Source organism: Micromonospora globbae (genome assembly GCF_003610785.1).
GTDB classification, from domain to species: domain Bacteria; phylum Actinomycetota; class Actinomycetes; order Mycobacteriales; family Micromonosporaceae; genus Micromonospora; species Micromonospora globbae.
This window is the reverse complement of record NZ_RAQQ01000024.1, coordinates 1-56,306: the sequence shown is the minus strand read 5'-3', so window position 1 is coordinate 56,306 and position 56,306 is coordinate 1. Positions and strand designations below refer to the sequence as shown.

At 75.6% G+C, this 56,306-nt stretch carries 52 protein-coding genes and 2 pseudogenes; 31 read left to right on the top strand and 23 right to left on the bottom strand.

The genetic code is table 11. The features are described from left to right. Window positions 1-237 precede the first annotated feature (237 nt). Complete coding sequence (locus tag D7I43_RS26610; RefSeq protein WP_120331319.1) at window positions 238-657, top strand: hypothetical protein; 420 nt, start codon at window positions 238-240, stop codon at window positions 655-657. Here the strand turns inward: D7I43_RS26610 and D7I43_RS26605 are convergent. The 4 genes from D7I43_RS26605 to D7I43_RS26590 form a co-directional block, all read right to left on the bottom strand. Further along, window positions 632-1,972 carry an MFS transporter gene (locus tag D7I43_RS26605; RefSeq protein ID WP_120331318.1) on the bottom strand — a complete coding sequence of 447 codons (1,341 nt, stop codon included), beginning with the start codon at window positions 1,970-1,972 and terminating at the stop codon, window positions 632-634. The two genes, D7I43_RS26610 and D7I43_RS26605, sit on opposite strands and share 26 nt — an antisense overlap. After that, a complete protein-coding gene (locus D7I43_RS26600) occupies window positions 1,969-2,631 on the bottom strand; it encodes a GntR family transcriptional regulator (RefSeq protein ID WP_120331317.1) in 663 nt (220 codons plus the stop codon). The genes D7I43_RS26605 and D7I43_RS26600 overlap by 4 nt, the downstream gene beginning before the upstream one ends. Before the next feature lie 223 nt (window positions 2,632-2,854). Then, window positions 2,855-4,732: a Xaa-Pro dipeptidyl-peptidase gene (locus D7I43_RS26595; protein WP_120331316.1), complete on the bottom strand. Its 1,878-nt coding sequence runs from the start codon at window positions 4,730-4,732 to the stop codon at window positions 2,855-2,857. A 138-nt stretch (window positions 4,733-4,870) separates the two neighbouring features. Then, entirely contained in the window at window positions 4,871-5,989 is a 1,119-nt protein-coding gene (locus D7I43_RS26590) for a CapA family protein (protein WP_120331315.1), read from the bottom strand. A 159-nt stretch (window positions 5,990-6,148) separates the two neighbouring features. On the opposite strand from D7I43_RS26590, the gene D7I43_RS26585 reads away from it, so the two are divergent. Both D7I43_RS26585 and D7I43_RS26580 read left to right on the top strand, forming a co-directional pair. Then, window positions 6,149-7,327 (top strand): low temperature requirement protein A, encoded by a 1,179-nt coding sequence (locus D7I43_RS26585; protein ID WP_240033177.1) that lies wholly within the window; start codon window positions 6,149-6,151, stop codon window positions 7,325-7,327. Between the two features lie 89 nt (window positions 7,328-7,416). Then, entirely contained in the window at window positions 7,417-8,868 is a 1,452-nt protein-coding gene (locus D7I43_RS26580) for a cryptochrome/photolyase family protein (protein ID WP_120331314.1), read from the top strand. Window positions 8,869-8,916: 48 nt separating this feature from the next. On the opposite strand, the gene D7I43_RS26575 is transcribed toward D7I43_RS26580, so the two are convergent. Genes D7I43_RS26575 through D7I43_RS26565 form a run of 3 tightly spaced genes read right to left on the bottom strand, consistent with a single transcriptional unit; the run spans window position 8,917 to window position 12,276 of the window. Then, a complete protein-coding gene (locus tag D7I43_RS26575; RefSeq protein ID WP_120331313.1) occupies window positions 8,917-9,861 on the bottom strand; it encodes an alpha/beta fold hydrolase in 945 nt (314 codons plus the stop codon). Continuing rightward, window positions 9,858-10,799, bottom strand: coding sequence for an SDR family NAD(P)-dependent oxidoreductase (locus D7I43_RS26570; protein ID WP_120331312.1), 942 nt, complete (start codon window positions 10,797-10,799; stop codon window positions 9,858-9,860). Before D7I43_RS26570 ends, D7I43_RS26575 begins: the two co-directional genes overlap by 4 nt. Then, window positions 10,792-12,276 (bottom strand): flavin-containing monooxygenase, encoded by a 1,485-nt coding sequence (locus D7I43_RS26565; RefSeq protein ID WP_120331311.1) that lies wholly within the window; start codon window positions 12,274-12,276, stop codon window positions 10,792-10,794. Before D7I43_RS26565 ends, D7I43_RS26570 begins: the two co-directional genes overlap by 8 nt. A 109-nt stretch (window positions 12,277-12,385) precedes the next feature. Here D7I43_RS26565 and D7I43_RS26560 point away from each other — a divergent pair, with 109 nt between their 5' ends. Then, window positions 12,386-13,048 (top strand): TetR/AcrR family transcriptional regulator, encoded by a 663-nt coding sequence (locus tag D7I43_RS26560; RefSeq protein ID WP_120331310.1) that lies wholly within the window; start codon window positions 12,386-12,388, stop codon window positions 13,046-13,048. Window positions 13,049-13,084: 36 nt separating this feature from the next. Here D7I43_RS26560 and D7I43_RS26555 read toward each other — a convergent pair whose 3' ends face one another. Continuing rightward, window positions 13,085-13,558, bottom strand: coding sequence for a hypothetical protein (locus D7I43_RS26555; protein ID WP_120331309.1), 474 nt, complete (start codon window positions 13,556-13,558; stop codon window positions 13,085-13,087). Window positions 13,559-13,685: 127 nt separating this feature from the next. Here D7I43_RS26555 and D7I43_RS26550 point away from each other — a divergent pair, with 127 nt between their 5' ends. The 5 genes from D7I43_RS26550 to D7I43_RS26530 all read left to right on the top strand — a co-directional run bounded on the left by D7I43_RS26550 (window position 13,686) and on the right by D7I43_RS26530 (window position 20,678). After that, a complete protein-coding gene (locus tag D7I43_RS26550; RefSeq protein WP_158610158.1) occupies window positions 13,686-14,312 on the top strand; it encodes an ATP-binding cassette domain-containing protein in 627 nt (208 codons plus the stop codon). Beyond that, the gene (locus D7I43_RS26545) at window positions 14,309-15,583 is read left to right on the top strand and encodes an extracellular solute-binding protein (RefSeq protein ID WP_120331307.1); all 1,275 of its coding nucleotides are present in this window, start codon (window positions 14,309-14,311) and stop codon (window positions 15,581-15,583) included. The genes D7I43_RS26550 and D7I43_RS26545 overlap by 4 nt, the downstream gene beginning before the upstream one ends. Next, on the top strand, window positions 15,580-17,349 hold the full coding sequence (locus tag D7I43_RS26540; protein WP_120331306.1) for an ABC transporter permease: 1,770 nt from the start codon (window positions 15,580-15,582) through the stop codon (window positions 17,347-17,349). The genes D7I43_RS26545 and D7I43_RS26540 overlap by 4 nt, the downstream gene beginning before the upstream one ends. Then, window positions 17,346-19,757 (top strand): tetratricopeptide repeat protein, encoded by a 2,412-nt coding sequence (locus tag D7I43_RS26535; RefSeq protein WP_120331305.1) that lies wholly within the window; start codon window positions 17,346-17,348, stop codon window positions 19,755-19,757. The genes D7I43_RS26540 and D7I43_RS26535 overlap by 4 nt, the downstream gene beginning before the upstream one ends. Before the next feature lie 126 nt (window positions 19,758-19,883). Next, the gene (locus D7I43_RS26530) at window positions 19,884-20,678 is read left to right on the top strand and encodes an alpha/beta fold hydrolase (RefSeq protein WP_120331304.1); all 795 of its coding nucleotides are present in this window, start codon (window positions 19,884-19,886) and stop codon (window positions 20,676-20,678) included. Between the two features lie 67 nt (window positions 20,679-20,745). Here the strand turns inward: D7I43_RS26530 and D7I43_RS26525 are convergent, their stop codons facing one another. Continuing rightward, window positions 20,746-22,827 carry an NPCBM/NEW2 domain-containing protein gene (locus D7I43_RS26525; RefSeq protein ID WP_120331303.1) on the bottom strand — a complete coding sequence of 694 codons (2,082 nt, stop codon included), beginning with the start codon at window positions 22,825-22,827 and terminating at the stop codon, window positions 20,746-20,748. A gap of 334 nt (window positions 22,828-23,161) precedes the next feature. Between D7I43_RS26525 and D7I43_RS33805 the strand changes: the two genes are divergently transcribed. Together D7I43_RS33805 and D7I43_RS26515 are read left to right on the top strand one after the other, a co-directional pair. Then, window positions 23,162-24,748, top strand: coding sequence for a M28 family peptidase (locus tag D7I43_RS33805; protein WP_120331302.1), 1,587 nt, complete (start codon window positions 23,162-23,164; stop codon window positions 24,746-24,748). A 158-nt stretch (window positions 24,749-24,906) separates the two neighbouring features. Further along, window positions 24,907-26,571 carry a right-handed parallel beta-helix repeat-containing protein gene (locus tag D7I43_RS26515; protein WP_120331301.1) on the top strand — a complete coding sequence of 555 codons (1,665 nt, stop codon included), beginning with the start codon at window positions 24,907-24,909 and terminating at the stop codon, window positions 26,569-26,571. Window positions 26,572-26,754: 183 nt separating this feature from the next. Here the strand turns inward: D7I43_RS26515 and D7I43_RS26510 are convergent, their stop codons facing one another. After that, the gene (locus D7I43_RS26510) at window positions 26,755-27,357 is read right to left on the bottom strand and encodes a CGNR zinc finger domain-containing protein (protein WP_120331300.1); all 603 of its coding nucleotides are present in this window, start codon (window positions 27,355-27,357) and stop codon (window positions 26,755-26,757) included. 147 nt (window positions 27,358-27,504) lie between these two features. On the opposite strand from D7I43_RS26510, the gene D7I43_RS26505 reads away from it, so the two are divergent. Then, window positions 27,505-28,644 carry a LacI family DNA-binding transcriptional regulator gene (locus D7I43_RS26505; protein WP_120331299.1) on the top strand — a complete coding sequence of 380 codons (1,140 nt, stop codon included), beginning with the start codon at window positions 27,505-27,507 and terminating at the stop codon, window positions 28,642-28,644. Window positions 28,645-28,659: 15 nt separating this feature from the next. Here D7I43_RS26505 and pdxR read toward each other — a convergent pair whose 3' ends face one another. Next, window positions 28,660-30,222, bottom strand: coding sequence for a MocR-like pyridoxine biosynthesis transcription factor PdxR (gene pdxR, locus D7I43_RS26500; RefSeq protein ID WP_120331298.1), 1,563 nt, complete (start codon window positions 30,220-30,222; stop codon window positions 28,660-28,662). A 67-nt stretch (window positions 30,223-30,289) separates the two neighbouring features. Between pdxR and D7I43_RS26495 the strand changes: the two genes are divergently transcribed. Next, window positions 30,290-30,901 (top strand): LysE family translocator, encoded by a 612-nt coding sequence (locus D7I43_RS26495; RefSeq protein ID WP_120331297.1) that lies wholly within the window; start codon window positions 30,290-30,292, stop codon window positions 30,899-30,901. Between the two features lie 9 nt (window positions 30,902-30,910). Continuing rightward, on the top strand, window positions 30,911-31,690 hold the full coding sequence (locus D7I43_RS26490) for a B3/B4 domain-containing protein (RefSeq protein WP_120331296.1): 780 nt from the start codon (window positions 30,911-30,913) through the stop codon (window positions 31,688-31,690). Here D7I43_RS26490 and D7I43_RS26485 read toward each other — a convergent pair. Next, window positions 31,657-32,259 carry an MBL fold metallo-hydrolase gene (locus tag D7I43_RS26485; protein ID WP_120331295.1) on the bottom strand — a complete coding sequence of 201 codons (603 nt, stop codon included), beginning with the start codon at window positions 32,257-32,259 and terminating at the stop codon, window positions 31,657-31,659. The two genes, D7I43_RS26490 and D7I43_RS26485, sit on opposite strands and share 34 nt — an antisense overlap. Window positions 32,260-32,338: 79 nt before the next feature. Further along, the gene (locus D7I43_RS26480) at window positions 32,339-33,871 is read right to left on the bottom strand and encodes a multicopper oxidase family protein (protein WP_120331360.1); all 1,533 of its coding nucleotides are present in this window, start codon (window positions 33,869-33,871) and stop codon (window positions 32,339-32,341) included. A gap of 180 nt (window positions 33,872-34,051) precedes the next feature. Between D7I43_RS26480 and D7I43_RS26475 the strand changes: the two genes are divergently transcribed. Next, a complete protein-coding gene (locus D7I43_RS26475; protein ID WP_120331294.1) occupies window positions 34,052-34,480 on the top strand; it encodes an archease in 429 nt (142 codons plus the stop codon). 53 nt (window positions 34,481-34,533) lie between these two features. Here D7I43_RS26475 and D7I43_RS26470 read toward each other — a convergent pair whose 3' ends face one another. Further along, on the bottom strand, window positions 34,534-35,952 hold the full coding sequence (locus D7I43_RS26470; RefSeq protein ID WP_120331293.1) for an RtcB family protein: 1,419 nt from the start codon (window positions 35,950-35,952) through the stop codon (window positions 34,534-34,536). A 97-nt stretch (window positions 35,953-36,049) separates the two neighbouring features. Further along, window positions 36,050-36,373 (bottom strand): annotated as a pseudogene (locus D7I43_RS26465) (GNAT family N-acetyltransferase); the annotation flags it as partial. A gap of 138 nt (window positions 36,374-36,511) precedes the next feature. On the opposite strand from D7I43_RS26465, the gene D7I43_RS26460 reads away from it, so the two are divergent. From D7I43_RS26460 to D7I43_RS26450, 3 genes are all read left to right on the top strand, one after another. Continuing rightward, window positions 36,512-37,327, top strand: a complete 816-nt coding sequence (locus D7I43_RS26460) for an SDR family oxidoreductase (RefSeq protein WP_120331292.1) — start codon at window positions 36,512-36,514, stop codon at window positions 37,325-37,327. Between the two features lie 188 nt (window positions 37,328-37,515). Continuing rightward, entirely contained in the window at window positions 37,516-38,610 is a 1,095-nt protein-coding gene (locus tag D7I43_RS26455; protein WP_147427301.1) for a DUF5919 domain-containing protein, read from the top strand. 119 nt (window positions 38,611-38,729) lie between these two features. Further along, a complete protein-coding gene (locus D7I43_RS26450) occupies window positions 38,730-39,596 on the top strand; it encodes a pentapeptide repeat-containing protein (RefSeq protein ID WP_120331290.1) in 867 nt (288 codons plus the stop codon). Window positions 39,597-39,689: 93 nt separating this feature from the next. On the opposite strand, the gene D7I43_RS26445 is transcribed toward D7I43_RS26450, so the two are convergent. After that, window positions 39,690-40,205 carry a MarR family winged helix-turn-helix transcriptional regulator gene (locus D7I43_RS26445; protein ID WP_120331289.1) on the bottom strand — a complete coding sequence of 172 codons (516 nt, stop codon included), beginning with the start codon at window positions 40,203-40,205 and terminating at the stop codon, window positions 39,690-39,692. A 5-nt stretch (window positions 40,206-40,210) separates the two neighbouring features. On the opposite strand from D7I43_RS26445, the gene D7I43_RS26440 reads away from it, so the two are divergent. The 3 genes from D7I43_RS26440 to D7I43_RS26430 all read left to right on the top strand — a co-directional run bounded on the left by D7I43_RS26440 (window position 40,211) and on the right by D7I43_RS26430 (window position 41,978). After that, window positions 40,211-41,407 carry an MFS transporter gene (locus tag D7I43_RS26440; protein ID WP_120331288.1) on the top strand — a complete coding sequence of 399 codons (1,197 nt, stop codon included), beginning with the start codon at window positions 40,211-40,213 and terminating at the stop codon, window positions 41,405-41,407. A 64-nt stretch (window positions 41,408-41,471) separates the two neighbouring features. Then, window positions 41,472-41,708, top strand: coding sequence for a preprotein translocase YidC (locus D7I43_RS26435; protein ID WP_120331287.1), 237 nt, complete (start codon window positions 41,472-41,474; stop codon window positions 41,706-41,708). Window positions 41,709-41,759: 51 nt separating this feature from the next. Beyond that, on the top strand, window positions 41,760-41,978 hold the full coding sequence (locus D7I43_RS26430) for a hypothetical protein (protein ID WP_120331286.1): 219 nt from the start codon (window positions 41,760-41,762) through the stop codon (window positions 41,976-41,978). 9 nt (window positions 41,979-41,987) lie between these two features. Here the strand turns inward: D7I43_RS26430 and rnhA are convergent, their stop codons facing one another. Beyond that, a complete protein-coding gene (rnhA, locus tag D7I43_RS26425) occupies window positions 41,988-42,455 on the bottom strand; it encodes a ribonuclease HI (protein WP_120331285.1) in 468 nt (155 codons plus the stop codon). 61 nt (window positions 42,456-42,516) lie between these two features. Then, on the bottom strand, window positions 42,517-42,939 hold the full coding sequence (locus D7I43_RS26420) for an ASCH domain-containing protein (RefSeq protein WP_120331359.1): 423 nt from the start codon (window positions 42,937-42,939) through the stop codon (window positions 42,517-42,519). Window positions 42,940-43,093: 154 nt separating this feature from the next. Between D7I43_RS26420 and D7I43_RS26415 the strand changes: the two genes are divergently transcribed. Both D7I43_RS26415 and D7I43_RS33800 read left to right on the top strand, forming a co-directional pair. Next, complete coding sequence (locus D7I43_RS26415; protein ID WP_240033175.1) at window positions 43,094-43,930, top strand: serine hydrolase domain-containing protein; 837 nt, start codon at window positions 43,094-43,096, stop codon at window positions 43,928-43,930. Beyond that, window positions 43,912-44,202 (top strand): serine hydrolase, encoded by a 291-nt coding sequence (locus D7I43_RS33800; protein ID WP_240033174.1) that lies wholly within the window; start codon window positions 43,912-43,914, stop codon window positions 44,200-44,202. Before D7I43_RS26415 ends, D7I43_RS33800 begins: the two co-directional genes overlap by 19 nt. Before the next feature lie 29 nt (window positions 44,203-44,231). Here D7I43_RS33800 and D7I43_RS26410 read toward each other — a convergent pair whose 3' ends face one another. Next, window positions 44,232-45,476, bottom strand: coding sequence for a lycopene cyclase family protein (locus D7I43_RS26410; RefSeq protein ID WP_120331284.1), 1,245 nt, complete (start codon window positions 45,474-45,476; stop codon window positions 44,232-44,234). Between the two features lie 107 nt (window positions 45,477-45,583). Between D7I43_RS26410 and D7I43_RS26405 the strand changes: the two genes are divergently transcribed. The 6 genes from D7I43_RS26405 to D7I43_RS26380 all read left to right on the top strand — a co-directional run bounded on the left by D7I43_RS26405 (window position 45,584) and on the right by D7I43_RS26380 (window position 49,572). Beyond that, a complete protein-coding gene (locus D7I43_RS26405) occupies window positions 45,584-46,408 on the top strand; it encodes an ArsR/SmtB family transcription factor (RefSeq protein WP_120331283.1) in 825 nt (274 codons plus the stop codon). A 193-nt stretch (window positions 46,409-46,601) separates the two neighbouring features. Beyond that, a complete protein-coding gene (locus tag D7I43_RS26400) occupies window positions 46,602-47,087 on the top strand; it encodes a hypothetical protein (protein ID WP_120331282.1) in 486 nt (161 codons plus the stop codon). A gap of 75 nt (window positions 47,088-47,162) precedes the next feature. Next, complete coding sequence (locus tag D7I43_RS26395) at window positions 47,163-47,786, top strand: class F sortase (protein WP_120331281.1); 624 nt, start codon at window positions 47,163-47,165, stop codon at window positions 47,784-47,786. 53 nt (window positions 47,787-47,839) lie between these two features. After that, complete coding sequence (locus tag D7I43_RS26390) at window positions 47,840-48,259, top strand: YchJ family protein (RefSeq protein WP_240033172.1); 420 nt, start codon at window positions 47,840-47,842, stop codon at window positions 48,257-48,259. Between the two features lie 210 nt (window positions 48,260-48,469). Beyond that, complete coding sequence (locus D7I43_RS26385; RefSeq protein ID WP_192902281.1) at window positions 48,470-49,186, top strand: hypothetical protein; 717 nt, start codon at window positions 48,470-48,472, stop codon at window positions 49,184-49,186. Further along, the gene (locus D7I43_RS26380) at window positions 49,183-49,572 is read left to right on the top strand and encodes a VOC family protein (protein ID WP_120331279.1); all 390 of its coding nucleotides are present in this window, start codon (window positions 49,183-49,185) and stop codon (window positions 49,570-49,572) included. The genes D7I43_RS26385 and D7I43_RS26380 overlap by 4 nt, the downstream gene beginning before the upstream one ends. Before the next feature lie 156 nt (window positions 49,573-49,728). Here the strand turns inward: D7I43_RS26380 and D7I43_RS34445 are convergent. The 4 genes and pseudogenes from D7I43_RS34445 to D7I43_RS26360 form a co-directional block, all read right to left on the bottom strand. Further along, window positions 49,729-50,472: pseudogene (locus tag D7I43_RS34445) on the bottom strand (maleylpyruvate isomerase family mycothiol-dependent enzyme); the annotation flags it as partial. A 130-nt stretch (window positions 50,473-50,602) separates the two neighbouring features. After that, the gene (locus tag D7I43_RS26370) at window positions 50,603-51,892 is read right to left on the bottom strand and encodes an MFS transporter (protein ID WP_120331278.1); all 1,290 of its coding nucleotides are present in this window, start codon (window positions 51,890-51,892) and stop codon (window positions 50,603-50,605) included. A gap of 203 nt (window positions 51,893-52,095) precedes the next feature. After that, window positions 52,096-53,040 carry a mechanosensitive ion channel family protein gene (locus D7I43_RS26365; RefSeq protein WP_120331277.1) on the bottom strand — a complete coding sequence of 315 codons (945 nt, stop codon included), beginning with the start codon at window positions 53,038-53,040 and terminating at the stop codon, window positions 52,096-52,098. A 107-nt stretch (window positions 53,041-53,147) separates the two neighbouring features. Beyond that, entirely contained in the window at window positions 53,148-54,032 is an 885-nt protein-coding gene (locus D7I43_RS26360; protein WP_120331276.1) for a slipin family protein, read from the bottom strand. A 181-nt stretch (window positions 54,033-54,213) separates the two neighbouring features. Between D7I43_RS26360 and D7I43_RS26355 the strand changes: the two genes are divergently transcribed. Both D7I43_RS26355 and D7I43_RS26350 read left to right on the top strand, forming a co-directional pair. Next, entirely contained in the window at window positions 54,214-54,906 is a 693-nt protein-coding gene (locus D7I43_RS26355; protein ID WP_120331275.1) for an RraA family protein, read from the top strand. A 104-nt stretch (window positions 54,907-55,010) separates the two neighbouring features. Beyond that, a complete protein-coding gene (locus tag D7I43_RS26350) occupies window positions 55,011-56,144 on the top strand; it encodes a peptidoglycan recognition protein family protein (RefSeq protein ID WP_120331274.1) in 1,134 nt (377 codons plus the stop codon). The last annotated feature ends 162 nt before the right edge of the window (window positions 56,145-56,306 follow it).

Genomic DNA, 56,306 nt, shown 5'->3' with positions numbered 1-56,306 from the left:
GGGCGGCCGGTCGGCGCGCGGCACGACCGCCGGTCGGCCCGGGCTGAACCTATCGCGATCTTCGCGCCCGGCCTAGAGCCCCGACACGCCGGACCAGCCCGAGCACGCCGGACCAGCCCGAGCACACCGGACCAGCCCGGCGCACCGGACCGGCGGGCGACGCCGTACGGGCGGGTTAGCTCGGCCGGCCCCGGGGTAGGCGGGGGCACGGTCCGACTCTCACCGCAGGGAGTAATCATGAAGGTGGCACACGTGCCGCTCCGCGCCGCCGTCGGCGCGTTCGTGCTCAACTCGGGCCTGTCGAAGCGGAACCTGGAGGGCGAGGCGGCGCAGGGGATGCACGGCATGGCCGTCGGCGCCATCCCCCAGCTGCGGCAGATCCCGCCGGACCGGTTCGCCAAGCTGCTGTCGTACAGCGAGGTGGCGCTGGGGGCGGCGCTGCTCGTCCCCTTCGTCCCGTCGGCCCTGGTCGGTCTCGGGCTGACCGCCTTCGGCGCCGGCCTGGTGCAGCTCTACCTGAAGACGCCGGGGCTGCGCCAGCCCGGCAGCGTACGCCCCACCGAGGCGGGCACCGGGCTGGCCAAGGACGTCTGGCTGGTCGGCGCCGGGCTGACGCTGGTGCTCGACGGCCTCACGCCCCGCCGCTCGCGCGGTTGACGGCCACTGCCCCGCCGGCCGCGCCCGGCAGGGTGACCGGTTCGGCGGACGCCGCGTCGGCGGCGAGCCGGCGGCGGGCCGCGTTGCGGTAGCGGAGCACCTGGACGGCGCCGAGCGCCCAGAGCGCGTACTGCACGGCGAACGCCCAGCGGAACGCGGCCAGGCCCGGCGTGCCACGGCCGGACGGGGTGGCGAGGTCGAGCACCACGCCGACGGCGAGCACCAGGATGATCGAGGCCACGAAGCCGCCGACGTTCACGATGCCGGAGGCGCTGCCCATCCGGCTGGCCGGGTTGAAGGTCCGGGCGTAGTCGAAGCCGATCATCGAGGCGGGGCCGTTGACGGCCAGCACGAGCACCAGCACGACGAGCAGCCACCGGGGAGCGGGCCCGGGCCAGGCGAGCACCACGGTCCAGGCGGCCGCGGTGGTGGCCACCACCGTGAAGACCAGCACCGAGCGGCGCAGCGGGTGCCGGCCGCAGAGGTGGGCCAGCAGCGGGCCGACGAGGAGGCCCGCGACCGTCATCACGGTGAGCAGGGACGCTGCCGCGGTGGGCGTGAGGCCCTGCCCCTGCACCAGGAACGGGTAACCCCAGAGCAGGGCGAAGACGGTGCCGGAGAACTGGGTGACGAAGTGCGTCCACAGGCCGAGCCGGGTGCCCGGGTGGGCCCAGGCGGCGGCGAGGACCGGGCGGACCGTGGCCGGCCGGGGTGACCCCGGGGCGGTCTCGCGGTGGGGCGTGTCCCGCACGGCGACGAGCACCAGCAGCACGGCCGTCGCGCCCAGCGCCGCGGCGACGAGGAACGCCGGGGTCCAGCCGGCGTGGTGCAGCAGCGCCACCAGGGGTACGGCGCCGAGGATCGCGCCGAGCTGGCCCAGGGTGCCGGTGAGCTGCACGACGAGCGGGTTGGTGCGGCCCGGGAACCAGAACGTCACGATCCGCAGCACGCTGATGAAGGTCATCGCGTCGCCGAGCCCGACGAGGATCCGCGCCACGACGGCGAGCCGCACGTCGGTGGCGAGGGCGAAGCAGAGCTGGCCGGCGACCATGAGCACGCCGCCGACGACGAGCAGTCGCCGCGAGCCGAACCGGTCGAGCAGCATCCCGACCGGGATCTGCATCGCCGCGTACACGGCGAGTTGGGCCACGGAGAAGGTGGCCAGCGCGGAGGCGTTGATGTGGAACCGGTCCGCGGCGTCGACCCCGGTGACGCCGAGGGAGCTGCGGTGGAAGACGGCCGCCACGTACGCGGCGAGGGCCACGCCCCAGACGAGCAGGGCGGAGCGGCGGGAGACGGTGGGGGCGGCGCTCACCGCAGGGTCCGCAGCACGGTCGCCGAGTTGTCGATGTGTGCCGCGACGGCGGCCAGCCACCGTGCCGGATCGTCGTCGTCGAGGGCCGCGAGCTGCGCGGCGTGCTCGGTCAGCGCCACGTCGGCCCAGCCGGGCGAGAGGCGGAAGCTCGCCTCGCCCATGCGCAGCTGCCGGTCGCGCAGCCGCTGGTACAGCTCGGCGAGGATCTCGTTGCCGGCGGCGTCCACCACGGTGGCGTGGAAGGCCCGGTCGGCGGCCATCAACGCGCTCAGGTCACCGGCCGCGTGCGCGGCGCGCATCTCGGTCAGCCAGCGACCGAGGTCGGCCCTGAGCTCGGCGCGGCGGGCCCAGACCCGCTCGGCGGCGTGCAGCTCGACCAGGCGGCGGGCCTCGACGACGTCGGCGATCTCGCGGGCGGACACCGGCCGGATCAGGGCGCCCCGCTTCGGGTAGAGCTTCACGAGCCCTTCCGACTCCAGCCGCAGCAGCGCCTCGCGCACCGGTGTCCGGGAGACACCGGTCGCCTCGGCGATCTCCCCCTCGCTGACGAGCGACCCGCCGGGGTAGACCTGCTCGAGGATGGCCTGCTTGAGGTGGCGGTACGCGCGCTCCGCGGCGGACGGCGCGGCGGCCCGGGAGGGCGCCGAGGGATGCGTCATGTATCTATCGTGCGCCCATGGTGGAAGCGCGTGCCGGGGTGGGCCGCGCGACGTGGCGCCTACCACCTCCGGCGGCCGGTGTGCCGGGCGTCGTCGGCCCACCGCCGCCGGTGACGGCCGGTCGCCGGGGCGGGCGCCGTCGACCGGCGCAGACACCGGTGGGGCGGCCACGGAGGCCGCCCCACCTGCTCACCTCACCGCCGCGGCGCGGCGGCGGTCGCTCTCAGAAGCCGAGCGCCGTCCGGCCCCCGACCACCGGCAGCCGCACCTCGCTGTCGTTCGGCGCGACCCGCAGCTTCGTGCCGCCCAGCGGCAGCAGCGTGTACTCCTGGTCGGTGGAGAAGACGACGACGCCGATGCGGTGGCCCGCCGGGAAGACGTAGTCCTTCGGCTCCAGGGTCCAGCGGTAGTCGTACAGCTTGCCCTGCTTGACCGGCCGCGTGCGGGACGGGTCCGTGCGGTTCTGCGGGTCCATCCAGCCCCGGGTCACCACCCTCGGCTCGGCCGTCGAGCCGGCCGGGCCGTAGTCGACCAGGTAGGCGGTGAGGTTGGCGTCCGGCTTGTTGTCGATCGCCATCCGCAGCCGCATCTCCGGGCGTCCGGAGATGCGGACCTCGTCGGTCAGCGCCGGGGACAGGTACGCGAGACGGTTCGGGCTCGCCGCGTCCGGGTCGGCCACGAGGGTGTCCGGGTGGATCGTGCGGCCCTCGTCGACGAAGCTCTGCTCGACCCTGGCCTTCGGCCGGTGGCCCGAGGTGAGGGTGCCCGGCCGGGCGGCGTCCGTCGCGGCCAGCTTCACGGCCACCTCACGGGCGGCCGGGTCCGGCCAGTTGGCGTACGTCGTGTACACCCGGTCCTCGCGCTGGAGCACCGCGGTCGGCTCGTCCATGATGCCGTTGGGCACGTTCCACAGCCAGTAGTCGAACCAGCGGTTCTCGGTCTGCTTGTAGGTCCACGTCCGACCGTCCGGCAGGGTCACCGACGCGTTGTTGCCGGGGCCGCCGTGCCCGCCCTGGTGCAGCCAGATCTTGCGCGGCACGTGACGCTTCGCGAGCTCGTCCCACCAGCCGGCGAAGTGCTCGGTTTTCACGTTCCAGTCGTTGAGGCCGTGCACCACGAAGACGCTGGCCTCCACGCGGCGGGCGTCGAGGTAGTCACGGTCGGCCCAGAACCTCGAGTAGTCGCCGGTCACCCGGTCCTGCTCCGCGGTGAGCGCGGCGATCTCGTCGGCGCAGCGCCCCTCCGCCCGCGCCCGCCCGGCGGTGAACTGCGCGAGGACGTCGGTGTCCTCGCCCTGGTAGGTGCCGGGGGCGACGACCAGACCGTTGGCCCGGTAGTAGTCGTACCAGCTGCTGATGGCCGAGACCGGCACGATCGTCCGGAGTCCCTCCACGCCGGTCGTGGCGACCTGGTTGGGCAGGGTGCCGTTGTAGGACACCCCCGTCATGCCGACCGCGCCCGTGGTCCAGTCCGCCGTGACCGGCGCGCCGTTGGCGTCGAAGGCCTTCGCCCGCCCGTTCAGCCAGTCGATGACCGCCTTGGTGCCGAGGGTCTCCGCCTGGTCGCCGCTGGTCGGGCAGCCGTCCGAGTCGGCGGTGCCGACGCTCTGGCCGAGCACCACGGCGTAGCCGCGCGGGACGTAGTAGTCGTCCAGCGAGCCGGGCAGGTTGGCCTTCGCCTCGGCGCGCTGGACCCCCATGTCGAGGGAACGCAGCCCGGAGCGGGTGACGCCGTTCTGCGGCAGCTCGTCCACCAGGACGCTCGGGTACGGCACGTCGCCCCAGGTGTCCTTGCGGTACGGGCTGTGCTCGAAGATGACGGGCACCTTGAAGCCCTCGGTGGCGGTCTCCCGGGGCCGGGAGATGTCGATGGCCACCCGGTCGAGGCGGCCGTCGTGGTCGGTGTCCACGGGCGTCTGGACGTACACCCGCTCCTCGATGGCGTCGGCGAGCGAGAACACCGGCTGGGTCATGCCGTCACTGACCACGATGCCCGGTGCGGCGGCCGTGGGCCGGGGAGCCGCCGCCGCCGGGGCCGCGCTGAGGACCAGGACGCCGGAGACTCCGACGCCGAGCAGGGCGAGATAGGGGGGTCGACGCACAGCGTCTCCCTTCGGTCGGGCTGGTGGCCGGGGTGCGGCCAGGGGGCGATCCCGAAGATCGGTTCACCCCGATCCTAGGTTCGCGCGGCGCTCACGTCGATCACCGTCGAACGACGGGCGCCCGCCGATCCGCCGGCCTCACCCCCGTCCCTCCGCCCCGTGGCGGGTCGCGGACAGCAGCCCGTCGGCGCACACCCCGAACGGCTCGCCGAGCCGGGTGAGCAGGTCGGCGAGCCAGCGGGCCTCGTCCGCCGTCGCCCGCTCCAGCCGCATCCGGCGCATCCGCACCGGCGCCGCCCGCAGCTCGCGCAGCTCACCGGTCGCGGCGTCGAGCGTGGGCAGCCAGAGCAGCCGCAGCTGCGGCCGGTACTCCTCCCGGCCGCTGATCCCCTCGTAGTCGTCGAGGAGGTCGCCGCACCCGTAGAGGACGAGCCGGCCACGGTGGACCTCCACGGGTCGCGGGTGGTGCGACGAGTGGCCGTGCACCACGTCGACCCCGGCCTCGACGAGGCGGTGGGCGAACTCCCGCTGCTCCGGCGCCACCGCGTACCCCCAGTTGGACCCCCAGTGCACGGAGACCAGCACCCGGTCCGCCGGCCCGGCCTGCGCGGCGATCCGCTCGGCGAGCGCGTCCGCCGACGCCGCCGTCACCTCCGGCAGGTGGGCCACGCCGGGCCGGTCGGGCCCGGCGGCCCAGTACGGCGGCACGCCGCTCGACGCGGCGGCCACCGCGAAGACCAGCAGCCGGCGGCCACCGGGCAGCGGGACCCGGGCGGGACGCCAGGCCGCGTCCGCGTCCCGGCCGGCGCCGGCCGTCGCGATGCCCGCGCCGGCGAGCGCGTCGAGCGTGTCGGCGAGACCGTCGGGGCCGAAGTCGAGCACGTGGTTGTTGGCCAGCGCGCAGACGTCGAGCCGCGCCGCGGTGAGGCACGGCACGTTGGCCGGGTGCATCCGGTAGTGCACGGCCTTGCCGGGCTCGTGCGCGCCCCGCCCCGTCACGGCGGTCTCCAGGTTGACGACGCGCACGTCGGGGCGGAGGTCGTCGAGCAGGTCGAGGGCCACGCCCCACGGCCACGACGGGGTTACGGGGCGCGGCAGCGGGCCGGAGGCCCGCTCGGCCAGCCCGACGTAGTCCCGCGCGTCCCGGACCAGTTCCTCGCGCAGGTCGGGTGGGCCCGGGTGCGGGAGGACGGCGTCCACGCCGCGTCCGGTCATCACGTCCCCGGCGAGGAAGAGTCTCAGGCGATCGTCGGCCACCGGACCACTCTCGCGCCCGGCCGGCCGCCGTATCCGCCGTACCGCCGGATCCACCGCACCGCGGCGCTCGCGGGTGCGGCCGGCGCGGGCCGGAGATTCGGCCCCGACCGGCCGGAGGGGTGGCTATCGTGTGGACGACGGCCGGCCCGAGGAGCGCGCGTGAGCCAGACCGGGTCCGTGCGCCCGTGGTACCGGCGGATGACCGCGCGGCGGCCGGACGAGCCCCACCGCAGCGCCACCCCGCTGGAGCTCTTCTTCGACCTGTGCTTCGTGGTGGCGGTGGCGCAGGCGGCCGCGGGCCTGCACCACGACGTGGCCGAGGGCCGCGTCGGGCACGCGGTGGGCGGCTACCTGATGGTCTTCTTCGCCATCTGGTGGGCGTGGATGAACGTGACGTGGTTCGCCTCCGCCTACGACACCGACGACGACGTCTACCGGATCACGACGCTGGTGGAGATCGCGGGCGCGTTGATCCTCGCCGCCGGGGTGCCCCGCGCGTTCGAGGTGGGCGACTTCACGACGATCACCTACGGGTACGTGGTGATGCGCCTCGCCGCCGTCACACACTGGATCCGCGCGGCGGCCGGCGACCCCGGGCACCGGGCGGCGGCCGTCCGGTACGCGGTCGGGGTGGCCGTCGTGCAGCTCGGCTGGATCCTGCGGCTTCACCTGCCCGACGGGTGGCGGGTGGGCTCCTTCGTGGTGCTGGTGCTCGCCGAACTGCTGGTGCCGGCGGTCGCCGAGCGTCCCGGGATGACGCCGTGGCATCCCCGGCACATCGTCGAGCGGTACGGGTTGTTCACCCTCATCGTGCTCGGTGAGGTGGTGCTGGCCACGTCGGTCGCGGTCCAGACCGGTGTGGACGCCGGCCAGCGCTCCCTGTGGTCCCTGGCGGCGGCCGGCGCCGTGATCGTGTTCGCGCTCTGGTGGCTCTACTTCGACCGGCCCGTCGAGGTGTCGACCCGGCTGCGCCGCGCGCTGTTCTGGGGGTACGGCCACTATCTGATCTTCGCCTCGGTCGCGGCCGTCGGCGCCGGGCTCGCGGTGCGGGTGGACCACGAACGCCACCAGGCGCACCTCTCCGGGGTCGGCAGCGCGTACGCGATCGCCGTTCCGGTGGCCGTCTACCTGCTCACCCTCTGGGCGCTGCACGTCCGCCGCCAGCAGCACGGTCCGGCGCGCGCCGCCTACCCGGTCGTGGCCGCGCTGGCGTTGCTCACCCCACTCGGGCCGGTGCCGGCGCACCTCCTCGCGGGCCTGCTCTTCGTCCTGGTGGCGGTCACCGTGGTGGCCCGGCGGCGGTCCACATCGTCCGCCGCCGGACACGTCCGCAGGTGACCGGAGGCCGGCCGCCGGCGTCCGGAACGCGGACCCCCGTACCCATCCGGTATGGGGCACAGCCGCCCGGATGTGGGCAGAATTGGGCCATGTCTCCCCGCCGCTGGCTGCTGGCCGATCAGCTCGGGCCGCATTTCCTCGACGATCCCGACCAGCCGGTCCTGCTCGTGGAGGCGCGGGAGCTGTTCCGGCGTCGCCCCCTGCACCGGCAGAAGGCGCACCTGATCCTCTCGGCGCTCCGGCACCGTGCCGCCGAACTCGGCGACCGGGCGCTGCTGCTGCGCACCGGCACCTTCCGGGAGGCGCTGGCGCAGGTCGGCGGGCCGGTGGAGGTGTGCCACCCGCACTCGCGGGCGGCGATGCGCTTCGTCCGCTCGGTGCCCGGCCTCGCGGTGCTGCCGGCGCGCGGGTTCGTCACCGGGCAGGCGGACTTCGCGGCCTGGGCCGACGGGCGGCGCGGCCCGCTGCGGATGGTCGACTTCTACCGGTACGCGCTGCGCCACCACGGCGTGCTCACCGCCCCAGCCGGCGACCCCGCACCGCGGCGCCGGCCCCGGCCGGCCAGCGCCGCGTCGCCCGTGCCGGCGCCGCCCCCGGTCGTCGAGGACGAGATCGACGCGCAGGTACGCCGCGACCTGGACCGCTGGGCCGCCGACGGGGTGCGGTTCGTGGGCCGGGACGGTCCCCGCCGGTTCCCGGCCACGCACGCCGAGGCGCAGGCCCGGCTGGCGCACTTCCTGCGGTACCGGCTGCCCGAGTACGACCGCTACGCCGAGGTGATGAGCGCGCAGGACCCGCTGCTGGCCCACAGCGGGCTCTCCTCGTCGTTCAACCTGGGCCTGCTCGACGCCGAGCCGGCGGTGCGCGCCGCGGAGCGGGCGTGGCGCGACGGGCTGGCCCCACGGTCGGCCGTGGAGCGGTTCCTCCGCGGGCTGCTCGGCTGGCGGGAGTTCCTCTGGCAGCTGTACTGGTACGTCGAGCCCCGCCGCCCGGGGGCCGGGTGGCCGGCCGCCACCGAGCCGCTGCCGCAGTGGTTCGCCGACCTGGACGCCGACGCCGTGGAGGCGCGCTGCCTCGCCGACGTGCTGGCCGCCGTACGCGACCACGCGTTCACGCACCACGTCCCCCGGCTGCTGGTGCTCGGCAACTACGCGCTGCAACGCGGGTGGCGCCCGGCCGAGCTGGTCGACTGGTTCCAGCGCGTGTTCGTCGACGGCACGGACTGGGTGATGAACGCGACGGTGCTCGGGATGAGCCACGACGCCGACCTGTCCCACGTGGAGACCCGCCCGTACGCGGTCGACGGCACGGACATCGACGAGATCAGCGACTACTGCCTGGGCTGCCGGTACTCGCCGGAGCGGGCGCTCGGCGACCTGGCGTGCCCGTACACGGGCGGCTTCGAGACGTTCCTGCACCGCAACCGCGCACGGCTGGCCGACGACCCGCGGCTCGCCGCCGAGCTGCTGCGCCGCGACGACCCCGAGCACCGGGAGGCCGTGCTCGCCCAGGAGGAGAAGCGCGGCAGCACCCCGCCGTGACGCACCGCCGGCGGGCACGCCCGGCGCGGGTGCCGCCGGCCGCGTACGTCAGCCGGCGCCGGCCGGCGTGCCGGTGGCGCCGGCGGCTCCCGCACCGCCCGGCAGGTCGCTCACGGACACCGTGCGGGTCACCGACGGGCCTCTCGCGGCGTCCGGCACGCCCCAGAAGTCGAGCAGCAGCCGGTGGAACTCCTCGGCCCGCTCGACCTGCGGCAGGTGGCCGCAGTCGCGGAACAGGTGGGTGCGGGCGGCGGGCAGCAGGGTGCGGGCGGCCTCGAGGTGCGCCGGGGGCAGGATGAGGTCCCGGTCGCCCCAGACCACGAGCGTCGGCACGTCCAGCTTCGCCACGCGGGCGAGCAGGTCCTCCCGCCACCGCGGGTGCACGCCGCGGAAGCCGCCGAGGCTGCGCAGGGTCTCCAGCATCACGCGCGCCGTGTAGGGCAGGCGGGCGATCTCCAGGGCGTGCGCGATCCGCTCCTCGGTCACGAAGGTGGGATCGTGGAAGAGGGCCCGCTCGACGCGGCGGGCGGACGCCCGGCTGGGGCGCAGCAGCAGCCGGCCCAACGGCCGCAGCGCGAGCAGGCGCAGCGCGAGCGCCACCTCCTGGCCGAAGCCGGCGCTGGTGACCAGCGCGAGGCTCGCCACCCGTTCCGGCTCGGTCACGGCGAGCTGCATGGCCACCGCGCCGCCGAGGGAGTTGCCGACCAGGTGCGCCGGGCGGCGGACGCCGACCACGTCGAGGTAACGACCGACGAACCGGGCCAGCGACGGCAGGCCGTACGGCTCGGCCATCGGCATCGAGCCGCCGTAGCCCGGCAGGTCGACGCTGTGCACCCGGAACCGCTCGGACAGCAGCGTGTGCTGCTCGGTGAAGTCGCGCAGGCTCCGGCCGATGCCGTGCAGCAGCACCACCGGCTCTCCGTGGCCGTCGATCCGGTGCCGGACGCGCCGCCCGGCGACGGTCACATGACGGGGCCGCTCTGCCACGCTCATGCCGTCTCCTCTACCTGGTCGCCCGCGGATCGGGACGCACGACGCTGGGCGGGCACACCAGGCGCCGGTGCGGTGGACTCGGCCGCCGGCACGTCCGGCCGGGCTGGCGCGGCGCGCCGTCGCACGCCGCGGGCGAGCACCCGACCGTACGAGGCGGGCGCCACCCGGGCCAGCAGGTCGGGCACCCTCGCCGACCAGCCGACGAGCACCCGCCCGCGCCGGCGCGCCACACCGCGCAGGATCACCTCGGCGGCCCGGGCCGGCGGAATGGTGAGCAGCTTCTCGAACTGGCGCAGGCCCTGTTCGTACTCCTCGATGGCGACCCCGCTGCCGACGCGGGCGTCGGCGGCGATCCGCGTCCGGATCCCGCCGGGGTGCACGCAGGTCACGCCGATCCCGTCGTCGGCCAGTTCGTGCCGCAGGGCCTCGGTGAACCCGCGGACGGCGAACTTGCTCGCCGCGTAGGCCGCCTGGCCGGCGGGGGCGATGAGGCCGAAGAGGCTGGACACGTTGACCAGGTGCGCGCCCGGTTCGGCCCGGAGGGCGGGCAGCAGCGTGTGCGTCAGCTGCACCACGGCCCGGAAGTTCACGTCGACGACCCAGCCGAACTCCTCGACGGTCACCTGGTCGAACCGGCCGCCGAGGGCGACGCCGGCGTTGTTGACGAGCAGCCGGATCCGGGGGTGCCGCCGCCCGATCTCGACGGCGGTCCGGGCGGTCGCCGCCGCGTCGGCCAGGTCGACCACCCACGGGTCGACGGCCAGGTCCGGGTGCGTGGCGCGGACCGCGGCGACCACCGTGTCGAGGCGCGCGGCGTCGCGGTCGAGCAGCACGAGGTGACTGCCGCGCCGGGCCAGGGCGTACGCGAGGGCTTCCCCGATGCCGCCCGCGGCGCCGGTGACCACGGCCGTGCCCCCGGCGAAGTCGAAGCTACGCACGCGTCGGACTCCTCTCGGGGCTGCCGGCCCGGGAGAACCGCACTCCCTCGTCGTCGATCCGCCCGTGCCGCATGAGCACCAGGTCGCGGAGGTAGTTCTGGTGCAGCCGCCACGGCGCCTTCCGGCCCTGCCGGGGCAACGCGTCCAGGCTACGCAGCACGTACCCGGAGCGCAGGTCGATCAGCGGCACCCGTTCGTCGTCGGGTGGCGGGCGCGGCGTGACGATCTGCTGGCCGGTGCGGTCCAGGTGCCGCAGCAGCCGGCAGACGTACGCGGCCACCAGGTCGGCCTTCAGCGTCCACGAGGCGTTGGTGTAGCCGATGGTCAGCGCGAGGTTCGGCACGCCGGAGAGCATCATGCCCTTGTACGCGACCGTCCGGGCCGGGTCGACCTCGACGCCGTCGACGCGCAGCGCCATGCCGCCGAGCACCCGCAGGTTCAGCCCGGTGGCGGTGACGACGACGTCGGCGGGCAGTTCCTCACCGGAGGCCAGCCGGATCCCGTGCGCGGTGAACGTGTCGATGGTGTCGGTGACCACCGACGCGCGGCCGTCGGCCAGCGCCGCGAAGAAGTCGCCGTCGGGCGCGATGCACAGCCGCTGGTCCCACGGGTCGTAGCGGGGCGAGAAGTGCCGGTCGACGTCGAAGCCGGCCGGCAGCCGCCGGGCCACGCCCCGGCGCAGCAACCGGCGCACGAGGCCGGGGGCCCGCCGGCTCAGCTGGTAGGTGGCCGTGGTGACCAGGACGTTCTTGCCGCGCACCACGGCGTGGTACGCGCGTGCGGGCAGCCGCCGTCGCAGCGTGTCGGCGAGGGCGTCGCGGGACCGTAGCGCGAGGACGTACGAGGGCGAGCGTTGGAGCATCGTGACGTGGGCGGCCCGCGCGGCGAGCGTCGGGACGAGCGTGACGGCGGTGGCGCCGCTGCCGATCACCACCACCTGACTGCCGCCGTGGTCGAGGTCGGCCGGCCAGTGCTGCGGGTGGACGACCCGCCCGGTGAACCGGTCCAGGCCGGGCAGGTCCGGGGTGTGACCGGCGTCGTAGCGGTAGTAGCCGGCGCAGACGTGGAGGAAGCCGCAGGTGAGCCGCACGGTCTCGTCGGTGTCGTCGCGGTGGGCGTGGACCGTCCAGCGCGCGGTGGCGCTGTCCCAGTCGGCACGGACGACGCGGTGCCGGTAGCGGATGTGCCGGTCGACGCCGTACTCGCGGGCGGTGTCGCGGATGTACGCGCGGATCGCGCCGCCGTCGGCGATGGACGTCGGGCCGGTCCACGGGCGGAAGGAGTAGCCGAGGGTGAACATGTCCGAGTCGGACCGGACGCCCGGGTAGCGGAACAGGTCCCAGGTGCCGCCGAGGGCGTCGCGGGCCTCCAGCAGCGCGTACGTCTTCTCCGGACAGCGGCGCCGCAGGTGGCAGGCGGCGCCGACACCGGACAGCCCGGCGCCGACGATGAGCACGTCGACGTGTTCGCAGGCCATGACAGCTCCCCGGGTGGCGTGGTCCGGACCCTATCCACCACCGTCGACACCGGTCAACACCGCGTCGAGATTCTCGACACGGTGTTGATAGCCGGTAGTATCGACCGCCATGACGATCGCCCGTGCCGCCGCCGGGAGCGGGACCCCGCGCGGACGGCGGCCCGGCCGCTCGCCGGGCGACCACCGGGAGCGGGCCATCCTGGCCACCGCCGAGCGCCTGCTGCGGCACCGGGCGTTCGCCGACATCTCCATCGACGACCTGGCCCGCGGTGCCGGCATCTCCCGGCCGACCTTCTACTTCTACTTCCCGTCCAAGGACGCGGTGCTGCTCACCCTCCTCGACCGGGTCACGGAGGAGGCCGACGCCGCGGCCGCCGGTGTGCTCGACCGGGTCGCCGAGGACCCGCCGGCCCGCTGGCGGGAGCTGATCCGCCGGTTCCACGACACGTTCGGCGCGCACCGGGCGGTCGCGGTGGCGTGCGCGCAGGTGCGCGGCACCAACGCCGAGGTGCGCGACCTGTGGGCCGCCGTGCTGGAGCGCTGGGTGCGGTGCACCGAGGCGGCCATCGAGGCCGAGCGCCGCCGGGGCGCCGCGCCCGACGGTCTGCCGGCCCGGGCCCTGGCGATCGCGCTGAACTCGATGAACGAGCGGGTCCTGTACGCCACCCTGGCCGGCGACGGGCCCGCCGTGGCCGAGGCGGACGTCGTGGACGTGCTGCTCGACGTGTGGCTGGCCGCCATCTACCGGGGTGCCGCTCCCCCACCGGCCTGAACCACCCCGGCCCCGCGCCGACCTCGACGCCGCCCGTCAGGCGCCCACCGGCCCCTCGGCGCGGGTGTCGGCGACGTACGCCTCGACGTCCGGCCGCTCCGGTGCGAGCACGTGCCGGGCCCAGGCGGCCCGCTCGTGCTCCAGCACGCCCAGTTCCCAGACGCAGCCCACCGCCGGCCGGTGCAGCGGGACGAAGTGGGCCGGGTCCTCGTCGGGGCAGCCCAGCACCGGCTGCCCGGCCACGGCGATGCGCACCTCGACGAGGTTGACCCACGTCCAGCAGTAGGCGAGCAGGTAGGCGCCGGTGTCCGTCCCCCGGTGGAGGACCACCCAGCCCGCCGGCAGGGTGCCGTCGGGTTCCGGGAGCAGGCTGGGCAGCAGCTCGTACGCCGCCTTCTCCACCTCCGGTTCGATCGGCCGCTCCGGCTGGTCGACGTGGTAGCGCTTGAGGCGCCGGCCGGCGACCGTGACCGGTCCCGGCACGCGCAGGTCCTTGTCGCGAAATGCCATGCCGGGACGCTACGGCCGCGTCGCTGACACCTCCTGTCAGGTACGCGGGAAGATCCACAGTGGAGCCGCCGGGGCATCGACGGTCGGCGGGATGTGCCACCCTGGGACGGGATCGACATCACCGGAGGTGAGGGTCACGCTACGGCTGCGCGCGTTGGTCGCCGTCCCCGGCACCGGGCCGGTGACCCTGGACGTACCGGCGGGCCGGATGGCCGCCCTCGTGGCACCGCCCCGGATCGGCACCGCGGTCGCCCGCGTGCTGGTCGGCCTCGCCCCGCCGCGGTCCGGCCGGATCCTGGTCGGCGAGCGGGACGTCACCGACCTGCCGCCCCCGCGCCGCCAGATGGGGTACGTGCCGGCCGGCGGGGCGCTGCTGCCCCAGCTGACCGTGCGGCGCAACATCGAGTACGGCCAGCGCAAGCGGGAGCGGGTCCGCGAGATGGCCGACGACTGGGCGGCGACCGTGGTGGAGCGGCTGGAGCTGACCCCCACCCTCGCGCTGCTGCCCCACCTGCTCTCCGACGCCCAACGGTTCCGGGTGGCCCTGGCGCGCGCCGCCGCCTGCCTGCCCGAGGTGCTCGTCGTCGACCTGCCGTCCGGGATGGCCGGTGGTGGACGGCTCGCCGACCTCGTCCCCCGGCTCTCCCCGCCGGAGGCCCCCGGCGTGGCCGTGCTGGTCTGCACCGCCGACCCCACGACGCTCGACGAGATCCCCGAGCAGGTCGACCTGCTCGGCGAGGCGGTGGGGCGGTGACCGCACCGGGGCGGCTGCGCCGCCGGACGCTGCTGCGCGCGGCCGCCGCCGGCGCCGCCGCGGCCACGGCCGGCTGCGCCGGCGGCGGGCGGGGCGTGCAGGTGGCGGTCGTCTGGAGCGGCGGGGAGCTGGCCCCGTTCCGCGCCGTGGTGGCCCGCTACGGCTCCCCGGTGCACGTGGTCAGCGCCGGCAACGACATCGACGCCTTCCTGCGGGCCCGGCAGCTCGCGGGCACCAGCCCGGACGTGGCCATCCTCCCCCGGCCCGGCCTCGTCACCGAGTACGCGCGGCGGGGCTGGCTCAGCCCGCTCACCCCGGCGCCCGGCCACGGCGTCCCCGACGGCCTCGCCGCCCTGCTCGACAGCGGCGGGCGGCGCTACGGCGTCTGGGTGAAGGCCGCGCACAAGTCGCTGTTCTGGCACCTGCCGTCGGCGCTGCCGCAGCCACCGGCCACCTGGGACGACCTGGTGGCGCTCACCCGCCGGCTCGCGGCGCGGGCCCGCCGCGACGGCGGCCCGGCCCCGCTCGCGATCGGCGCGGCCGACGGCTGGGTCCTCACCGACTGGTTCGAGAACGTGCTCGCCGACGTGGCGCCCGACGGCTACGACGCCCTCGCCGGCCCGGACGCCGACTGGGCGGGCCGGCCGGTCCGGGACACGCTGGACCGGCTCGCCGAGATCTGGAGCGTCGACGGCGCGTTCCCGGGCGGAGGGCGCCGCGCCCTGCTCACCCAGTACGAGGAGTCGATCATCCAGGTCGTGCACACCCGGCGGGCGGTGATGGCGTTCGAGGGCGACTTCGCCGACAGCGTGGTCCGCCGCTTCCGGCGCGGGCCGGAGGAGCCGGCGGCGTTCCGGTTCCCCGGCAGCCGGCCCGGTGACGGCCCGCTCATCGTGGGCGGCGACGCCGCCGTGGCCTTCGCCGGCTCCCGCGCCGGTGTCGACTTCGTCCGCTGGCTCACCGGGGCGGACGCGTTCGCGCCCTGGCTGCGCGCGGGCGGCTACCTGTCGGACACCGTCGTCCCGCTCGACCGGTACGCCGACCCGGTGCGCCGGCGGCTGGCGCGCGAGATGCGCACCGCCGGCACCCTGCGGTTCGACCTCTCCGACCGGCTGCCCGGGCCGTTCACCGGCTCCGACGGGGTCGGCATCTGGCGGATCATGCAGGACTTCTTCGCCGACGTGACCGGCGGCGTACGGGCCTCCGAGGCGGTCCGCCGGGCGACCCGCCAGCTGGCGGCGGCAGCACGCAACGCGGGTGGTGGTCGATGAGCCGGCTGCCCGTGCTCGGTGAACCGGTCGTGCTCGACGACGTCGGGCCGCCCCGCCGCGGGCGGGCCTACCCGGCGGCGGGGGCCACGTCGGCGCTGCTGCTGCCCGCCGCGCTGCTCCTCGGCGGCCTGGTGCTCTGGCCGGTGCTGCGCACCGTGCACGCCAGCGTCACCAGCGACGGGCGCTGGGTGGGCGCCGCGCACTTCCGGGCCGCGCTGGCCGCGCCCGGCACCGGCGCGGTGGTCGGCCGTACGCTGCTCTGGGCGCTGCTCGTCCCCGCCGTCGTGACCGGGCTGGGCTACCTGCTCGCCGCCGCGTCCCGCCGCTCCCAGGAGGGCGGGCTGGTCCGGCTGATCCTCGTGGTGCCGACCGCGCTGCCGCTGGTGGTCACCGGTGTCACGTTCCGCCTGATGTACGACCCGGACCCGTCCCGTGGACTGGCGACGCTGATCGCCGCACGGCTGACCGGGCACACCGGGGACGCTGTTCCGCAGCTGCTCGGCCCGGGCCTGGTCACCGTGGCGCTGATGTCCGCCTTCGTCTGGGCGTGGGTGGGGCTCGCCGTGCTCGTCTTCCGCGCCGCCCTGGACCGGCTGCCGTCGAGCCTCGCCGACGCGGTCCGCGCCTACGGCGGCGGCCGCCGGCACGTGCTGTGGGACGCGCAGTGGCGGCCCCTGCTGCTGCGTACCGTCGCGGTGGTCTTCGCGCTGGTCGCCCTCGGCACCAGCCGGACCTTCGACCTCATCCTCGTGATGACGCCGGGCTCGGTGCGCGACGAGGCGTCCGTGCTGGCCCTGCGGGTGTGGCAGACGTCCGGGGGCACCACCACCGGGGAGGGCGCGGCGCTCGGCGTGATCTGGCTCGTGGCGGTGGCCGCCGGCATGCTGGTGGCGGCGCTCTTCGTCCGGCAGGCGTGGCCACCGCCGCGGGCCGTCGACCCGCCCGAGGCGGATCCGGCGTCCGCGCCGCCCCGGCGGCCGTTGCGGCTGCTCGCGGCCGGCGCCGCGGTGGCCTGGCTCGTGCCGCTCGCCGTCCTCGTGGCGACGTCGCTGCACGGGCCCGTCGAGGCGGCGGCGCGGGGCTGGTGGTCCGCGCCGCCCAGCCTCGCCTCCTACCGGGAACTGGTCACCGGCGGGGAGCTGTGGCGGTTGCTCGCGTTCACCCTGCTGCTGGCCACCGGCGTGACCGCCACGGTGCTCGTGGTCGCGCTGCTCGCCGCGTACCCGCTGGCCTGGCTGACCGGGCCGGCCGCGCAGGTGACCGGGCTGCTGCTGATGACCGCGGTCGTCGTACCGGTGCAGGTGATCGCCGGGCCGGTCAACGAGGTGCTCGGGGTGGTGCTGTCCTCCGGCACCGCCCGCGGCCTGGCCCTCGTGCACGTGGCGCTGGGCGTGCCGTTCGCCGTGCTGGTGCTGCGCAACGCCTTCGCCGACCTGCCGGCGGACCGGGTGCGTGCCGCCCGCCTGACGGGACGCAACTGGTGGGGCACGCTGCGCCGCCTGGCACGGCAGTGCCGGCCGGCGATCCTCGCCGTGTCGGTCCTCGAGTTCGTGCAGGTGTGGAACGACCTGGTCGTCGGGCTGCTGTTCAGCGGCCCCGACGCGGCACCGCTGGGCCTCTTCCTCGCCGGGCAGACGCGCGGCTTCGTGGCGGGCAGCGGCGTGCTCGCCGCCGGCTCCGTGATCGCGTCGGTGCTGCCGGTGGTGCTCGTCGTGCTGGCCCGGCGGCAACTGGTCGCCGGCCTCGTCTCCGGGGGCGTACGGTGAGCGCCCCGACCGGCCCCGGCGGCGGCCGGCCGTCCCGGTGGCCCGTGCTGGTCGCCGTCGGCACGCTCGTCAGCGGGGTCGTCGCCAACCTGGCCAGCAACCTGCTCTCCGAGCTGGCCGGCAGCGTCCTCGGACCGGCCAGCATCGCCGTCGCCGTCAGCGGCGGGATCGGCTGGGTGATCTTCGAGGTGCGCCGTCGGCGGGCCGACCGGCAGGTCGGCGCCGAGCCGACGGACGTCGTGGCGGCGCCCGCCACCGGCGGCCCCACCCTGCCCTACCCGGCCGGCTTCACCGGACGGGCCGAGCACGTGGCGGCCGTCGTCGGCCTGCTAGCCCGCGAGCACGCCGTGGCCGTGCTGGGCCGGCGGGGTGTGGGCACGTCGGCGTGCGCCGTGCAGGCGGCCAACCTGTGCCGGGAGGACTTCCCCGACGGGCACTACTACCTCGACCTGCGCCGCGGCGGGCGTCCCGCCTCGGCACGCCAGGTGCTCACGGCGCTGGCCCGGATCCTCGGCACGCCGCCCCCGGTCTCCGGCCGCGCCGACGCGCTCGCCCGGGCCGCGGACGCGCTGCGCGGGCAGCTCGACGGCCGCAAGATCCTGCTCGTGCTGGACAACGTGGACCGGCCGGAGCAGGTCCGGCCACTGCTGCCGCCGACCGCGCGCACCTGCCGGCTGCTGCTGGCCGGCGGTCCCGCCCTCACCGGGCTCGACGGAGTGGTGGCGCACTGGATCGCCGAGCCGGGCCCGGCGGAGGCGGTCGAGCTGTTCGCCGCCGCCGGTCAGGCCGCGCCGGCCGCCCGGGCCCGCCGGGCGGATCCGCGCACGGACCCGGCCGTGCGGTCGATCGTGGACCTGTGCGGGCGGCAGCCCCGGACCGTCCGCGCGCTGGGCTATCGCACCGCGCAGCACGGCTGGCGGCACGCGGACGTGCTCGACGCCCTGCGCCGGGCCGTGGAGACGCCCCCGCACCAGCGCGTCGGCGTGTCGCCGGCGGCCCGCCTGGTGACCGAGCGGGACACCGCGTACCGGGCGCTGTCGGCCGAGGCGCGGCGGCTCTACCGGCTCATGTCGCTCACCCCGGCGCCGGTGGACCGGCCGGCCATCGCCGCGCTGGCCGGCCGCCGCCCCGATCAGGTGGCGACGCTCCTCGACGAGCTGGCCGCCGCCGCGTTCGTGGTCGGCGCGCCCGGCGACCGGTACGAGATCCGCCCGCTGCTCGCCGACTACGCCCGGCTGCACCTGCGTGACGCGGAACCGGTGCGCCGCCGGGTGGCGGCACAGGCCCGGCTGACCCGCCACCTGGCCCGGCGGGCCGAACGGCACGTGACCAACCTCGCCGCGCTCGGGTCGCCGCCGGACCGGGAGTGGTCGCTGCCGCTGGACGACGACCCGTACGGCTGGTTCGACCTGCACCAGGAGCTGCTGCTCGCGGTGGTGCGGGTGCCGGCCGGCGCGGCCGAGACGCTGCCGCGCCGCGTACGCCGGTGGTGGTTCCGGCTCGCCGTGGCGCTCTGCGGCTGGCTCGCGCACGCCGAGCGGCTGGACGAGTGGGAGCAGGTGTGCCGCACCGTGCTCGCCACGCCGACGGCCGACGACCGGCCGGAGATCGCCGGCTGGGCGCACAACGAGCTGGGTGTGCTGCGCCGGCGCCGCCACGATCCGCAGGGCGCCGCCGCCGCGCTGACCCTGGCGGTCGCCGAACGCGGGCGGCGCGGCACCGCCCAGGCCCGGATGAACCTCGGCCTGGCCCTGCTCGACCTGGGCCAGCTCGACGACGCCGTGGAGCACCTGGAGGTGTCCCGGCGGCACCGTTCGGGCGCGGACCGGGCCGGGCACGCGCTCACCGACCTGGGGCTGGGTGCGGCCCGGCTGGCCCGGGGCGAACTGGAGGCCGCGCACCACCACCTGGTCCGGGCCGCCAACACGTTCCGCGCCCTCGGGGACGCCCGCGGGTACGCGGCGGCGCTCACGAACCTGGTGCTGGTCCATGCGGGTCTCGGCGAGCACCTGGACGCGGCGCAGGCGTGGCGGGCGGCGCTGCGCGAGTACGAGTCGGTGAACGACGCGACCAGCCGGGCGGCGGCGCTGCTCAACGCCGGCGCCACGATGCTGGCCAGCGGCTCGGCGGCGCAGGATGGGAGCCCCGGGGCGCGACCTGGCGCCGGGCGGGCGCGGCAGGCGTACGAGCTGCTCGCCGAGAGCCGGCGGCTGCGCGAGGGCGGGCGGCCCACCGCCGGGCTGGGCCGTACGCTGCTCTACCTCGGTGACGCGGCGGACGCCCTCGGCGACCCGGACGAGGCGCGCCGGCACTGGGTCGACGCGGCGGCCGTCTGCGAGGCGGTCGGCGACACCGCCGGCCAGACGGCGGCCGACGCCCGCCTGAACGCTCCCGTGCACGAGACCTGACCGGCCGGCCGCGCCGGCGCGGGGACTGCCGGACCCACCCGGGCTCGACCGGCCCGGCGCGAACTAGGATCGGCTGATCTGTCACGTCGGCCCCGGCCCGGGCCCGGCGGGGTGGCGGGAGACGAGATGCGCGACGCACAGCGGCGGTTCGGTGGGCTGGCGGCCGACAGTCACGGAGTCGACGACCACCGGCCGCCGGTGGTCCTGGTGCACGGCCTGACGTACGACCGGAGCCAGTGGGGGCCGACCCTGCGCGAGCTGGCCGCCCTCGACCCGGGCCGGCGGGCGCTCGCCCTCGACCTGCCCGGGCACGGCGGGTCCCCGGCGTTCGACTCCTACCGCACCGACGACGTCGCCGACGTCCTCCACGGCGCGGTGACCGACGCCGGGCTCGACCGGCCGGTGATGGTCGGGCACTCGATCGGCGGCGCCATCGTGTCGGCGTACGCCGCCCGCCACCCCACCCGCGGCGTGGTGAACGTGGACCAGCGTCTGCTGCTGGGTCCGTTCGGTGACCTGGTGCGGCGCAACGAGCCGGTGCTGCGCGGCCCGGACCACCTCGCGCTCTGGGAGACGCTGCTGGCCGGGATGGGCGTCGACCAGCTCGACCCTGCCGCCCAGGAGCTGGTCCGCACCGCCACCACCGTCCGGCAGGACCTGCTCCTCGGGTACTGGGACGAGATCCTCACAGCGACGGACGAGGCGTTCACCGCGCAGTGGGTGCGGAGGCTGGAACGGATCCGCGCGTCCGGCGTCCCGTACCACTACGTCGCCGGGAAGGAGCCCTCCGCGGCGTACCGGGAATGGTTGGAGTCGATGCTGCCCGGGGTGAGCGTCCACGTCCTGCCCGGCGGTGGTCACTTCCCCCACCTCGCCGAGCCGGCCGCGCTCGCCCGGATCATCGCCGGCGTCGGCCGCTGACCTCCCCGCTCCCCCCGGCCGACCGGGTCGCGCCCGGGTGACGGCGTCACCCGGGCGCGACCGTCGGTCAGCAGGTGGCGGTGAGGCCCGCCCAGTTGGCCCGGTCGTTGTAGCCGCCGTCGCCCGCGTCACCGACCACCAGGTCGAGCACCCGGACGCCGTTCAGGTCGACGTCGACGTCGCGGACGGCGTCGCGGGTCACGACGCCGCTGTCGTACAGCACCCGGCCGTCGCCCACGACCCGGAAGGTCGCGGTGCCGCCCTCCGGCCCGACGTTGCGGACGGCGTCGTCGATGCCCACGACAGCGGTGAGCCGGTCGCACCGGTCGCCGACGTAGTAGCGGACAGTGGACGGGGACGCGACGCCGATGCCGGTGGCGTAGACCTGGCCGAGCATGCTGATCGGCGACCCGCCGCCGACGCTGCGGTCGACGGTCGGGCTCATCCACCCGCTCGTGGCGCTGATCCAGGTGTGGTGCGACAGGACGACCTCACCGTCCGGCGGCGCCGGGGCGACCACGAGCGCCGAGGTCGTACGCTGCCGCAGCCGCCCGTAGCCGAGCACGTCGTAGGAGGTGGTGGCGGTCAGCGTCGCGGCGCCGGGAGCGGCGGCGGCCGGCAGGGTCACCGTGAACGCGACGGTGGTCCGGTCGCCGGGGGCCAGCAGCTTCGGCGCGTGGCGCGTCGGGCGCACCGCCCAGCCGTCCGCCGCGGCCAGGTCGACGCGCGGGTCGAACACGGGCCGCACGCCGTCGTTGCGGACGGTCACCTCGACGGTCACCTCGTCACCGCCGGCGAGCACAGGAGCGCTGCCCTCGGGCAGCGGGTCGCCGTCGACCGTCGTCACCTGCGGGAGACCGGCGGTCAGGTGCGGGACGCCCGGGGCGCCGTGCGCCCGGCCGACCCGGAACAGCGCCGCGCCGTGCGCGGGCACGGCCGCGCTGATGGTGCCGGCGCTCTCGGTGACCGCGTCGGTCCAGGCGTTGCGCAGGGGGAACCGGTCCCCGGACAGGCCGACGGCGGACGCCGTCGTCGTGAGGATCCGCGGGGTGTCGCCGCGGTTGAGCAGCACGACGGCGCGGTCGCCGTTGGCGAGGCGCTTCACCCAGGTCTCCGTGGTGCCGGCGGGGCCCACGCGGACGGCCTGGACGACGGCCGGGTCCTGGTTGATGGCGAGCACGTCCGGGTCGGTGAGGATGCCGACCGAGGTGGCGCTGAGGGTGCGCACGTCACTGCCGATGACCAGCGGCGCGGCCGCCACCGACCAGAGCGTCATCTGCGTGCGGAACTCCTCGTCGGTCATGCCGAGCTGCGGGGCGAGGTAGTCCGGGTCGTTGTAGCGGCCGGGCCCGGCGACCTCGGGGTGCCGCGCGTTCGCGTCGTAGTTGCGCAGCACGTCGGTGAACTTGATGTCACCGACGAAGCCCACGTCGGTGTAGGTCCGCCAGGACTGCGCGATCTCCGGGGCGTACGTCCAGGAGTAGGTGGACTGCTGCTCCTCCGGGTAGTCGCCCCAGTCCGGTGAGGTGACCGGGTTGCACAGGTTGAAGATCATCGGACGGCCGCTGGCGTTGTTCCGCAGCGCCCGCGCGAACTCCGTGTAGGCGGTCTTCGGGTCCAGGTCGGCGGCGATCCCGCAGAGGAAGTCCACCTTGACCGCGTCGAACTCCCAGGCGGCGAACTGGTCGGCGTCGCGCTGGTAGTAGCCGCCGCCGCTGCCGAGGCCGCACCGGCCGGGGATGTACGGCCCCACGTCGGTGTAGATGCCGGCCCGCAGGCCCTTGGCGTGGATGTAGTCCACCAGGGGCTTCAGCCCGTTGGGGAAGCGGGTCCGGTCGGCCCGCAGGTCACCGGCGGGCGTCCGGGGTTCCGGGTCCTGCCAGCCGCCGTCGAGCCAGACGATGTCGTAGCCGGCCCGGGCCAGGCCGCGGGAGACGAGGGCGTCGGCGACCTCGCGTACGGACTGTTCGGTGAAGTTGCCGCCGAGGCCGAAGTAGGTGTTCCAGCCCTGGTACGGCGTGGGGCTCAACACCTGCTCGGTCGCCGTCCGGGCGGGGGCGCCGGTCGCCGGCGCGGCGTGCGCGGGTGGGGGTGCGACCAGCAGGCCGGCCGTGAGGGCCAGCAGGGCGGTGAGCGCGTGTCGTTTCACATCGGATTCCTTCGCTGCCGGGGGTGGCGGGCGCGACGGCGGGCCGCCGGCTCCGGTCGCGCGCCCCTGATCCGTGTCGCCACGGATCCTCCATCCGGTTACGAGGACGTGTCAATATTATTTCGTAAATTACGAGTACTGGGGATCCATCCGGGACCGTCCACCCGCACCCGCGCCGCGGTCGTCCCGCTCGCCGGGCGAAGCTTTCGTCCGAACGTCCGTGCTGATCATCGATGTCGTGTGCGACGGTCGAGGTTCGTCCGGCACGGGGGCGACGGCGGCCGGACGTGGCAGCGAGAGAGGGCACATCGTGGTGTCTCGGAGAGTCCGACGGGTGCTGGCCTCGGCGCTGGCGGCGACCCTGACGGGATCGCTGGCGCTGGCCAGCCCGGTCCAGGCCCATCCCAACAACAACTCGGCCCGGAAGCTCACGAAGGCGGTCACCCTCAAGGGGATCCTCCGCCACCTCGACGCGTTCCAGGCCATCGCCGACGCCAACGGCGGCAACCGTGCCTCCGGCCTGCCGGGGTACGACGCGAGCGCGGACTACGTGGCACGCACGCTCGCGAAGGCCGGCTACACGGTCACCCGGCAGCCCTTCGAGTTCAACTTCTTCGAGGAGTTCGGGTCCACGTTCACCCGCGTGGCACCCCCGCCGGCGACGAGCTACACCGACGGCACCGACTACGACCTCATGGACTTCTCGGGAGCGGGGGACGTCACGGGTCTCGTCGTACCGGTCGACCTCGCCCTCACCCCGCCCCGGGCGTCCACGTCGGGCTGCGAGGCGAGCGACTTCACGCCGGCGGTGACCGGCCGGATCGCGCTGTTGCAGCGCGGCGGCTGCCCGTTCGGGCAGAAGGTGGTCAACGCCGAGGCCGCCGGCGCGATCGGGGCGATCCTCATGAACCAGGGCGACGGCGACCCGGTGACCAACGTCGACCGCTACGCGCTGTTCGCCGGCACGCTCGGCGAGCCGGTGGGCATCCCGGCCGTGTCGGTCTCCTATTACCTCGGCGAGCAGTTCGCCGCCACGCCGGACCTCACCGTGCGGATCACCGCGCAGACGACCTCCGAGGTCCGCGAGACGGAGAACGTCATCGCGGAGAGCCGCACCGGCCGGCGCGACAACGTGGTGATGGCCGGGGCGCACCTCGACTCCGAGCCCGACACGGCGGGCATCAACGACAACGGCACCGGGAGCGCCGCGCTCCTCGAGGTCGCGTTGCAGATGGCCAAGGTCAAGCCGAACAACCGGCTCCGGTTCGCGTGGTGGGGCGCCGAGGAGGCCAACCTCGTCGGGTCCACCGTCTACGTCGACAGCCTCAGCGAGGAGCAGGTCGACGACATCGCGCTGTACCTCAACTTCGACATGATCGGCTCGCCCAACTACGTCTTCGGCGTCTACGACGGCGACGACTCCGCGCAGACCGGCGCCGGCCCCGGCCCGGCCGGCTCGGCCCAGATCGAGGACGTCTTCGAGTCCTTCTTCGCCAGCCGCGGGCTGCCGACCAACCCGGCCGACTTCACCGGCCGCTCCGACTACGGTCCGTTCATCGCCGTCGGCATCCCCGCCGGCGGGCTCTTCACCGGCGCCGAGGTGCTCAAGACCGACGAGGACGTTGCCCGGTACGGCGGCGTGGCGGGCGCCCAGTACGACCCGTGCTACCACGATCCGTGCGACAGCCTGGACCCGGTCGCCGACGGCGGCGACGCGAGCCTGTACGCGCAACTCGACGCCGAGTACGACCTGTACGGCAACGTCAACACGTACGCGCTCGACGTCAACGCGGACGCCATCGCCACCGCGATGATCACGTTCGCGTACGACACCTCGGCCGTGAACGGCGTGCCGCGCGGCCCCGGCAGGTCGCACGGCGCCGGCCGCAGCCACGACGCCCACGGCGACGCCCTGCGCTGAACCGACGACGCCCTGCGCTGAACCGGCGGCGACGGGCCCGGGCCGGCACGACGCCGGTCCGGGCCCCTCGTCCCGGCCCGTCCGCCGCCGTCCCGTCTCCTCCGTTCCGACTCCACCGCCCGGCGGCCGGCCGTACCTTCGGCACAGAGGAGGGGGCCATGCCGCAGCAGATGACCACGACGGCCGCCGGCATCCGCCCGCACGCCGTGGCGGGCGCGCCGCTCATGTCCGACGCCCGGGAGAACGGCATGACCGGCGACGGCACGACCAACGACCAGCCGGCGCTCGCGGCGCTCGTGGACCGCCTCGGCGACGCGTACGACGCCGACGGGCGGGCCCGGGTCATCTACTGCCCTCCCGGCGTCTACCTGATCCGGGACGCCGGCACGGTGTGGCGCAGCGGGGTGTCGCTGATGGGCGCGGGGCCGGGCGCCACCCGGTTCCTCCTCAGCAACGAGGGCAACCGGGCCGAACCGGTGCCGCTCGCGTTCTACACGGCGCAACTGCACGGCGCGAGCCCGGACCGGCACCTGGCCTACTGCACGTTCGCCGACTTCGAGATCGACGGGTCGGGCGTGTCGACGGCCGCCTACAGCCCGCTCGCCAAGGGCCTCGGCCTGCAGTACGTGATCGGCGGCCTCTTCCGCAACCTGTACATCCACCACACGGCCGCCACCGGGTTCGGCTGCGACTTCCTCCAGGACACGCTGATCGACGCCGTACGGGTCGTCGGGTGCGGCCGGCTGGACAGCGGGCTCGAGATGGGCGGCGCCGGCATCGGCATCGGCGTCGGCGGGTGGGGCAGCGTGGAACGGCTGACGATCACCAACTGCAGCGCCGTGGGCAACGCGACCAACGGCATCTTCCTGGAGATGCAGAACGCGGCGAGCCCGCAGCCGCGCGGCATCCGGATCATCGGGTGCCACGCGCAGGGCAACCGGTTCGGCATCTCCGACTGGGGCGCCGACGGGCTCATCGTCACCGGCTGCACGATGACCGGGAACCTCGAGGCCGGTTTCCAGGTCTCCGCCAAGGGCACCACCGGCATCCCCGGCAAGGGCGGGCTGCTCACCGACTGCGTCATCGACGGCAACCTGCGCGACGGCGTCAGCATCGGCAACACGTGCGGCCCGTACACGGTGCGCGGAAACCGCATCAGCGGCAACGGCCGCTACGGCTACCACCACCAGGACCTCGGCGACGGTGACCAGACCACCGCCGAGGAGATCGTCATCGAGAGCAACGACATCTGGGGCAACAGCCTCGACGGGCTCCGCTTCGACCGGCCGCTGCGCGACAGCGTCGTCATCAACAACCGCGTCCGCAACAACGGCCGCCAGTGCGCGCCCGCGACCAGCGGCGGAGGCGGGTCGGTCCGCTACAGCGACACGACCGTCATCGACCGGGAGGCGTCCTGGCCGAAGGACGGGCACCGGGGCAAGGTGCTGCGCGTCGGCGACCGGTACGCCGTGGTGGCCGCCAACGACGAGAACACCCTGACCCTCGCGCCGGTGCGCCCCGGCGTCCGGACCGGCTGGAGCGCCGACACCCCGCTGCCCGGAACCCCGTACGAGCTGCCGGACCCGCCGGCCAACCGGGCCGGCGTCACGCTCAACGCCACCGTCGACTCCCTCACGATCCGCGGCAACCTGATCCGCGACAACGGCCCCGGCACGCAGACCCACGGCCTGTGGATCACCGAGCGGGGAAGCTGCCTCAACTGCCGGGTCGTCGAGAACGACCTGGACGGCAACGCCGTCCCCATCCAGGCGGACAGCCCGGCGGTGGGCGGTCACTGGGCGGGCAACCACGGGGAGCCCTGAGCGCACTCCGCGAGGTGTGCGCCGTCCGGCCCGGGACGCCGACGCCGCCACGCCCCGTTCGTAACCTCCCCGCCCGCGCCGGGCTCCCTCGCCGGGCCGGCGCGCGCGTCACCGTCGGGCCGGCGCCGGCCGCGTCACCGTCGGGCCGGCGCGGGCCCCGTCACCGGCGGGCCGCGCCCGCCCTCACGGGGTCGTGTCGACGCCGGCGGGATCCTGGCCGGATGCCGCGCCGGTCCGCCGCTTCCGGGCGGCGTAGGCGCGCCGCATCTTCACGTAGTTGCCGCACCCGGCCATCGAGCACCAGCGCCGGGCCTGGTTGCGGGACGCGTCGTAGTAGGCCCAGCGGCAGGTGTCGCGGTCGCACACCTTGAGCCTCGTCCACGTCTGCTCCTCGGCGCAGCGCCGCACCGCGTCGAGGATCTGGGCCAGCGCCGATCCGAGGGCGCCACCGCCGGCCGCCGCCAGCCGTGGGCCCCCGTCGGCGAACGTCATCCGTACGGGCACCGCGGCCAGGGCCCGGTCGAGGTCCGCGAGGGCTGCCGGGTCGGCACGGTGGCCGGCGTGGCCGAGCAGCACGGACCGGAGCCCCTCCCGGACGGTGATGGCCAACGCGAGGTCCGCGGGACGCAGCCGCGCGTCGGCCGGGACGAGCCCCCGGTCGGCGAACCAGTCGCGCAGCCGCTCGGGCGCGGTCAGGGCCTCCTCGTCCACCTGCGGCTCGTACGTGTTCACGAAGTCCCGCACCAGCCGGACGGCCGGTGGGACCCGCGCCTCCTCGTCGTGCACCGCCGCCTCCTCGATCTCGACACCACCGTAACGCCTTGACAGGTGTAACAGCCTCTGCGAGCGTCGTGGCTACACCAGCGAAACCGTTTCGCCGGTGTAGAGGGCGCGGTGACCGGCGCGGCGTGCGGACGAGCGGGAGGAGGCGCGATGGGGGTCACCCTCAAGGACGTGGCCCGGCTCGCCGGGGTCTCGGCCAAGACGGTGTCCAATGTCGTGAACGGGTGCCCGGGCGTCAGTGACGCGCTGCGCCGGCGGGTCCGCGACGCCATCGGCCAGCTCGGCTACCGCCCCCACCTGGCCGCCCGGCACCTGCGTACCGGCCGCACCGGCCTGCTCGCCCTCGTCGTCGACACCCCGCACCTGGACGAGGTGGCGCGCGCGATCCTCCGCGCCGCCGCGCAGCGGGGCCACCGGGTCGTCGTCGCGCCGCGCGGGCCCGCTCGCGGCGTCACGGCGGCATGGCGCGACGTCCCGGCCGACGGGATCCTGCTGGGCACGAACGCCCCACCGCGTGACGTGCTCGACGCCGAGGTCACCGCCGGCACGCCGCTCGTGCTGCTCGGGGAGGGCCGCGACGACCGCTGCGACCGGGTCGGCGTCGACATGGTCCGGGCGGCCCGGGACGCCACCGCGCACCTGCTGGCCCTCGGGCGCCGCCGGATCGCCGCCATCGGCGCCGACCCCGGGCCGTCCCGGTCCCGCACCGCCGGCTACCGGCAGGCCCTCCGGCGGGCCGGGATCGACGCTCCGGCCGCCTACGTCCGCGCCACGGCTCGGCCGGAACGGACGGACGGCTACCACGCCGCCCGGTCGCTCCTCGCCCACGACCCGCCCCCCGACGCGATCTTCTGCTACAGCGACCCGCTCGCGGTCGGCGCGATACGCGCCGCCACCGACGCCGGACTACGGGTGCCGGACGACGTGGCCGTCATCGGGTTCGGCGGCACCGAGGAGGGGCGGTACGTCCGGCCGTCGCTGAGCACCGTCGTCCCGGACGCGGAGGTCATCGCCCGGGCCGCCGTCACCCGGATCGTCGCCCGCATCGCCTGCCCGGACCTCCCGCCGGCCGAGATCGTCGCCCCACACACGGTGCTGCCACGCGAGAGCGCGCCGGCACCACCGGGCGGAAGCAGGCCGGCGTCGCCGCGCGAGAGCGCGCCGGAGCTGCCGGGCGGAACCGTCCGGGCGTGTCCGCGCGGGAGCGTGCCGCACCGCGAGACGGCGCCGCACACCCCGCGGGCGGGCGACGGGGCGGCGGCGGCCGGCGGTCCGCGCGTCCCGGCGTGACCCCGTCGGCACCCGTCACCGGCCGCGCAGCCGTCGCCACGCGGCGGCGACCGCCGCCACGCCCTCCTCGATGTCGGTGACGGAGTTGGCGGCGTAGCCGAGGACCAGCCCCGGCGGGTGCTCCCGCTGGCAGTGCCACGACAGGGGGTGCACCTTCACCCCACGGTCCAGGGCCGCGGCCGCCAGGTCGGTGTCGGCCACCGGGCCGTCCAGGGTGAGCATCAGGTGCAGGCCGGCCGCCGCGCCGTGCACCCTCGCGCCCGGCAGGTGCCGGGCGACCGCGTCGACCATCGCGTCACGGCGGCGTACGTGGCGGCGGCGCAGCAGCCGCAACTGCCGTTCCAGGGCGCCGGTGGTCATCAGCTCGGCGAGCACCAGTTGCGGCAGCACCGAGGTGCCGAGGTCGGCGTTGCGCTTCGCGGCCACCACGGCGTCCCGGTAGCGGGGCGGTACGAGCAGCCACCCGACCCGCAGCGCGGGGGCGAGCAGCTTCGACACGCTGCCGGCGTAGCAGACGTGCTCCGGGAGCAGGCCACGCAGCGCCGGTACGGGCGGCCGGTCGTAGCGGTGTTCGGCGTCGTAGTCGTCCTCCACGATCAGCCCGCCGTCGCGGGCCCACCGGACGAGCCGGCGTCGGCGGTCGCCGTCGAGCACCACGCCGGTCGGGAACTGGTGGGCGGGCGTGAGCATGACGGCGCGGGCGCCGGTGGCGGCCAGGTCGTCCACCCGCAGCCCGGCCGCGTCCACGGCGACCGGCGGGGTGGCCATGCCCCAGTTGTTCAGGTGCTGGCGTACGCCGAGCGACCCCGGCTCCTCCACGGCGATCCGGTCGATGCCGCTGGCGCGCAGCGCCTGGGCGAGCAGGCCGAGGGCCTGGGACACCCCGGCGGTGACCACCACCTCGGCCGGGTCGGCGGCGATGCCCCGGTTGCGGGCCAGCCAGGCGGCCACCGCGGCGCGCAGCGCCGGCGCGCCGCACGGGTCGCCGTACCCGAAGTCGGCCGCCGCGAGCCGCCGCAGCACGGCCCGCTCGGCGCGCAGCCAGTCCGCGCGGGGGAACGCCGCCAGGTCGGGCACGCCGGGGGTCAGGTCGATCCGCGCGGGCAGGGTGCGTACGGCGTCGAAGACGTCGCTGCCCGGCGCGGACGGGAAGAGCGCGGCCGGGGCGGGCGGGGCGACCGTGACGGCCGGGCGGGCCGGCGGCGGGGCGGCGACCACCACCGTGCCGGCGCGGCCCCGACCGGTGATGCGCCCCTCCTCCGCGAGCCGCTGGTACGCCTCGGTGACCACGCCCCGGGAGACGCCGAGGTCGGCGGCGAGAACCCGGGTGGGAGGCAGCCGACCGCCGACGGGGACCCGCCCGTCGCCGATCGCCTCGCGCAGGCGGTCGGCGAGCCAGGCGGCCCGCCCGCCCGGCGGCGCCTCGGCGATGTCGAGGTGCAGGAAGTCCGATCCCGCGGCGCGGGGCGTCGCCGTCGTGCCGCCCGGTCGGCGCAGGCCGTCGCGGGGGGCGACGACTGCACCGCCGGCGGCCCCGCTTTTGGACCTGTCGCGCGAGTGCGTTTTGGCCCTGCTCATCGGACCATCCTGCCAGCAGAGTGGTGCGGGGGCGACACGTGCCGCCACCGCACCGGAGAGGATCGTCGTGAGCATCGCATTCCTGGTCACCACGCTCGTCGTGGTCGTCACCCCGGGCACCGGGGTGATCTACACGCTGTCGGCCGGGCTGTCCCGGGGAGCCCGGGCCGGCCTCATCGCCGCGGTCGGGTGCACGCTGGGCACGGTGCCGCACCTGCTCGCGGCGGTCACCGGGCTGGCCGCCCTGCTGTCGGCCAGCGCCACGGCGTTCCACGCGGTGAAGTACGCGGGGGTGGCGTACCTGCTCTACGTCGCCTGGTCGACGATCCGGGACCGCACCGCGTTCACCCCGACGGCCGACCCGACGCCCCGCTCGGCGCTGCGGGTGATCGTCACCGCGGTGCTCGTGAACCTGCTCAACCCCAAGCCGACGCTGTTCTTCGTGGCGTTCCTGCCGCAGTTCGTCGATCCGGCGGGCGCCGGTGCCACCCGCGGGATGCTCGGGGCCGGTCTGGTGTTCATGCTGCTCACCCTGGTGGTGTTCAGCGGCTACGGGGTGGCCGCCGCCGCGGTGCGGGACCGGGTGCTCGCCCGCCCGCGGGTCACCGCCTGGCTGCGCCGTACCGTCGCCGGCACGTTCGTGGCGCTCGGCGTCTCGCTCGTCCTCACCGACCGATAGGAGCATCCTGTGCGCTTCCAGCACTCCGCCGCGGTCCGGGCGGCCTTCCCGGACCTCGTGGCCGGCGTCGTGGTCGCCGCCGGCATCACCACGGACCTCGCCGTGGCGTCGCGGGTCGAGGCGTTCACCGACCGCGCCCGCGCCCGTCTGGCGACCGGTCCGGAGGCGGGCTTCCCGGAGATCCAGGCGTGGCGGCGGGCCTTCGCCGCGACGGGCCTGAAGCCGACGCAGTACCGGTGCGCCGCGGAGGCGTTGCTGCGACGGCTGCGGCTCGACGGCGAGCTGCCCCGGGTGCATCCGCTCGTGGACCTCTGCAACGCGATCTCGGTGGCGTACGCCGTCCCGGTCGCCGTGCTGGACACCGACCGGATCAGCGGGGACCTCACGGTGCGGCACGCCCGCGGCGACGAGGAGTACGTGACCTTCGCCGGCGGCGTCGAACACCCGGAGCCCGGCGAGGTGACGTTCGCCGACGCGGCGGGGCGCGCCCACGCGCGGCGCTGGACCAACCGGCAGAGCGGCTGGTCGGCGGTACGGGCGCAGACGTCGCGGGTGCTGATCGTGGCCGAGGGGCTGCACCAGACGGCCGGTGCGGACGTCGCCCGGCTCGTCGACACGCTACGGACGGAACTGGCCGCGATCGGGGCGACGCCGGGCGCGCACGCGGTGCTGACCGGAGCCGCGCCGGCGTTCGACGTCCCGGAGGAGGCGCCGGCGGGCCGGGCGGACCCGGAGGCCGGCCGGCCCGGTCCCGGTCAGGCGGTCTCGCCCGGCGCGAGGTGGCGGTAGCCGGGGACGGTCTCGGCGAACCAGCCGGTGACGCTGGCCAGTCCGCGCTCGTTGACCTGCGCGTCGTGGATGGTGTACGCGCGGGGCGCGCCCACGGCCCGGGCGAACTCGATGGCCTCGCTCAGCCGCATCCACGACCCGTGGCCCGGGATCAGCAGTGTCCCCACGGGCTCGTCCGGCACGTGCAGCGAGTCACCCGGGTGGTAGACGTCGTCACCGACCAGGTAGCCGAGGTTGACGCAGTCCGGCTGCCCGTCGTGGATGACCGCGTGCCGCCCGCCGACCGCGGCGACCGGGAGACCGGCGGCGGTGAACCGCTGGCCGGCGCGTACCGGGATCACCGGCGCCGACCCCAGCTCGGGCAGGTGGGCGCCCTCCGGGGCGTACACCGGCACGCCGAGGCCGGCCAGGCGGAGCGCGTCGACGTGGTCGCTGTGCTCGTGGGTGACCAGGACGGCGTCCGCGCCGGCCAGGGCCGCCGGCTCGCTCCACGTTCCCGGGTCGATGACGAGCACCCCACCGTCGTGCTCGATGCGGACGCAGGAGTGGGTGAACTTCGTGATCTTCACCGGGTGACCCTAGCGCGCCGCCGGCCGGGTCGGTCGCGCCCCGCGTGCCGTTGGTCGTGCCCCGCGTGGGCGCCCGCGGTCAGTCGTGCCCGGCGTGGCCGCCGGCCGGCGGGCGGCCGGGTCGCTGGCCGGGCTCGACCACCACGAACTGGCCCATCATCCCGGCGTCCTCGTGCCACAGCAGGTGGCAGTGGAACATGTACGGCATGTCCGGGTCGCTGTGGTCGGTGAACCGCATGATGAGGCGCACCGGCCGGTGTGGAGGGAGGAAGATGGTGTCCTTCCATCCGGACAGCTCCGGGGGCGGCGCGCCACCGTCGACCGACAGCACCTGGAACTGCACGTCGTGGACGTGGAAGTTGTGCGGTGTGCCGTCGCGGTTGACCACCTCCCAGATCTCGGTGCTGCCCCGGGTCACCGCGGCGTCGATCCGTCCCATGTCCATCGACCGGTCGTTGATCGTCCGGCCGCTCAGCACGAACGACCGGGTGGTCGCCGCCGCGGCGGGATCGAGCCGGTCCGGTGGCACCAGCGCGTCGGGCACCGGCGGCGCGTCGGCCAGCGTGGACGCGGCACGCAGTTGCAGCACGTCGAAGCGGTCCACGCCGCCGGCGAAGCGCCGGCTCAGGGCGTCCGCGCCGAGGTCGGGCGGGAAGCTGCGCAGTGTGGTCCGCTCCCCCGGGCGCACGTCCACCACGATCTCGGCCCGCTCACCGGGCGAGAGGCGTACGCGGTGCAGCCGGGCGGTCCGGTCGAGCAGTCCGCCGTCGGTGGCGATCAGCGCGAAGGCGCGGTCGTCGGCGAAGCCGAAGTCGTACGTCCGGGCCGTCGACCCGTTCAGCAGCCGCAGTCGTACCCGCTCGGTGCGCACGTCGAGGTAGGGCGCGACGGTGCCGTTGACGAGCAGGGTGTCGCCGAGCACGCCGATGCTGGAGATCATGTTGCGGGTCTTGCGGAACTGGCCGCTGCGGGAGAACGACCGGTCCTGCACGATCACCGGGATGTCGTCCACGCCGTAGCGGCGGGGCAGGGGCAGCGCCGCCTCCCGGTCGTCGTCGAGGATGAACATGCCGGCGAGCCCCCGGTAGACGTGCTCCTCGGTACGGCCGTGGGGGTGCGGGTGGTACCAGAGGGTGGCCGCCGGCTGGTCCACCCGCCACGTCGGCGACCAGGTGGCTCCGGGGCGGACCAACTGGTGGGGGCCACCGTCCATCCGGGCCGGCAGGTGCATCCCGTGCCAGTGCACGTTGGTCTCCTCGGTGAGCCGGTTGACGACGTTGACGACCACCTCCTCGCCCCGCTTCGCCCGCAGCGTCGGGCCGAGGAAGTCGCCGTTGAAGCCCGCGGTGCGGGTCAGCCGGCCGTCACCCCGGAAGTCGCGTCGGCCGTCACGGGCGAGCAGGTCGAACACGCGGCGGCCCCGCTCGTCGGTCCGGGACGTCGCCAGCGGCGGCACGGCCAGCGGCCGTACGAAGTCGACCTTTCCGACCGTGTCGGTGCCGCCGCGGGCGACGACCCAGCCGGCCACCGCGACGCCGCCGCAACAGACGACCAGCACGACCGCGAGGACGCCGAGCAGGATGCGGCGCGCGGAACGTCGCCGGACGGGCATGACGGTCACCTCCAGAAGATTGGCTACCTGTAGCCTCTCTTCTTATTGGGCGGCGGGCCACCTCCCGCGCGGGGTTTCCGGGACCGCTCCGGGATCCCCCGGAGCCACGTCCGGGACGCCCGGTCGTCTCGGAGTGGTGGACGGCCGGTCAGCCGGCGGGCCGTACCGGATGATCGGGGAATGGAGCAGCCAGCGGAGCGGGGGCACCGGTGCGTGCCGCACACCGCCGACGTGCGCATCGAGGCGTGGGCGCCGACCCGGGAGGACTGCGTGGCGGAAGCCGTCACGGCGCTCGTCGAGACCTTCACCGACACCGCCGGCGCCCGGCCGGGCGCCGAGCGCGAGTTCGCGGCGCCGGCCGGGGACGACGCGGACCTGCTGGTGAGCGTCCTCGACGAGGTGATCTTCCGGATGGACACGGCCGACGAGCTGCCACTGACCACCGAGGTGACCGACGACGGCAGCGGCGGGCTGCGGGTGCGCTGGCGCGTGACCGGCACCGCGGACGTCGAGCTGGTCGGCGCGGTGCCGAAGGCCGTGTCCCTGCACGAGCTGCGCTTCGGGCCGGACACCGGTGGCTGGTCGTGCGCCGTGACCCTGGACGTCTGACCCGGCGGGTACACCGCGTCCGCCGGGCGGGGATCGGCCCGCGCGGGCGGCCGTCAGCCCTTGACCACCCCGATCGGCACGAGCCGGGCCACCTTCCGGCACAACCCGGCGCCCTCGGCGGACTCCACCACGGCCGTCACGTCCTTGTACGCCGCCGGCATCTCCTCGGCCAGCCCTCGCCGGGAGACACCGCGTACGGCGATGTCCTGCGCCTCCAGCTGCCGCCGCGGGTCGGCGCCCTTCTCGGCCCTGACCGCCTGCTTCCGGCTCTGGACGCGGCCGGCGCCGTGGCAGGTGGACGCGAACGCCGGCGAGCCGGGCACGCCGGTGAGGACGTACGAGCCGGTACCCATCGAGCCGGGGATGAGCACGGGCTGGCCCACGTCGCGCAGGTCGGCGGGCAGGTCCTCGTGGCCCGGCGGCAGCGCCCGGGTCGCGCCCTTGCGGTGCACGCAGAGGCGGCGCCGGACGCCGTCCACGTCGTGCTCCTCGATCTTGGCGAGGTTGTGCGAGATGTCGTAGACCAGATCCAGCTCGCGCCCGGTCTCCCGCGCGAAGACCTTCCGGGCGGCGTCGGTGAGCAATTGCCGGTTGGCGCGGGCGTAGTTCGCCGCCGCCGCCATCGCCCCCAGGTAGGCCCGGCCCTCGTGCGACGACACCGGCGCGCACGCGAGCTGCCGGTCCGGCACGTGGATGCCGTAGCGCGACATCACCTTCTCCATGCCCCGCACGTAGTCGGTGCAGATCTGGTGACCCAGCCCGCGCGACCCGCAGTGGATCATCACGCAGACCTGGCCGGGGTGGAGGCCGAACGCGGTCGCCACGGCGTCGTCGTACACCTCCTCGACGGCCTGCACCTCCAGGAAGTGGTTGCCGGAGCCGAGACTGCCCACCTGGCGGGCGCCCCGCTCCACCGCGCGGTCGCTGACCGCGTGCGGGTCCGCGTCGTCGACGGCCCCGTAGTCCTCGCAGCGCTCCAGGTCCCGCTCGACGCCGAAGCCGCGCTCCACCGCGTAGCGGGAGCCGCCGCGCAGCACCCCGTCGAGTTCCGCCCGGTCCGTGAGGTGCCAGACGGCGCCCTTGCCCATGCCCCGCGGGGTCGACGCGGCGAGCCCGTCCATGACGCCCTCCATCCGGGGCGCCAGCTCGGCGCGGTCGAGGTCGGCGGCGAGCAGGCGCACGCCGCAGGAGATGTCGAAGCCGACACCGCCGGGCGAGACGACCCCGTCGTGCGCGACGTCGGTCGCGGCCACCCCGCCGATGGGGAACCCGTAGCCCCAGTGCACGTCCGGCATCGCGTACGAGGCGTCGACGATCCCGGGCAGGGTCGCCACGTTCGCCACCTGGTCGAGGGACTTGTCCGCGCCCGCGTCGGGCAGCAGCGACCGGGTCGCGAAGACGACGCCCGGCACCCGCATCGGGTCCTGCTGGTCGATCCGGAACCGGTACGGCGACTCCTCCACCAGCTGCATGCCGCTCGGCTACCCGGGGCGGCCGCGCTTACACCCGCGCCGCTCCACGCCCCCGCCGCGTCACGCCCGCGGTCCGCCGGTCGCGTCGCCGCCGGGCGGCCGGCGCCATGTCCGGGTACCGGTCGCCGGCCAGTTCGGCGTCGCGGGCGGCCACGGCCGCCCAGACCTCGTCCGGCACCGGGCGGTCCGGCCGCATCCACACCGCCACGGCGGCGGGCCGCCCGTCGGCGTCGAGGGCGGCCCACACGTCGCCGTACGGCAGGCCGACCGTTCCGATCGTCAGCGTGAACAGCGCGGCGAGGCGCTCCCGGTGCCGGTCCGCGGCGACCGTCCAGGTGGTCCACGCGTACCCCTCGAAGGCGTCGGCCAGGACGTCGGCCGCCGCCTCGACCAGCTCCGGCCCGATCCGCCGTACCTGCACGCGCACCCCCTCGGCCGCCACCGGCCCTCCGCACTCCGGCCAGGGATCATCGCACGACGCGCCCGGGGCGTCGCCGCCGCACCGGTCCGCCGGCCCGACGGGTGATTCCGCCGCACGCAACCGGGTACTGCGCCCGGCATGCCCGCACGCTTCGAGGACTATCCCCGGATCGCCATCGTCACCGGCGCGGACTCCGGCATCGGCAAGGCCTGCGCGGTGGCCCTCGCCGAGGCCGGCTTCGACGTCGGCATCACCTGGTACGGCGACCCCGCCGGCGCCGATCGGACGGCCGCGCGGGTGCGCGCCGCCGGCCGCCGCTGCGAGGTCGCCGAGATGGACCTGACCCGGCTGCCGGACGCCGCGGGAGTCGTCGACGAGCTGGCCGACCGGCTCGGCGGTGTCGGGATGCTCGTGAACAACGCCGGCACCGGCGCGTCGGTCCCCTTCGTCGACACCGGCTGGGAGCAGTGGCGCGACGTGCTCTCCGTCGACCTCGACGGGCCCTTCCTCTGCGCGCAGCGGGCCGCCCGCCGGATGCGCGCGGCCGGCCGGGGCGGGCGCATCGTCAACATCACCAGCGTCCACGAGCACGCGCCGCGCGTCGGGTCGGCCGCGTACTGCGCGGCGAAGGGCGGCCTCGGGCTGCTCACCAAGGTCATGGCACAGGAGCTGGCCGCCGACGGGATCACCGTCAACGCGGTGGCGCCGGGCGAGATCTCCACCCCGATGACCGGGCAGGAGGACGTCGACCCGTTCACCCAGGAACGCCCGGGCATACCCGTGGGGCGGCCGGGTGACGCCCGGGAGGTGGCGGCCGTCGTGGCGCTGCTCGCCTCACCCGCCGCCGCGTACGTCACCGGCGCGTCCTGGCCGGTCGACGGCGGCATGCTCATGATGGGCCCCCAGGCGGCGGCGCTCACCACGGACGACTGGCGGCGCGTCGCACCGAGCTGACCCCTCCCTCCGGGTCGACGCCGGCGTACGCGGCGGCCGTGGCGGCCCCCAGCCGCCGAACCGCCCGGACGACGACCGCGGGCCGTGGTCACGAACGGGACAGCGATCGCCAAAGCGGGCACGTATCCTCTCGTCGTTCCACGTGATCACCGGCGCCGGCACCGGCGGCCGGGCCGGAAGGGGGCCGGATGCGGCGGGCGGACGGCTGGCGCGGGGGTCGTACGCCCCGGCAGCGGAGGGCGTTCGTGACCGGTGGCGGCCTGCTCGGCGCGGCCGCAGTCATGCTGCTGGCCGCGTGGCGCAGCAGCGGCTTCCTCAGCGACCTGCTGCTCAACCTCGGCGCGAGCGTGGTGCTCGCCGCGATCTCGTACGTCATCTTCGACCCGCTGTTCGAGGAGGCCCGCAAGGCCCGCGTGCAGGAGCACCTGAGCTTCGACCAGCAGGCGTTCGTCGCCCGGCTGCGCGGCAGCTGCCGGCGGGTCCGCATCCTCGACACCTGGACCATCCTCCTCGAGGACCGGCACCGGGAGGCGACCCTCGCCGCCATGCGGGCGGCCCTGGGCAGCGGCGCCGAGGTGCAGCTGCTCCTGCTCGACCCCGACTGCACCGCGGCGCAGCAACGCTCGGAGGAACTGGAGCGGCAACGGGTGAACGTCCCCCGGCAGATCCGGGCCAACCTGCGCCACCTGGCCGCCTTCGCCGGTGACCTCACGCCCGAGGAGCGCGGCCGGTTCCAGGTGCGCATCTACGACGCGTCGCCGTCGATCCAGCTCTACCAGTGGGACGGGCAGGCCCTCATCTCGTTCTTCCCGATCGGCAAGCTGTCGTTCAACGTCCCGCAGCTCGAGGTGGACATGGACAGCCCGTGGGGCGGGTTCGTGCACGCCCGCTTCGAGGAGCTGTGGGAGCACGACCAGGCGACCCTGCCGCTGGAGCGGTACTGGTCGACCACGGTGACCCTGCGCCACGGGGAGTCCGACGTGGCCGAGGTGCAGGTGCCGTACGTGGTGGTCGACGAGCGGCACTACATCGACTGCGGAGCGTTGCGGCTGAGCGGGCCGCTGACCGCCCGGGCCCGGCTGCCGCGTACGCCCCGGTCCGCCCCGCGGGTGTTCGCGCTCGTGGAGCCGGCCGACGGCGACCGCGCGGCCGTGGCCCGGCACTTCGACCAGAAGTACGGGCGCGCCGACGGCGGCCGGACGGTCCTGTGCCTGGCGCCGCAGCGGGCGGCCGACGGCCGTGCCCCGGGGCCGCGCTCCCCCGCCGCCGCCGACCCGCGCTGACCGGCGGCGGGCGTCGACCGACCCCTGCGGCGCCGGGAGTCCCCGCGGGGCGGGACAATGGGGCGGGGCCCGCACGTCCACGCCGGCCGTCCGGGTCGAGCGGTAGGAGAACGGTCAGCATGTCGGAGACGTCGCGGTCGACGCGGGACGACCTGCGCGCCGACTGCGCCCGGTGCTTCGGGCTCTGCTGCGTCGCCCCCGCCTTCGCGGCGTCCGCCGACTTCGCCGTCGACAAGCCCGCCGGACGGCCCTGCACCCACCTGCGCGCCGACAACCGGTGCGGGATCCACGCCGAGCTGCGCGCGCGGGGCTTTCCCGGCTGCACGGTCTTCGACTGCTTCGGCGCCGGGCAGCAGGTCGCCCAGGTCACCTTCGGCGGGCGGGACTGGCGGGCCGCGCCCGAGACGGCGACGCTCATGTTCGACACGTTCGCGGTGATGCGGCCGCTGCACGAACTGCTCTGGTACCTGACCGAGGCGCTGGCGCTGGACCCGCCGGCGGCGCTGCGCGGGGAGCTGGAGCGGGCCCGCGCGGAGACCGAGCGCGTCACGGCCGGCAGCCCGGAGGAGTTGCTGGCGGTGGACGTCGGCGCGTACCGGGACCGCGTCAACCCGCTGCTGTCCCGGGCCGGTGACGCGGCCCGGTCCCGCGGCGGGCGACCGGGGGCGGACCACCGGGGCGCCCACCTGTTCGGGGCAGACCTGCGCCGCGCCGACCTGCGCCGCGCCAACCTGCGGGGAGCGCTGCTGATCGGCGCCGACCTGCGCGGCGCCGACCTGCACCTGGCCGACCTCACCGGGGCGGACCTGCGCGGCGCCGACCTGCGCGGGGCGGACCTGTCCCGCGCCCTCTTCGTGCACCAGTCGCAGCTCGACGCGGCGCGCGGCGACGCGCGCACGGCGCTGCCGGCACGCCTGCGCCGCCCGCCGCACTGGACGAGCCTGCCGCTCGTCCCCACCCGCCGCCGCCCCCGCCGCCCCCGCTGACAGCTCCGCGATCTTGCAGTTTCTGCCCCGGCATACGGGACGAACGCCGCAGATCGGGGGCCGAAAGTGCAAGATCGACGGGGCGGGAGGGGGTCAGGGCTCCTCGCGCAGGCCCGCGTGGACCGGGCAGGCCGGACAGTGGGCGCGGTCGCAGAGCCGGCAGAGGTACGCGAGGCTGCGCCGGTCGGTGACCTCGTGGCGCAGCAGGGTCCGGGCGATGCCGGCGAGTTGCTCCCGCTGCTCGGCGTCGAGCGGCGCCAGCAGGTCGGCGAGGACCTCCTCGCGGGCCCGCAGGACGTCCCGCGCCGCCGCGACGCCCGCCGGGGTCAGGTGCAGGGCGCGGCTGCGCGCGTCCGGGCCGGGCCGGCGTTCCAGCCAGCCCTGCTCGCGCAGGCGCCGGACGAGGTGGGCCGCTCCGGGCTGGGTGAGGCCGAGTACCTGGCGGAGCCATTCGGCGGTCACGCCGGGCTGGTCCTTCAGGACGACCAGCGCCTCGGCCAGCGCCCCGCCGGCGCCCGCGGGCCCGGTGACCGCCGCCCGCATCCGCGAGCCGACGAGGAGCGCCAGCGCGCCGAGGAGGTTCGTCGCACCACCGTCGGGTAGATACATAAGCTGTGAATGTACCGCGTCGGGCGCTGGCCCTCATCGTCCTGATGAACCTCGGCTACCTGCCGGTCGCGATGCGGCACCTGCTCGTCGTGCTGCTCGGCCACCACAACACCGGAAGCTTCGCCGCCGCAGGCGCGGCCAGCGCGGCGTGCGGGATCGGGCTGGCCCTCACCGCCCCGGTGGCCGGACGGCTGCTGAGGCGGCTCGGCGACCGGCCCGTGCTGCTCGCCAGCGGCGTCGGCCACCTGGTCGCGCTGCTCGGTCTCGCGGTCGCCACCGACCCGTGGGTCTTCGTGGCGTTCGCCGCCGGCGCCGGCCTGTCCAGCCCGCCGGTGATGGGCAGTGGGCGGGCCCGGCTCGCCGTGGTCGTTCCCGCCCCGGCGCTCGGCCGCGCCTACGCGCTCAACGCCGTCGCGCAGGAACTGCTCTACGTGGGCGGACCGCTGGTGGTGACCCTGAGTCTCCTGGCGACCGGCCCGGCGGGCGCGTTGCTCGGCTTCGCCTCGGTGGGCACCGCCGCGCTGGTCGCCACCGCGTTCGTCATCCCCCGCGCTCCGGGGGACGCCCGCCGGGCGGCCGCCCCGACTCCCCCGCCGGGCCGGGCCACCCTGCGGACGCTGCTCGGCACGCACCTCGCCTACACCACCTGCATGGGCGCCATGTGGGTGCTGGTGCCCGCGTTCGCGGCCGCCGTCGGGCACCCCGACCAGGCCGGGATGCTGGTCGCCGTCTGGTCCGCCGGGAGCCTGGTCGGTGGCCTGCTCCTCGCCCGCCTGGGCCGTCCGGGCACCCCCGGCGCCGCCTACCTCGGGTTGCTCGGGACGCTGGCGGTCACCTCGCTCGCCCTGCCGCTCCCCCGTACCGTCGCGCAGATGGCCGTGGTGCTGGCCGTCTTCGGCCTGGGGCTCGCGCCCTGGCTGGCGGTCACCGACGAGATCCTCGCCCGGGCCACACCCGCGCCACGGCTCGCCGAGGCGTACGGCCGGCTGCTCACCGCCGGCCAACTCGGCACCGCCCTCGGCGCGGCGACCAGCGGGGCGGTCAACGACCGGTTCGGCAACGCGGCCGCCTTTTTGGTGGTGGGCGCGGCGCTGGTGCTCGCCCTCGCCACCGCCGTCACCCGCCGCCGCACGCTGCGGGACCCCGGCACGCCGCCGGTCGGGACGGACCGGATCCCCGATCCGGTCGCCCCGGCCGGTTGACGTTTCGCCGGTTTGCCCCCGGGTAGGTACGGCCGACCGGAGACGGCGCGGACGGGAGGCGACCGTGGGGTTCAGAACGCGGCAGGGCGAGCAGCCGGTCGACCCGGAGCACGCCGAGGACGAGGCCGGTCAGGCCCGGCTGGTCCAGGTCGAGGCGGACACCGACGTCCCGCCCCCGGACGACACCGACGTACGGCCGGACGTGGTCACCGAGGACGACGGATCCGGCGTGGCCGGCGGCGCCTCCGGCAGCAGCGCCGGCGGCTCCGGGATGCCCGGCCACCCCGACGCGGCCCGCTGATCCCGCCCGGCGGCCGTGTTTGCGGGACGCCGAGGAGGGCAGGAGTCCGGCATGACCGACGAACGCTTCGACCGGTCCGGCACCGACGAGCCGGACGGCACCACCGCACTCCAGGCGTCGCTGCGCCGGCCCGGCGAGTCCCTGCCCGGCGCGGACACCGGCGACGACCTCGCCGACCTGCCGGCCGAGGACACGCTCCCGGCGCGGGAGACCAGCCGCGCGGGGTACGACGTGGACGACGTCTCCGGAGCCGTCGACCCCAACCGGTGACGGCGGCCGTCAGCGGGCGCCGACCGCCGCCCGGGCCTCGGCCATGCCCCGGTTGGCCAGGGCGTCGGCGCGCTCGTTCTCCGGGTGGCCGTTGTGCCCCTTCACCCACAGCCAGGTGACCCGGTGCCGGGCGCACGCCGCCTCCAGCCGCTGCCACAGGTCGGCGTTCTTCACCGGCTGCTTCGCCGCGGTGAGCCAGCCGTTGCGCTTCCACGACGCGAGCCAGCTGGTGATGCCGTTGCGCACGTACGTGCTGTCGGTGTGCAGTTCGACGGTGACCGGCCGGGTGAGGCTCTCCAGGGCCTGGATGGCGGCCATCAGCTCCATCCGGTTGTTGGTGGTCGGGCTCGCCTCGCCGCCGCACAGTTCGCGCTCGTGCGCGCCGTAGCGCAGGACGGCGCCCCAGCCGCCCGGGCCGGGGTTGCCGCTGCACGCCCCGTCGGTCCAGATCCGCACCACGTTGCCCGCGTCCACCATGCCGGCAACCTACCTGCCGCCGCGGCGGCCGGACGCGGTCGGGCCCCGCGTGTCCCGCCTCCTACGCGAGGGTCCGCACCAGCCGGAAGCGCTCCGCCACGACGAGCGTGTCGTCGTCCACGGTGAAGTCGGGGTCGCCGAACTCCGCCCGGACCTCCGGACCATGCCAGAACTCCTCGTGCCCGGCCCGCCACCCGGCCACCGACGTGTCGCCCTCGCCCTCGTCGACCACGTGCGCCAGGTCGACGTCCGCGAGGCGGAGGACCCGCACCTCGGTCACCTCGATCACCGCGACCGGTCGCTCCGCGGAGTCGACCACCACCGAGCGCTGGCCCACGCGGGGCAGGGGCTCCCCCTCCCGCTCGTAGCCGAGCAGGAGGCCGGTGGTGGACGTCTTCGTGCCGGCGAGGATCGCGGCCACCAGCCGGTCCCGCAGCGGGCCGGGAAACGCGAACCGGGCCCGGGGAAGATCGTCGAGATCCATCCCGCCGAGGGTAGTGGCGGCAGGCCGGGGCCGGGTGCCGGCCCCGGAGCCGGCGCGGCTCGCCGGCCCGGCCCCCGGCCCCGCGAGCGGGCCGGACGCGACCGGCGGAAATTGCCGCGCCGGCACGGGGCCCGCTCTGGCAGGGTTGATCGTCGTGAGTGACGACTGGAGCGGCCTGCGGGCGCGGGTGCGGAAGGCGATCGACGAGCTGGTCGCCGACGGGCGGGAGTCGGGTGTGCAGGTCGCCGCGTACCTGGACGGTCGGGCGATCGTCGAGGTGCAGGCGGGGGTGGCCGACCCGGCCACGGGGCGGCCGCTCGACGCGGACACGCCGATCTGGAGCATGTCCACCGGGAAGGGTCTCACCTCGACGGTGGTGCACGTGCTGGCCGAGCAGGGCCGGCTCGACTACGACCTGCGGATCGCCGAGGTGTGGCCGGAGTTCGCCCGGCACGGCAAGGACGCCATCACCCTGCGGCACGTGCTCGCCCACACGGCCGGGGTGCCGACCCTGCCGGCCGACGTCACGGTGGAGGACTTCACCGACTGGGACCGGATGTGCGCGATCGTCGCGGACACCGAGCCGATCGCACCGCCCGGCGCGCTGACCGCGTACCACGCCTGGACGTTCGGCTGGCTGGTCGGCGAGGTGGTCCGCCGGGTGACCGGCCGGCGCGTGTCGCAGGTACTCGCCGAGGAGGTCGCCGGGCCGCTCGGCGTGGCCGACGAGCTGTTCCTCGGCGTACCGGAGACGCGGCTGGACCGGGTCGCCCCGGTCGCGGACCGCAACCTGTCCGCGCTGTTCGACGTCGCGAGCGCCAACCTGCCGCACTTCGACCGGGTCGCGCCGCCCGGCGTCCGGCCGGGCGCCGAGGTGGGGCGCCGCCGGGACTTCCTCGCCGCCGACGTGCCGGCCACCGGCACGATGTCCGCCCGCGCCGTCGCGCGGATGTTCGCGGCGCTGATCGGCGGGTGGACGGCGTACGGCTGATCTCGCCCGCGCGGCTGCGCGAGGTCACGACCCGCGCCACGGCCCCCGGCCCGGAGTGGGTCTTCGGCCAGGACATGGCCTGGGGTCTGGGGTACGCGCTGGAGCCCGACGGCGCCTTCGGGTCCTCCGGCAGCGGCGGCAGCGTCGCGTACGCCTATCCGGACCTGGGTCTGACCGTGGCGGCGACGAAGACGCTGCTCTCCGCGGGCGACGGCGACCCGATGGAGGACCTGCGGGTGCTGATCCGCGACGCGGTCGCCGGAGCCCGCTGAGGAGTCGACGCCGGCCGGGCGCGGGCCGCTCAGGCGCCGGCCCGTTCCGGCGGGGAGGCCCCGTCGCGCACGGGCGCCGGCACCGGCTGCGCCGGTCGGGGCGGGCGCAGCCGGTCGCGCAGCCGGTGCGCGGCGTCCCCCACGGCGGCGGTGACCATCGGCCGCAACCGGGTGCTGCTCATGACGGCGAGTTCCTCGGCGGGCGTCGTGGTGCCGTCGAGGAACCGCAGCACCCGCTCGGCGGGGTTGCGGTCGAAGAGGCGCGCGAAGAACTGGGGGCCGCCGACCGATCCCCGGTCCAGGGCGCGCAACGCCACGGCGTCCATCCAGCGGTGCCGGCGGGGGTAGGCGGGTCGCGGCACGGGCGGGCGCCCGGCGGCGAGGGCACGGGCGATCTGGTCGGCCTGCCGGCGCATGGCGGAGAAGGTGAACCCGGTGGAGGGCCGGGTGGCGCCGCCGGCGGTGCCGAGCCGCACCACCCGCGGCGACGGGCGGGCGACGAACGGGCCGTCGGTCATCGGGATGACGCCGTTCTCGACCTCGCGCACGGTCAGCCGGGCCGGGTCGAGGCCGAGCAGGTCGCGGTAGCCGGCCAGCGCGGCGTCGTACCCGGCGCCGGTGAGCAGGGTCGGCGAGAACTCGGTGTACTCCACCAGGGCGTACCGGTCGCTGACCGGCAGCACGTAGCCGAAGGAGACGCCGCGGGCGGGCTGCGGGGTGCGGAAGTCCATGAGCACGGCCCGCCCGGCGTCGAAGACCGGGGCGTCGGCCTCCAGCCACCAGCCGCGGAAGTGTTGCAGCCACGTCGTGCGGCCGGGCCGGGCGGGCGGGCACGGCCGTGAGTCGAGCACCCAGCCGGCGCGCAGGGTCCGCCCGTCGGAGGTACGGACCCGCACCCGGTCGCCGTCGTCGTCCACAGCGTCGACGGCGGTGACCATGCGGGTCGCGCCGAGACGCCGCTCCGCGGCGGCGGCCCGTTCGTAGACGGGGCCGGAGCGGAGCATCGCGTACCGCAGCGGGGCCAGGTCGAGCACCCGGCGTCCGGTGGGCGTGAGCACCTCGGCGCGGGGCCAGCTCGCGCTCAGCAGCGTGTCGAGGTCGCCGCCGGGCCGGTCCCAGAACGCCCACGTCCGGTCCTGGCCGCGCCGGTGCACGGGGTCGACGACGGCCACCCGCAGCCCCCGTACGCCGTGCCGGTCGAGCGCCGCCAGGACCAGGGAGGCCGCGCCGCCGCCCCCGAGGAGGGCGAGGTCCACGTCGACCGAGGATCGCATCCGTCCACGCTGCCACACGGCGGGGTGACGCGGCGACGCGGTTGACAGGCAACCGCACGGCTGCCTAACGTGACAGGCAACCGATCGGTTGCCTTGAGAGGTGGGGCGTGGACGAGGTGTTCCGGGCGCTGGCGGACGTCAGCCGCCGGCGGCTGCTCGACCGCCTGAACACGCGCAACGGGCAGAGCCTGCGCGACCTCTGCGCCGGGCTCGGCATGACCCGGCAGGCGGTGAGCAAGCACCTCGCGGTGCTGGAGTCGGCCGGCCTCGTGACCACGCGACGGCAGGGCCGGGAGAAGCTGCACTACCTCGACGCGGCGCCGATCGTCGCCATCACCGACCGGTGGATGAGTCGCTACGACCGTCAGCGGGCCGAGGCGCTCGCCGACCTGCGCGCAGCATTGGAGGGTGCGCCCGTGGAGAGCCCCACGTTCGTCTACACCACCTACATCAACACCACCCCGGAGCGGCTGTGGGCCGCGCTGACCGAGCCCGCCTTCACCCGCCGGTACTGGGGCGGGGTCGCCCTGAAGTCGGACTGGCGGGCCGGCTCGCCGGTGCTCTGGCAGGACGCGCCGGGCGGCGAGTTCCGCGATCTCGGCCAGCGGGTGCTGGTGGCCGAGCCGTACCGGCGGCTGAGCTACAGCTGGCACGGATTCCAGCCGGAACACGCCGCGCACTTCGGCTGGTCGGAGGAGGAACTGGCCGCCCGGCTCGGCGAGCGCCGCTCGAAGGTGACCTTCGAGATCGAGCCGTACGGCGCGGCCGTCCGGCTCACCGTCGTGCACGACGACTTCTCGCCCGACAGCGAGATGCACCGGGCCATCAGCGGGCAGCTCGACGGCAGCGGCGGCTGGCCGGAGCTGCTCGCCAGCCTCAAGACGCTGCTGGAGACGGGCGCCCCGTTGCCGGAGCCCGCCCCGGCCGGCTGAGCATCCACCATCCGGCGTTTTCGCAGCTCCCTCTGCCTCCCGGGTGGACACGTGACGGCAACGAAGATTTCTCGTTTTCACCGGATCGGGGGTCCAACCGCCCTAGTGTTGGGCACACCGGTGCTAGTCGCGGAGTTGGCCACCCGAACGACGTCCCACGTGCTCAGCGGACGAAGAGTGAGGGAAGACGCGTATGAAGACGAAGACAGTCCTCGTGTCGGCGGCGGCCGGCGTGGGTCTCGGCGTACTCCTGTTGCCGAGCGCCGCGCTCGCCGAGACCGTCGTGTCGCCGGCCAGCACACCGGTGGGCGGCACGGTGGTGCTCACCGCCACAACCTGCGATCCGGCGTCCGGTGACGCGATCTTCCACGTCACCGGCCCCAACCGCGACCAGAACGTCCGCTCCACCACGACCGCCCCGGGCGGCGGACTGAGCGCCGAACTGTTCACCGCCGGGTTCACGCTCGGCACCTACACCGTGACCGCCACCTGCGGCGACGGCACCGCCGCCGGCAGCGCGACGTTCACCGTCACCCCGATCGGCGGCGCCGCGGCGGGCACCGGCGGTCGCGCCGACGGCACGGGCGCGCTGGCCGCCGGCGGCACGCTGCTCGGCGCCGCCGCCCTCGGCAGCGTCCTGCTGCTGCGCCGCCGGCGCGCCGCGTCCGCCGTCGCCTGACCTCGACCACGCCACGGGTGCCCGCACCGGCGACGAGCCGGGGCGGGCATCCGCCCGCCCGGAGGAGGTGAGCACGTGCGGTGGCACGGCACGACACGCCGGCGGGGTGCCGCCGTCGCGGCCGTCGCCCTGCTCGGCGCGGGTGGCGTCGGGCTGGTCACCGCCGGGCTGACCGCCGACCCGCCCCGCCCACCGCAGCCGGGGGCCGCCACGCCGGCGGCCACCCGGTCCGCGCCGGACCTGCCGGCGTTGCCGCACGCCACGCCGACGCTCGTGCAGATCCCCGCGATCGGTGTCCGGGCCGAGGTCGTCCCGGTGGGCGTGGACGCCGCCAACGCCCTCGAGGTGCCGCCCGGGCCCGGTGTCGCCGGCTGGTACCGCCACGGCCCCAGCCCGGGCGAGACCGGCGCCGCCGTGCTCGTCGGGCACGTGGACTCCGCGGCGGGCCCCGCCGTCTTCTTCGACCTCGGCCGGCTGCGGCCGGGCCAGACGATCCGCGTCACGCGCGCCGACGCGCGGGTCGCGACGTTCACCGTGGACGGTGTCGGCAGGTACCCGAAGGACCGCTTCCCCACCGGGCTGGTCTACGGCCCGGCGGGCGGCGCCACCCTGCGGCTGGTCACCTGCGGCGGCCGGTTCGACGAGCGGACCGGCGACTACGTCGACAACGTCGTCGTCTTCGCCACCCGCACCGGCTGACGCCGGCCCGGGTGCGACGCAGGGGGCCGGACCGGTACGGCAGGATGGGCACCGTGGCGAAGCGCGGCCGACGCAGCAGCGCGCCCGGCGACCGGGCGGCGCCCTGCCCCTGCGGGTCCGGCGGGCCGTACGCCCGGTGCTGCGGGCCGCTGCACCGCGGTGAGGTCGACGCCGCCACGGCCGAGGCGCTGATGCGCTCCCGGTTCAGCGCCTTCGCCGTGGGTGACGCCGGATACCTGCTGCGGAGCTGGCACGAGCGCACCCGACCCGCGCGGATCACGCTGGACCCCGACCGGCGCTGGACCCGCCTCGAGATCCTCGCCACGGACCGCGGCGGCCTGCTCGACACCGTCGGCGCCGTCGAGTTCCGCGCGCACTACCGCGCGGCGGGGCGGCCGGGCACGCTGACCGAGCGCAGCCGCTTCGTCCGGGCCGACGGGCGCTGGGTGTACCTGGACGCCGAACCGGGCTGACCGGCCCGGCGCCTGCGCACGGCACTCCCGGGGCGTTACGATGACGGTGGCGCCGTCCCGCGCCGCACCTCCCTCCCGGCGCTCACGCCGCCGGCTCCGCGGAGGCAAAGGGGGCTCTGGGCTCTCGGGACGCGTGCCACATGCCCCACCGCCGGCGGGGCCGACGGGAGCGTGAGTCCCTGCGGTCGCGCCGTTGCCAGGGAGCATGTGATGACCAGTCAGAAGTCCTTCAAGTCGCGGGTACGCGCCCGCATGGTGAAGACCGGCGAGAGCTACACGACGGCCCGGCGGCACCTGCTGGCCCGTGCCGACCGGCCCGACGAGGGCGAAACGCCCACCCCGACCCCGCCGCCCACGGCGGCGGCCACGCAGACCGACCGCATCGCCGACGCCCTGCTGCGCGAGCGTACCGGGCGGGACTGGGCGCAGTGGTTCGGCCTGCTCGACGACTGGGGCGGCACCGCCCACACCCACACCGAGATCGCCCGCTGGCTCGTCACCGTGCACGACGTGCCCGGCTGGTGGGCGCAGACCGTGACCGTGGGGTACGAGCAGGCCCGCGGGCTGCGCGCACCCGGCCAGCGGCGCGGCGGCGATTACACGGCGGGCGGCAGCCGGACGGTCGCCGTGCCGGTGGACCGGCTGTTCGCCGCGTTCGCCGACGGGTCGCTGCGCGCCCGGTGGCTGCCCGACGTCGAGGTGCGGCTGCGGACGGCGACCCCGCCACGGACGTTCCGGGCGGACTGGGCCGGCGGGCCGACCCGGATCGTCGCCGGATTCGAGGCGGTCGGCGAGACGAGGTCCCGCGTGGCGGTGCAGCACGAGAAGGTGACCGACGCGGAGCAGGCGGCGCAGCTGAAGGCGTACTGGCGGGACCGGCTGGCCGCGCTCAAGCGGCTCCTGGAGGCGGACGGAGACGACCGATGACCATCAGCACCTTCATCAACCTGCCGGTACGCGACCTGGCCACCTCGGCCGAGTTCTTCCGGTCGCTCGGGTTCACCGGCGAGCGACCCGCGCCGGACGGGGCGAGCATGATGCTGCGGCTCAACGAGACGACGCAGCTGATCCTGCACATCGCGTCGGCCTTCGCCGGGTACACGGGCGTCGCGGTCACGGACACCGGCACCAGCCGGGAGGTGATCGTCGGCCTCGCCGCGTCGAGCCGCGAACAGGTCGACGAGATGGTCGACCGGGCCGTCGCGGCCGGCGGCACGACGCTCGGCCCCGGCCAGGACTCCGGCCCGCTCTACATGCGCGGCTTCCGCGACCTCGACGGCCACCAGTGGTCGTTCCTGCACCTGGCCGGCTGACCGGAACGAGACGCGGGCCGACCGAGGCCGACCCGGGAGCCGGCGCGGGCCGACCGAAGCCGACCCGGAAGCCGGCGCGGGCCGACCGACGGTGACCTGGGAGCTGGCGCGGGTCAGCCGAAGCTGACCCGCGCCAGCCAGAAACTCCAGCAACCCGCGGTCGCCGTGCACCCGGACCGTGCCGTCGGTGAGCGGGCGGCGCCCGTACACGGTGAGCAGCAGCTCGGTGAGGGGGCCGCGCACGGCGACAGCGGCCGTCGCGTGGCCGCGCCGCCACGCGCCGACGTCCCCCGTGAGGTCCACGAGCCACTCCGCTCCCACCTCGGGCGCCGTGTCCGTGGCGTGCAGGTGCACGGTGCGCCCGGGCCCGAGCAGCTCGCGCCGCTCGGGCTTGAGCTCCAGCATGACGGGCAGCGCGTCGAGCGCCATCCACTCGTCCAGCGCGTCGATCACGACCTCCTGCCCGGCGGTGAACGGCACGCCGAGGGCGAGGGCGGCGTCGGCCCGGTGCACCAGCGTCTCGTGGGCGAAACGGCGGGCGTAGAAGCCCGCGTCCGTCCGGCCCGGGATCGGCGTCCACACCGTGGCCCGCGGCCCGGCGGCCCGCAGCGTCCGGGCGAGCGCCACGGCGCCCTCGGCGAGCCACGGCCCGAGCACCGCGGGATCGCCGCCGGTGTGCCCGGACAGCTCCCGCAGGTCGGTGTCGGGCAGCGGGGACGTGGCTCTGGTGCGCACGGTCTCCTCGGCCCAGCGGTGCCCCGCGCCCACGTGCCGCACCAGCTGGCCGACCGTCCAGCCGGGGCACGACGGCACCGGCGTCCGCAGGTCGGCCCCGTTCAGGTGCGACGCCATCGCCTCCGCCTGCGTGACGATCTCGTCGCACCAGCCGTCGAAACCCATGCCCGGCACCGCCGTCATCCCGTCGCTCCTCGTCGCTCACGGCGGCACCCCGGCCGGATGTCCGCTCACCGAAGGGGTCGGAGCCGACGGCGGCGACCCGACACCCGATGAAGTGACCCCCGTCACATCATCACGCGGGCGGCGCCGTGGCCGGGGCGGTGTCCCCCACGGCCGCCGGTTCGGCGGCCGGCCGCGGCCGGCTCCGGTTCCGGCGACGGCCGATCAGCAGCAGCGCCACCCCGAGGTACGGCACGGCCACCGCCGCGAACGCCACCGCGTTGCCCGCGCCCGAGGCGACGAGCCCGTAGCCGGCGTACACGGCGATGATGGTGACGTCGGTGGCCAGGCCGGCGAGCGAGGTGACGGTGGCGCGACTCGGGCCGGATATGCGGGCCTGCAACCGGGCGTCGGCCAGCACGGTGGCGAGCTGGAAGGCACCGAACGCCACCGCCACCAGCACGAAGCCGGCCGGGTGCCCGGTCAACGCCCCACCGGCGAGGGTCAGTGCGCCGAGGCAGAGCAGGGCCGCGTACCCGCGGGTGGTGAGCCGCTCCCCGGCCGGCGCGAGCAGCCCGCCGGCGGTCGTGCCGACCCAGACCAGCAGGAGCAGCAGCGGCACCGTGGCGGTGTCGAGGCCGGTGTCCCGGGCCAGGAGCGGGGTGTACTCGTCGAGGGCGCCCCAGCCCGCGGCCACCGCCGCGACCAGCAGCACGGCCGCGCGGACGGTGGGCACGGTGCGCGCCTCGGCCAGCCCGGCGCGCAGGCTCGCCGCCCAGCCCAGGTCGTCCTCGTCGGACCCGGCCCCGCCGTCGGTGTCGCGGTGCTCCGGGAACCGGGTGGCGACGGCCGCCGCGAGCAGGCACGCGAGGATGCTGCCCGCGGCGACCGCCGGGTAGCCGCCGGCGGCGACCGCCGGGTAGCCGCCGGCGGCGAGCACCGGAGCGGCCAGCGGCGCCGAGGCGGCCGCCCCGACCACCCCGGCGGTCCTGGCCCGGCCCATCACCCGGGCGTACCGGCCGGCGGCGCCGAGGCGGTCGAGTTCGGTGAAGACCAGCGCCTCCAGCGCGCCGGAGCCGAGCGCCGCGCCCGCGCCCCAGAGCAGGAAGCCGAGCGCGAACGCCGGGTACGACGGCAGGAGCACCCAGACGGCGAAGCCGGCGGCGGTGACCAGCGGCGCGAGGCACAGCAGCAGTCGCCGGGACACGGCGTCGGCCCAGGCGCCGGAGGGCACCTCCAGCAGGATGGCGCTGGCCGACCAGATGACGAAGAGCGAGGAGATCTGCCCGACCGACAGCCCGGCGTCGGCGAACAGCAGCACGTACACCGGGTAGAGCAGGACGAAGTCCGTGAGGAACGCGTACCCGTAGAGCGTCGCCGTCACGCGGCGGACGCCCGGCACGCGGGTGGTGGTGATGGTCATGAGGCCTTTCCCGTGGGATCGAAGCGGACGCCGGTGGTGTGGCGTCCGCGGCGGCCCACGGGTGCGGCCGTCGACAGTGCATCAATGTCGCCAGGTCATGCCGAGGATCGTAACGGCGGCAGGCCGCCGATCCCAGCGTGATCGCGAACAGGTCGGGAACGCGACGGGCGTGGGGCGCCGGCCCCACGCCCGTCGCGGTCGGCTCAGCGGTGGTCGGACGGGCGTTCGACGGGCGGGATGACCATGGTGGCCTCGCTGTCGTCCGCACCGCGCGGACCGGGGACCGACGTGCCGGTGCTCGCGGCGGCGTCCGCGGGCCGGGGCACCACCTGGGTCGCGTCCGGGTCGGCCGCCGGCGACACCACCTGGGTCGCCTCCGGGTCGGCGGGCGTGGTGGCCTGGGTGGCGTCCGGGTCGTCCGTGGCCGCCCGGGACCGCTCGGCGTCGCGGCGGGCGGCCCGGTACGCGCGGGCCTGCTCGGCGATCTGCCGGGACTCCTGCTCGGCCCGCGTCAGCCACGTCTCCCAGCGGCTCTGCATCGGACGGACCAGACCGCCGCCCACGCCGACGACGAGGATCCCGCCGAGGGTGGCCAGCACGGCGATCAGCACCGGCGTGGTGATCGCCGTGGCGACGCCGATCTGGTCGAGCGCCGCGATGGCCCCGAGCCCGAGGAGGAAGACGTAGGCGACGGTCGCGAGCGCCCGGCCGTACGAGAGGCCGCCGAGCGCACCACCGATGACGTCGCGGACGGCGCTGGCGATGGCGGCGGCCACCACGACGATGACGACCGCCACGAACGCGCGGGGCAGCCAGGCGATCACCGCGGCGATCAGGTCGGAGACGGGGTTCGGCCCCCAGATGCCGAACGCGAGCTGGAGGGTGACCAGCAGCAGCGCGTACTGGACGAGCCGGGCGACGAGATCGCTCGCGTCGTACCGGGACCGGCTCAGCGCCCGGCGGATGCCGCCCCGCTCGACGGCACGGTCGAAGCCGACGCGCTCCAGGATCCGGTTCACGACCTTCGACGCGGCCCGCGCGATCAGCCAACCGACCACCAGGATGGCCACGAAGGCGACGGCCTTGGGCACGAAGAGCATCACCGAGCGGAGGGCGTCGCCCACCGCGTCGCCGACGTTGTCTCTCATTCAAGGTCCTCCACACCGGGGTAGGTCGCGGATGTCGAAATCCGGCATCTACCCGGCGCGCACCGGGCTTCAAACGCCCGGGGAGGACACTCCCGACACGGTCACCGTCACGACGGGCGCCCGTGGCCGTCGCCCTCCGCGGCGCCGGCCACGTCCCCGGTGAGCGGCCCGAGATCCCGCTGCTCCGGCGAACCGACCTGGGGCGCGGCGGAGGCCGGCCCGCCCGGCGACCGGGTGAACTTGTCGAAGAAGCGCAGCAGCTCGACCGGGAACGGCATCACGAGGGTGCTGTTCTTCTCGGCCGCCACGTCCACCACGGTCTGCAACAGACGGAGCTGGTACGCGCCCGGCGTGGCCGCCATCGCCCGCGAGGCGTCCGCGAGCCGCCGCGACGCCTGGTACTCGCCGTCGGCCGCGATCACCCGGGCGCGCCGTTCCCGCTCGGCCTCGGCCTGCCGGGACATCGACCGCTTCATGCCCTCGGGCAGTGACACGTCCTTGACCTCGACCCGCTCGATGAGCAGACCCCACGGCTTCTCCGTCGGCGCGTCGATCACCGCCTTCAGCTCCGCGTTGATGCGGTCCCGGTCGCCGAGCAGGGTGTCCAGGTCCGCCTTGCCGATCACCGAGCGCAGTGCGGTCTGCGCCACCTGGAGCACGGCCGACGGGTAGTCGTGGACGTTGACCAGCGCCTTGACCGGGTCGACCACCCGGTAGTAGACGACGGCGTCGACGGTGAGCGTCACGTTGTCCCGGGTGATCGCTCCCTGCGCCGGCACGCCGATCACCGTGGTCTGCATGCTGACCCGGACCATCCGGTCGGCGATCGGGACGATCAGGTGCAGGCCGGGTTCGCGGACGCCCTCCAGCACCCGGCCGAAGCGGAAGACGATCCCGCGCTGGTACTGCTGGACCATCCGCAGGCTGAGCGTCAGCACGAGCACCGCGATCACGACCACGACGACCACGGCGACCACCACGGCGGCTCCCATGGCACCCCCGATCCCGACCGACACCCACGTTGCGGAACCGCGCATACCCGCTGTTCCGCCCGTCAGTCCTCCGATCCCGACGGGCCCGGCCCGGGGCACGGGACCAGGCCCCCGGAATTGGATCTGGCCGCCCACCGCGCCGCCCCTCCTACGATGGCGGCCCCGCACCGAGGAGGCCGTCATGCTGGAGCGCTTCGCCGACCTGTCCACGCCACTGCTGGCCGACGCCTGCGTACGCCTCGGGGTGCCGCTGCGGGCCGCGCCGGCCGGTGTGCGGCCCGTGGTGGTGGGCCAGCGGATCGCGGGGCGGGTGCTGCCGGCGCGGCACTACGGCAGCGTGGACGTGTTCCTGGAGGCGTTCGGCGTGGCGGCGCCGGGTGACGTGCTCGTGGTCGACAACGGCGGCCGGTCGGACGAGGCGTGCGTGGGTGACCTCGCGGTGCTCGAGGCCGCCGCGGCCGGGGTCGCCGGACTGGTGGTGTGGGGGCTGCACCGCGACACGGCGGAGCTGGTCGAGATCGGGGTGCCGGTCTTCAGCTACGGCAGTTGTCCACTCGGGCCGGTCCGCGTGGACCCGCGCGAGCCGGAGGCGCTGACCAGCGCCCGGGTGGGCGGCCACGAGGTGGGCCGGGACGACGTCGTCCTCGGCGACGACGACGGGGTGCTCTTCGTGCCGGCGGCCCGGGCCGAGGAGGTGCTGGCGACCGCGGCCGGCATCCGGGAGGTCGAGCGGGACCAGGCCGCGCGGATCCGGGCGGGCGAGACCCTGCGCCGGCAGACCGCCTTCGACGACTACCTGGCCCGCCGGGCCGCGGACCCCGCGTACACGTTCCGCCGCCACCTGCGGCGGACCGGCGGCGCCATCGAGGAGTGAGGACAGGCCTAGCGCGACACCGACGCCTGGCAATATCCTCCACATCACGCGCGGCCTCTGGAGCTACTTTTCACACACCCCCGCTCGGCCGCAGAGGAGATGCCATGCACGTCGACCATTCCGAACTGGACCGCCGCACCCTGCTGCGGGCCGGCCTCGGCGCCGCGACGGTCGCGGTCGTCGGGAGCGAACTCGCCCTCCCGTCCGCGGCGAAGGCGGCCCCGGGCGCGGACCTCGACTGGATCATCAGCTGCGACGAGTGGGGGGCGCGCCCGCCGGCCGACCCGCTGCCGGTCAGCGCCATCGCCACCAACAAGATCATCGTCCACCACATGGCGTTCCCGAACGTCACCGACTACTCCGAGGCGCAGGCCGTCAAGCTGGCGCGGGACTGCCAGGACCTGCACATGGACGGCAACGGCTGGTCGGACACCGGGCAGCACTTCACCGTGAGCCGCGGCGGCTACGTGCTGGAGGGCCGGCGGGGCAGCCTGGAGCGCCTGCAGGCCGGCGACCGGCAGATGATCGCGGCGCACTGCCCCGGCGAGAACGGGCGTGCCATCGGGATCGAGAACGAGGGCACGTACGTCACGGAGACGCCGCCGCAGGCGCTGCTCGACTCCCTGGTCAAGCTCTGCGTCGCGGTCTGCCGGCAGTACGGACTGCACGCCCACGACATCTTCGGCCACTGGGACTTCCGCAACACGCAGTGCCCCGGCGCCGCGTTCTACCGCCAGTTCCCCATGCTCCGCCGCCGGGTGTTCGCCCGGCTCGGCACCGACCTCGCGGACGTGCCGGCCCGCCGCTGGCCCGACCTGTGGCGCTTCGTCAGCTCCCCCGCCGTGCAGGTGGTGCAGTACCTGCTCGCCCACCGGGGCTACACGGTGCCGGTCAACAGCGTCTTCGACGCCGCCACCGTGGCCGCCGTGCAGGACTGGCAGTACCGCAACGGCATCCCGGTGGACGTCGACGCCACCCTCACCCCGCAGACCTGGGAGACCCTGGTTCCCGAGCTGGACAAGGACGCGAGCGGGCTGCCCGTCAGCGCCGTCCAGTTCATCCTCAACATCAAGGGGTACGCCGAGGTCACCGTCACCGGCGAGTACGACTACGCGACCCGCAAGGCGGTGCAGGACCTCCAGGCCCTGCACGGGTTGCCGCGCAACGGCAAGGTCAACGCCAGCACCTGGTGCGCGATCGTCGGCGGCGTCGTCCGGCAGTCGTTCCGGCACCGCTGAGAAGCGGCGGGGGGGTCGACCGCCGGTCGGTCGCTCCCCCGTTACCTTTTTGATCGTCCCCAGCCGGGGACTGCTCGGTCGCCCGGCCCGGTATGACTTACTGCCCCTGTCGTACGGATGATCCGGGGGGTGTTGTCGCCGGGTCGGGTGGCGTCGACGGAC

Coding starts and splice junctions, on each gene's coding strand:
- D7I43_RS26610 (WP_120331319.1), top strand. CDS start 238: ATGAAGGTGGCACACGTGCCGCTCCGCGCCGCCGTCGGCGCGTTCGTG.
- D7I43_RS26600 (WP_120331317.1), bottom strand. CDS start 2,631: ATGACGCATCCCTCGGCGCCCTCCCGGGCCGCCGCGCCGTCCGCCGCG.
- D7I43_RS26580 (WP_120331314.1), top strand. CDS start 7,417: ATGTCTCCCCGCCGCTGGCTGCTGGCCGATCAGCTCGGGCCGCATTTC.
- D7I43_RS26575 (WP_120331313.1), bottom strand. CDS start 9,861: ATGAGCGTGGCAGAGCGGCCCCGTCATGTGACCGTCGCCGGGCGGCGC.
- D7I43_RS26565 (WP_120331311.1), bottom strand. CDS start 12,276: ATGGCCTGCGAACACGTCGACGTGCTCATCGTCGGCGCCGGGCTGTCC.
- D7I43_RS26560 (WP_120331310.1), top strand. CDS start 12,386: ATGACGATCGCCCGTGCCGCCGCCGGGAGCGGGACCCCGCGCGGACGG.
- D7I43_RS26555 (WP_120331309.1), bottom strand. CDS start 13,558: ATGGCATTTCGCGACAAGGACCTGCGCGTGCCGGGACCGGTCACGGTC.
- D7I43_RS26540 (WP_120331306.1), top strand. CDS start 15,580: ATGAGCCGGCTGCCCGTGCTCGGTGAACCGGTCGTGCTCGACGACGTC.
- D7I43_RS26530 (WP_120331304.1), top strand. CDS start 19,884: ATGCGCGACGCACAGCGGCGGTTCGGTGGGCTGGCGGCCGACAGTCAC.
- D7I43_RS26515 (WP_120331301.1), top strand. CDS start 24,907: ATGCCGCAGCAGATGACCACGACGGCCGCCGGCATCCGCCCGCACGCC.
- D7I43_RS26505 (WP_120331299.1), top strand. CDS start 27,505: ATGGGGGTCACCCTCAAGGACGTGGCCCGGCTCGCCGGGGTCTCGGCC.
- pdxR (WP_120331298.1), bottom strand. CDS start 30,222: ATGAGCAGGGCCAAAACGCACTCGCGCGACAGGTCCAAAAGCGGGGCC.
- D7I43_RS26480 (WP_120331360.1), bottom strand. CDS start 33,871: ATGCCCGTCCGGCGACGTTCCGCGCGCCGCATCCTGCTCGGCGTCCTC.
- D7I43_RS26475 (WP_120331294.1), top strand. CDS start 34,052: ATGGAGCAGCCAGCGGAGCGGGGGCACCGGTGCGTGCCGCACACCGCC.
- D7I43_RS26470 (WP_120331293.1), bottom strand. CDS start 35,952: ATGCAGCTGGTGGAGGAGTCGCCGTACCGGTTCCGGATCGACCAGCAG.
- D7I43_RS26460 (WP_120331292.1), top strand. CDS start 36,512: ATGCCCGCACGCTTCGAGGACTATCCCCGGATCGCCATCGTCACCGGC.
- D7I43_RS26455 (WP_147427301.1), top strand. CDS start 37,516: ATGCGGCGGGCGGACGGCTGGCGCGGGGGTCGTACGCCCCGGCAGCGG.
- D7I43_RS26450 (WP_120331290.1), top strand. CDS start 38,730: ATGTCGGAGACGTCGCGGTCGACGCGGGACGACCTGCGCGCCGACTGC.
- D7I43_RS26445 (WP_120331289.1), bottom strand. CDS start 40,205: ATGTATCTACCCGACGGTGGTGCGACGAACCTCCTCGGCGCGCTGGCG.
- D7I43_RS26430 (WP_120331286.1), top strand. CDS start 41,760: ATGACCGACGAACGCTTCGACCGGTCCGGCACCGACGAGCCGGACGGC.
- rnhA (WP_120331285.1), bottom strand. CDS start 42,455: ATGGTGGACGCGGGCAACGTGGTGCGGATCTGGACCGACGGGGCGTGC.
- D7I43_RS26420 (WP_120331359.1), bottom strand. CDS start 42,939: ATGGATCTCGACGATCTTCCCCGGGCCCGGTTCGCGTTTCCCGGCCCG.
- D7I43_RS26410 (WP_120331284.1), bottom strand. CDS start 45,476: ATGCGATCCTCGGTCGACGTGGACCTCGCCCTCCTCGGGGGCGGCGGC.
- D7I43_RS26400 (WP_120331282.1), top strand. CDS start 46,602: ATGAAGACGAAGACAGTCCTCGTGTCGGCGGCGGCCGGCGTGGGTCTC.
- D7I43_RS26385 (WP_192902281.1), top strand. CDS start 48,470: ATGACCAGTCAGAAGTCCTTCAAGTCGCGGGTACGCGCCCGCATGGTG.
- D7I43_RS26380 (WP_120331279.1), top strand. CDS start 49,183: ATGACCATCAGCACCTTCATCAACCTGCCGGTACGCGACCTGGCCACC.
- D7I43_RS26370 (WP_120331278.1), bottom strand. CDS start 51,892: ATGACCATCACCACCACCCGCGTGCCGGGCGTCCGCCGCGTGACGGCG.
- D7I43_RS26365 (WP_120331277.1), bottom strand. CDS start 53,040: ATGAGAGACAACGTCGGCGACGCGGTGGGCGACGCCCTCCGCTCGGTG.
- D7I43_RS26360 (WP_120331276.1), bottom strand. CDS start 54,032: ATGGGAGCCGCCGTGGTGGTCGCCGTGGTCGTCGTGGTCGTGATCGCG.
- D7I43_RS26355 (WP_120331275.1), top strand. CDS start 54,214: ATGCTGGAGCGCTTCGCCGACCTGTCCACGCCACTGCTGGCCGACGCC.
- D7I43_RS26350 (WP_120331274.1), top strand. CDS start 55,011: ATGCACGTCGACCATTCCGAACTGGACCGCCGCACCCTGCTGCGGGCC.